Consider the following 57,671-nt stretch of genomic DNA (forward strand, 5'->3'; position numbering starts at 1 on the left):
TATTCTTATTTTTTTCTATCATCTCGTCCATTTTTTTCTTATGAATTTCATCGCGTTTTTCCAACTCCTTCTTTAGGTTGTCTACCTTTTGTTCGAGTTGTTGTATCTTCTTTTGGTCTTTTTTAGAGGTCGTCGTTTCCTCTTTTGGTTTTTCGTTAGAAATTGTTTTTTGTTTTGTCATCGGTTTTTTATCGTCCGATTCAGTGTTTTCTGTTCTAGATACAAAGTATTCATGCGGAAGATTTAATAATTCACTATGTTCGTCTTTTAAAAGTGCATACAATTGAATTGCCTTTTTATCTTGTTCTTCAAAAAATAGTTTTGTTAATACCGTAGCAGCATCACTGTCTTCTACAATACTTACTAGTTCGTTTACCTCTTTATCTACTAATGAGATTCCTTCTAGTGAATCCGGTTCATGTGTTTTGGACCAGAGCATCAATTTTTGATAATTCTTTGGTTCAAACAAGTTTGAAATAAGCACATTTCTATTTGCTTTATTAATGAAATTCTTAATTTTATTACTTCGGATACCCTTAAATTGGATAGTTTGGTCTGTGTATATGTCAACCAAATGTTCATTACTAAATCTAGGTAGCAACCATCGCCACACATCTTTACTAGACATAGGTTCCCTTCTTTCTAAAAGTGATATTATTTTTTGTGTCTGAATCCGTTTACATAATTATCACTCCCCTCAAAATTGGTATTTCTAACCGTTTATTCTTATTATATTAAGAGTCTATGAGAATATAAAGATGGTAAATATAAACAATAAAAATCCACTCATTCAATGAGTGATATTTCCATTCGTTATTTCCGATGAAGTCCTTAATAAAAGATAAGAAAATATTTCCTGAATCACAAATGTATGAATACATGTTATACCTTCGAGCCTGTGGGAACAAGTTTTTTTGCAACTTATAATGCAAATTTATTTCAAAAGGACGAAATGCTATATAAATCGACTGCCTTTCAATACAATGTGACCATGAATTAGTTTTACATTATCCCCTCCTGCGGCGTGCAGCTCTTTTTTAATCAACTAACGGTCTTTATTCAAATTGGCTCTGTTAAATTTTAATGTTGATAATTGCATAAAAATTGAAGGAAGCCCTATTTATTAGGGCTTCTCCAATTCTTTTTCAACTACCGCCATTGAAAAATCAAAAATCTAAACCAGCATACATTCTCGCTGATGAAGAAGGAGAAAAACTTACTTTGTATTTAGCACTAAGTGCCTTCTTAACTTTGTCTGTAATTAATAGACCAAGTTTATTACATTCGTTTTCCAATTCAATACCATTGGAACGCAACGTATCTTTACTCCAATCAATCCATTTACCATACTGCTTTGCCCACTTCATCAATTCATCTTTTAAATCCTCTGAAATGGGAACTTCTTCAATATCAAAGTTACATCCACATTGATTAAACCAAATTGGGTCTGTATCAACATCTCCTTCTACCTTTAAATCGAATGTTTCTTTATTCTCACAATAACAACGCATAAACAATACTCCCCATTGATACCTATGATTACTTTTTACACAGTTTAATCAACTATTCTGTTAGTAAGTTGATTAAAGACTAAACATTAAATTTTGACAGACGCAAACTATCATAAGTCTCCATCATTTAAAATACGAATGATGATAATAGGAACTCTCTAATATTGTGCTTTGTACTTTCGTTACTACGGCTATCTACTAATTTACCCTGTTATCCTGGTACAGTAAACTTAAAAACAATGGTTCACCCTAGACCAGGTGGAATTCAGAGCAGGAGTAACCACTGAACGGGTGCAAAAAATAGCTGAACAGCTTTGTGTTAATAATGTTAAACAAAAAAAGAGCATCGCTGTCGATTCAATGCTCTTTTTACTGCGCCTTACTGTGTTAATCCAATGCTATTTGTAATGATATTTAGCCTCAATTGAATAGCTTTCCTTTCGAAAGAAGAATCCGTTACTTTAAACGAGTAATTTTTTATAAAATCAAGATAATTTCCTCATTCAAAAACTCATTGATTGAAGGGATAAAAATAATAGAATGGGTAACCAATTTTCTAACATTGAAACAGTTTAAAAAGGTCTCTAATATCAAATTTTATCCTATTGATATATTCATCATGTTTTTTACGTTGGAATTTTGGTAACTGATTAACCTGCTTTTCAGAAAGGTAATGTAAGGTCTCCCGTACCTTAATTAGTACACCTTCATTTTTGCAGTTCTGAGTTTTGTTAGATACCCAAAATCGATAAATAAATCCATTTTCCTCTAAAATTTCCAGTTGTACTTGTATAGTATTTACACTAGAGTTTAGTTCCTCTGCTAAAGCATTAACAGTAGTAAAACAGAAATCATCTACTTCCTGACAGCGTTGTGCAAGAGCTATGAAGAGCCTAAAAGCCCTAGGTCCTATTATAGGTCGCCAACAGGTAACAAAGTATTGATTAAATCCTACTTTGTCTTTTTGAACGTAATCTATGAAAGGAAGAATTAATTCATCAGTTATCGTTTCAAACTTAAAAGCAGCTACTTCATGTTCAGCTATATACTGTCTTTCCAAAGATTTTTTTTTAAAGGATTCGAACTTCCCATTTCTAATCCTTTCCACCTTCTTTATTTTTTCAGTTGTTATGAACCTATAATATAGTAATTCATCCTCTGTTCCTAATAAGTTAACTTTACGCTTCATATCTGTTCCTCCTATTTTACATTACAGGTATAATTATGAACGAGAAAAATTTTTATATAGGCTATTCTGTAAGAAGTTTAAATAATTTGAATTTCATCCTCTGCCTAAATCGAAGGAGATAATACGGTCAATTCCGGTTTTGTTTTTTATCTTTTATCTGCTTACAAAGATACATTGAGCTGAATGAGTGCTCAATTATTAAACGCGACCCAACCATCCTAGGGAATGGCTGGGTTTCCGTAACTCACTGGAAGTTCTTCATGGTATTAAACCATCTAACAAAAGGAGATGAAAATACAAGTGTTTACGTTACTAAATGTATTCCACCTCCTTTATAGTGGCAAGAAAACAAAACGATATTGTGTATAATCAACATCATCGAGTTGCGTTTCTAACATCTGAAACAGTTCCTCTTTGAAAAGGTTCAATAGTTTCATCTTATCGTGCTTCATTATAATTTCTTCTAGATGGTCCACAACTGGTAAGGCTGCGATAGCATAGGATTTATCCGTTATAAAATAACTCTCCATTTCCAACGAAATGTTTTTCTTCTTGAATATTGCTGTCCTCAAGTGAAATTTCCATCCTAAAAATCCCACAAATGGGATAAAAGTTTACTTTAAATTTAAATTGAATCAGTAAACTTCCTAAAGGTGTAAAAAAACTCCCATCTTGGTAATAACAAACGATAGACTTATCCTTGTCTCCAAAGTTAAATAGCTTCATTTCCATTCCCCTTTTTCTCTATTTAAGTTTCATTTATCATAGATTATTTGTGTTAGGCTGACCGGTTAGTGCAATAAAAAAGGTGCCGTAGCACCTTTTTGTCAAACAAAGAAAACAAATAAAGAGTCTTTAGTAGTCAGCATACATAATAAATGTTCAACACCGTATGAAAGTCTTCTGTATTACCGGATGCGAGAACAAAAGATGGAATTACATATAAGGAATTCCCAGTCTTTTTTTGCGCGTTGGCTAATTTAAGATATTGCTATCGGGGAAGTCAGCTATATTTTTTCAACTCTTTCGTGTCTCTTCAATACTTGTTTCATCAATTTTTCAATGACTAATGCCTGTTCATCGCACTTCGTTTTGTAAGCCATCAACATCTGTTTCATGTTCGAAATTTCTTCCATTAGTCGTTCTACAGTTAGATTTTTAAGCTCTTCTACCGAAGAAAGATTCTTTTCAGCCCTTAAACCCTCATGGATTTCTTCAACTTCTTTAAGCAGGATTTGATACCATTCTTCTAAATATATTTTTCTGTCACCGGTATACAAGCTTCTCGGCGTCAATTGTAACGTCGAAGCTATCTTCTGTAAAACTTCTTCCTTGCTCAACCTTTGAGTGAGATATATCCCCTTCTGTGCTCTCCTGATAAATGTTCTTTTTGCACTGGCAGCGCCTCGAGTTAAATCTGCATGAGAAATTTGTTTCTTAGCCATTGATAACACCACTCCTCAGAAATTCATCCATTTGCTTTGCTGTTGGACTTGGAAACTTCCTATAATACTTTGCGATGTATTTTTTCACAGTTTGATATACCTCTTTTTCAACAGCTTCAGCTTCCTTTTCTGAAAGATGCTTAAACTTTCGAAATAGCTCCTTAAACGTCTCTGGTTGTAAGTCTTTTTTAATATCGTCTATCCTTAACGGAAGCGTCCTTTTCTCCACTTTATCTTTTGTCTTCTTTAATAAAGTTTCTTGATGATGAACAAAGACACCCCATCTAACAAGCTCCGCTGTATGCTCTAGTAACATATCTTCATCAGGACTATATTTATTACACTTATAACACTTCAATGTGTGGTGAAAACAAGTTACCTTCGCATGAGCGTTGCAGTTATGTGTTCTCATAGGGAATCCCTTCGGAACTTCTCCATCCGGTTGAGATTGTTCTGAGGGAAAATCCAGACCTTCTGTTTTCTTCAACAGTTGTTCTATAAATTTTTTTGCTGTTTCCTCTTCTTCCACTTCATCAATAATCATAGAAGACTTTTTGAAAATGCTCTCTTCACTAAGAACCTTTACTTCTTCTGCAACAGAATCAACAGTGTTCTCGTTAATAGTCGCTTTTATCCCGTACAAACCTTGTTTTGATATATCCTGAAGTGCATCCAATATATCATTTCCTGCTGTGAGGGTGTAAGTATATTGAGATTCCAAGTTTTTATGCCCAAGCCTATTAGCTATTTCTTCATTGGAGAGTCCTTTGAATTTCAAATAAGTTCCGTACATTCTCCTTAAATCGTGTGCTGTGAAATACCTGCCACTTGGCGGGGGCGTATCTTTCCATATCTTCTTTTGTAAGTCTTTAAGATATGTAGTAACATAAACCGGGAGTAAAGGGACTACTCTAAGTTGCGTACCTGCAACCAATCTTTTAGCTCTTAAATCGTCCCCTCCAGGATATAGCTCTGATTTGATTTCTATAGGCTCCGTAGGAGCTACACTCTGTAATTGCTTAACCCATTCAACAGCGTTTCTGGAGATTTTAACATCATGCTTTTTCCTCGTTTTTGTTTTATGAAAATGCAAGAAGCTGTCACCATACTTGTTTTGTTTTAAACAATTTTGCTTTAAGTAACATACCTCATGCGCCCTTTTCCCAGTCTCTAGTATCAGCAGCGATAATCTTCTAAGTCTGAAATCAAACAGTGCATTATCTTGATGATAAGGTGATTGGTCATCTTGCAAAGTCTCTATAAGCTTAACTGCCTGCTTAAAATCAATGTGTTTCCCGAAACGTTTATCGCGTACCCTTAATCCAGATTTTGGAATGATTCGTTTTTTATTAACATTTAATTGGTTTTGATATGCATAGAAATCAAACCAATTATCAATAACTTGGACATACATAAAGAAATCCTTTATACTGTCACCCTCAGCTATATCAACAAATATATCCATTAATCTACCTTGTAGTACATCTTCAATGGTGTGTACTTCACCAAGATATAGATAGTTCTGACACAATAAACGCAAAGTTTTAGAATAGTTTTTCCAAGTTCCAGGGCTTATCTCTTTAGTAGCAATGGTCCCTGAATCACCTTCAACATTCGTATATGTTTGAAGATTCACTTTTTTCACTCTATCTTTCAAGCCCCCGAAAACATACTCTTTTATATGGAGCGCTAGTTCCGTTTCAAAGACAGAAGATTCTTCCAGCCAGAGTTCCAATTCTGATTCAAAAACATCCTTCTTTCCTGAAAAATTCATAATATTACGAACTAAAGACCTTTCTTCCTTAGAAAGAAGGTAACTAAGTAATGTAAAGGTCCTTTTTCTTCTTCCATTATTTACTCCAGAAAACTTATCTGCGACCTCTTTTAACAAATCATCAGTTATTGGTTCATGCCCAATCCCTTCAATTACTCCGTAACCAGAAAGCCATAATCTCAAAGTAAGGTTTTGAATTTCTTCTTTGCCCCTTACTGTTTTTTCTGTGTCATTTTCGTTCAGAGGGTCCCATTTTTTATAATGCTCATCAAACAAATCCGAAAGGATTGTGAAATTAGGCATAGCCTCCAAAGGGAATTGATGCAAGGTCCAAAAATTCATAGTGTATTCTAAAGGCAATCGACATCTTTGTACAAAAGCTAGACTTAACAAATAGTTTTGTATTGTAAGCTCTCTATATTCTTTTCCTCTTCCGAGGAAACTTACAACATCAGTTTGAATACACTCATGAAACGGAACTGTAAACATAAACCTACGGTTCTTGTATGCAGCAGGTGCAAGAGCAGCCCACTCTTCGAGTGTAAAGTGTGCTTGCTCATACATTTTTATTCGAATTCCGTTCAGTGTGGCGACATGTTCATCATTCTTTTGAAGTGAGCGCAACATTTCCACTTGGCAATGCCTCCTTGATATCTTTCCTCAACAGTCTTAATTGGACCATCTCCCATATCGTTTCTGGACTTAAACGCAAGTCAGTAAGTCTTTTTTGTATTAAAGCTTGTGTCTTTATAGAAGAAGCTGCGAAAGGGTTATCATCTGTATAATGTTTACTGTTCTGTACTAGACTTCTGTGTTCCAGAAAAAGTTGTGCTAGTAATCCGATAGCTTCCTCTATTTCTTCTTTTCGTAACAGAAAATGTTGACAGCCCCAGCATCGATAGTACGTTTCACAGTTATCTTCAGACATACACCAACCCATATCTCTTTTTCGACCGTACTTTTTTAAGAAGTCCGATAGTTTTATTTCCGAATTTAAATCATCAAATATTCTACTGTTTTCAATGGATTCATCAGCCCACATTTCAATGATTCTCAGATAATATTTTCCTGAAATTTCCTGTTTTTCATAACCATCAACGATGGAGTAGAGAAGGGTGTTACGCGAGATTTTACTTCTAAGGTAACGCATAGACATTTTTTCGTCATGATGACCGAGTACAAACTGTGTCGCCTTAATATTTCTTGTTTTGGCTTGTACCAAGGTAGCTATAAAATGTCGAAATCCATGAGCACCAATCTCAAACATTTCACCATCATTTTCAATCTTATAATCTTCAATCTCTTTTATCTGTGGGAGAATTTCACATTTCAAAAAATCCCTAATCGCCGTTCTTGTTAGAAGACCGTTGACGTTATCTTCATGGAAAAGGTGAACATACCTCAGATTGTTATTAGGATTAGTTATTGCTTTAAACCCTCTTGCATGACATCGTTTCTGAAGGCGTTGTATCGCTTCAATTCCAACATTATCAAACAGAGGGAACTGCGCATTAACATTACCACCTTTATCTCTGTATACGGAAGTCACCCCTAGAAAACTATCACTATTTAACATAGGCTTTAGGCAGTCTATCGCAAGGTTATGAATAAAATCAAATCGAGCAGGACAAGACCCGACAATCAGCCAGAAGTCCTTACATAACGCTTCCCTTTCAGTTTCGGGAACATACGCATAACATTCCTGAATTATCCTTTCAGCTAGTCCTTCTATAGGGAAGGCACGACCATCACTGTTTTCTTGCTCTGCTGTAACAGCACGATTTAGCTTTAACGATAGACCTTCAGGGAAGTCAATAGTCTTTGGGAAATCAGGGTACTCATTTAACCCCCATTCAATAAATAACTTAGCTTCAATAACATGTGCATAAGTATATGATGTGCGGAACTTGAGACTTAACCATTTATAATAAGCCCAAAATTCCGTTCTTTGGAAGTTTGACAGCTGTACAATTTCACTTTGTTCTTTTAGAAATGATAGAAAATTTGATAAGGTAGTATTTTTCTTTTTTATAGTTGCTTTTGAATATCCCCCGGCTATCATATATTTTTGATAATCCCGGATAGGCGTTTCAAAATGCGGGTGTTCAGCTACCATTTTATCAACCGTTTTTTTTTTGTACCAATGGGTGAGTTGCTTTTTTGTTGTATAACCAAGAGCGAACCTTGCTTTTTGTATGATATTTCTTGAAGTAACTACCGAGTTGAACGACCAGTCTACACAGCTCTCTAGTACATCTTTGTCTGTAATATCCTTCAATTTCTTTCCAAATGTAACGCATAACTTATAAAAACTACTAACAAAATACTCTTTCTCGGAGTCTTTTCGCAACGCTTTTAATGCTTCGGCTTCCTCTTCAGTGACAAACTGGTAATGCTCAGCTAACTCCTTACATAAATCAGCCACTCTATTAAAGAACTTACTATAGTAATCTATAATTGCTTTTCTATATTCAGGGTAATGCATTAAACCTCTTTCTAAAGCCCAAGGTAAAATATATCCAAAGTCCTTCATTGCACCCCATTTGAAAGGTTCCTTTTCTTCTAAACAAGTTTTCAGCCAAATATCCCCTGTTGAATATTTGGTTTTTAACTTGTTTAATATGCCTTTCAACGCTTTCTTTCTGCTCTCGTTGGCTTCGCTTCTAGGTAAATCTTCAATTTCAATCCACTCTGTATTCATCAAATTCATACCTTTCCACCATTTTTGAAAGTAGAAGCAATGTCTCCTACTCTGTCATCTATATGCAAATCGTCCTGTCCAGGTAAGTAATGAAGGTAGATTGTTCTAGTTGTTTTTTCATCACTATGACCTAACCATCTAGATACATCGTAAATCGGTTTGCGTTTAATTCGGATTAAGTGAGTTGCAAAAAAATGACGGAATGAATGTGGAGAAAAGTTGAGATAAAAATCTTCTTTTTTAGAACCAGAAATAACGCTGCGGTACTTAGAATAAACCGTCCCCCCGGTAATTGCCTCTCCCTTTGAATTATTTGAAGTTGAATAAAATAAGTAATCATGTTCTTGTTCTGTCTCTTCCATTACCAACTTCCTTTCTTTGATATGTTCAAGTAATAAGTTTGTAAGCTCCTGCTGCGAGAAAAAGTTAGGGATTTGTCGTGGTTTGACAGTTTTATTTTGAGATTGAAAATTGTCAATCTCTCTTTTTTCTACATTACAAACCCATCCCTTTAGCTTGTTATCATACGATAAATCGCCATGCATCTCGTTCTTTAACCATTCCTCTGCCTTGTTAATATCCCAAAGATAAAAGTCTTTAGGTACGTTTTTAGAAACAAATAGAAGGTTTCGAGCCTCAGACCTTCTAAGTCCAAAAGACTTCAAGATATAAAACAAAAGTCTTGTTTGGGTATCGCCTGAAGGAATCAAGGACATGAAATTTTTCACATCTTCTTCGGTCATCACTTCTTCCGATAACGGGTGAATGAGGTCCGCTGAAGCGTCTGGATTACTAAAACTAGCTTCACTTAGTATGGCGTGTATATTGGCTACCATTACATACGTTTTTCTCCCTGTTGTACCCGTTGTGGTAGTTGTGAATGCTCTTTGCTTTACCGGAATAGATGTAAGGTCTATATCTTCGAATTCACAGGTTTCTTTTTTTAAAAAGTTTAGATACTTACATGCCGTTTCGACAATACCGCTTATAGTATTATGAGAAAAATCTTCGAATCTGTCTTGGACCATTATTCCTTCGAAATTTAAGCCAATAGATGACACTTTACCAAAATGCTTTGCTCGTTCATGCAAAGGCACCTTTTTCAGTAATGACCATTTAATTGCCTGCTTAGGTGTGGCTCTTAAAACCTTTAATAAACGCAAGTAACTAACAAAGGATACAACAACTATAAAGGTATCCACTTCTAACAAATCAATATTCCAAAACTCTAGGAAGTCCAAAAATCTTTTCAGTTGATGCGCTTGTCTTGAAATAGTATTTATAGGAGTGTCATTGTACTTTTGCTTTAATAAAAAGCAAGTGCCATAGTAATGCAATTTATGAGAAGCAGTATAAATATGGATTACATTGTGCGCTGCATTTTCTTTGCCTTCGGCTCTTCCTATGAAGTCTACATAATGTAAGCCGTTTATCTCGCTAAAAGAGTAGATGTTGGCGTACTCCTTTAACTGGTCAACCTTGTCTAAAACATTGGAAGTAGCTTTTAATGTAGCATAGTCCATCTTGTCACCAACTCTCTAAAGGAAACTATCATATTAATCTTCCAACCAGCTGTAAAAGGAGATTTTTAAGATTTGGCGTTCACTTGATTCGGTCACTTTCTCGTTTGCGTTTTTTTCAAAAACAGCATTCGGCTTCCAATCCCAAAGAATTCCATATCAAGAGTAATGGCATTACTGACCTTTTTTTCTTGATAACCTTTCCCGTTACTTCATCAATATCATTACTAAAATTTAAGAAAATCCTAATAAAAGAGAGATTTCTAAATAAATCCCACCTTAGAACATCAACTAATGATACATTAGAGTCCACCAAGTTGGATTAACATTTACAACCATAATAAACTAAAACAATTTACTATTCAATAAAAAAAATATATCAATTAGCAAAATTTAATTTAGATACACTCTTTCCTTATTAGGAGATTTATATTAATATGGAAATACTAACTAATAGAGGTGGACTGTTATGAGCTATCTCGGCAAAAACATTCGAATATTAAGAAAATCAAATGGTTTATCAATTTCAGAATTAGCTAAGTTAAGCAAAGCAAGTCCGGCAAGCATTAGCCAAATAGAGAATGGAAATAGAGATGCAACATTTAAACTCATTCTTAGCATTGCACAAGCACTTAATGTTGAAGCAGCTACACTAGTAACTCCTGTTAATGAGGACAACTACAAACATGATATTCAATCTGTAATAAGATTTTCCGACAACGATTTAATCATCGGTAAATCCGTAAATCCCTTACATCATGAGATACACTGGGGGGCAGTTTTTAACCTTTCTGGTGAGGGAATGTTAGTAGATACTTTATATGTGAAACAAAGTGAAAAGGATTTTAACTTTAACACTTTCTTTGAAAAGACACTTAATTCTTATTTAATCCAACAAAGATTACGAATAGTAATGTGGAAATGTATTGAAATTGATAAACCATATTTAGAAGTTGTAAAAGAAGGAATTGAATGGCATACATTTAAAGAAATGATTAATCGTTTAGGACTTCTAATAACAGATAACTGACTCTTAATGATATTTACTATTTTAAAAAGAACTGCTGATACAATTCTTCAGCAGTTCTTTTTCTCTTTAATAATGATTCAATTCTCACGACTAAAATATGTAGTTAATACTAAAAGCAAATGCAAAACAATTAATGAGCGACCTTCATTATAAAACTCTACATCTGTTAAACGATGTGCAATATTATTTCTAATATTTTCCGAAGAAGTATCATCATTTAATAAATACTGCAAGTAACCAATAAAGTCTTCAGATAAATTCTGCTTCACTTTTTCATCCTTAAGGATATCGGATAAATTCACGGTAGTTTGTAAATTGCTATCTTTTCGTTGAGTAGCAATGTCCGTACCGTTATATAGTTCATAAACTCTCCTTAGTAAGCATTCAATTGTTGGTACAAGTACACTTAAAAATGAAATAAATTTATTATTGTAGAAATGTTCTAATGCCTCTTTAATAAACACAATGTCATTATCCGTTACAACTTCAGAACGTTGTACATAATTCAATAAAAACCCCAAGTTGAAGTCTTTATCTTTCTTTAAACCTAGCATTGCAGGAATTGTAGTAGATTGAAAATGAGTCGAATAACAAAGAGATTTCGCTTCTATATCCCTTTTACCAATTCCAATTACCTTATTACCACTTAAATGTATAGAAGAAAGAAGTTGGCTAGTGATAGAGTTATTCAATGTTTTTTCCGAGCCTTCAATTGTTTTCAATTCAGGAAATGGTCTATAAAATAGATGTGTTCCTTTCTCTCCATTTATCTCAGCATCCCTTATAACCGGAAACGCTAAATCAAAAACACGATTTTCTAGTGATACATTATGGTCTGAAAAAATTTCAAAAACCTTTTTGTATTTTTCTTCAAAATCATTAATAATTTTTTTTCCTAATTTCAGCGGTATTCTTTGTTGTGAGTCTGTCCCAAATTTATAAATAGATTCACTAAGGATAGCTAAAGCCTTTCTAGCTCCTTCTTGATTGTTTATATCTGAAAAAATAACAGAAGCCCTTTGTGCATAATGAATCTTTGCCATTTGGTCTTTATTAGCTTCAGCAATACTTAATGCAAGATTAGCCTGCCGCTCTTTAAATTCATTTCCATCTACAGTTGGTATAGATACTGCTGTTACTTCTTCATACAACCTATCCAAGAAATTATCGTTTCCTTCTTTCTGCAATTGTACTTCAAGTTCATTCACCAAAAGTACGATATACTCATAATAACGACTTTTTATTTCCGAATCCCTCTCACTTTCGATAAAAGGAACTACATATGACATAATTAAAAGTAAATGAGATTTATCTTTCATTAAAAATTCTACTACTAAATCCCAAATATTTTTCCTAATAGGCTGTATGTTCTTCCCGTACTTTAAAACATAATTTATTACATTCATTTTTAAACAAGGCTCATCATAAAACATTTCATGCAATAATTCATCTTCTTGGATTAATTCTAAAATTTTCTTCATTGGTAGCATTTTTTTCTTTTCATAATTTAATAAATGCCAATAATACCTAAATTTCATAAATGGCTCCTTAGCCATTTCTGCCTTTTCAACGGCGTAAAGAATAGAATTTTTAATCTCTTCACTATTATATGAATCCGAAGCATCACCAACTAGTGTATATTGAACAATAGACTCACATATAAAATCTATTTCTTCATTCTCTTTTGGTATCATCTCACTCAAATCAGATATAAAAACAGCAGAAATTTGTTTCGTTTTGATTACCTTAGAAAAATTATTTTCATAATCGCTAAAAGACATTTTATATCCTCTTCTCCCGCTTAAAATATTTGTTTGTGTTTAGACAGGGCAGAAAAATCTATAAAGAAATTATTTTTCTTTGTTGTTTTTCAAGTTCCTGATATTTACCTATTGGATTTTCAACACCACGAAATCTGTAAAATCCACTCTCACTTTTATCAAAATATCCCTGTTTTTTAATTGAATAAAACTATTCTCTCATTCCATTCTACACGAGCATATTGCTAACAAAAAATAATTTGCTTAATTTTGAAAATCAAACTTTCTATCTGTTAGCAATCTTTATCTCTAACCCATATTTATCCCATTTTTTCTAGATTTTCATGTCTCTCAATGCATCATTCGTTTTTACATCTTTTTAATCTGAATTTCATATAGGTGAATTTTAGATTTCCGACAAAAAAATAAAATTCCATACTTTTAACAACACAAATAATTAAGTTTAGATAGAATTTTTAGAAATAACAATCGACAGAATTGATATTTCTGTAACAGAAAGTTATTTAGATATCACTGAAGTCGTAGTTCCATTAGAAAACAGGGACTTCAGTAATATTTTTGTTAAATTAGAAGGGATTCAATATAAACAAATCCCTATCAAATCAATAAGATTCAAAATCCATATGATTTAATCTTACAAAATAAGCTGGAGTTAAACTCAACACAATATATGGTAACTGTAAAATTGAGTGCCATAGAGATATTCAAAACAATATAAAAATAGAAAAGGAGCTTATAAATCGGCTGAAAGTATACGAAAGCAAATTTTTCAAAAATACGCTTGAGAAAACCTTGTCTTTTTTAAACACTATTAAAAAGCCACTCAACTTTGAAGTGGCTTTTTGGAATATTTATTGCAATTATTTCTTTTCCATTTTCATTTTTCATTACAACTTCTTTATTTTCATTATGTTCATCAACAATGCTCTATATCTTAAACAATTCCCAACCTAAATAAATCACTTCCCCCCCAAGAGATACAAGAAAAGGACCTTTCATCGTGTAATCCTTCATAAATTTTAAGAAAAGCATCACCTGAACTCCTTGTAATATCAACACCCAATATTAATTTACATCACATAAATACTTCTTTTCTCCATTTTCCCACCGACAAATTCAACTTAATATCGTAAGATTCTGCGCTTTTTTAGTCTAAAAAGAGTATTAATATCTTCTTCTTTTAACTCACCGTCCTCAAGTAATTTCTGATGAATACTAAACACTGCTGGCTCATTTGCTATTGATATAATTGGATGATATTCAGTCCCAATAAAATAATATTGCGGTAAAAGGTTTCTAATTCGATGTTCTGCCTCTCCCTCTAATAACACGCTTTCCCCATCAATATCAGCAACCCCATCGTCGTACTCAGCGTCTGTGATGTATCTATCCCTAAACCATGCTGCTTCTTCCATAGTATCATCTTCCCTTTCTTCATAAATTCCAAAGCGTGGCATTGGCTTCGTCTTTATCAATAAACATTGTTTATCAAGTGAGCCGGGATATTTTAATGCCCATAATTTATCAACCCGAATTTCAATACCATCCATTATCCACGTTTCATCATCCAGCTTAGATAAATTAGAATGAATTTGTGAACTGCTAAAACCTTGCGTCCACCAAAGATTTATATTATCCCTTAAAGCAATTAACTGATTCATAACAAAATCAATCCGTTTTTGATTTCCTGCTTCTACTAAACCATTCTTTCCAGGGAAAGAGACTCTTAATAATTTATCAAATTCACTTAAATTATTATTTAATCTATCTATTTCATCCTCAACACTATCCGGTTCCTTCAACCCTTCAATCAACGCCCTCTCTATTTCTTCGATTGTTTGAAAACGCTCTTTAGGAGAATGGCTTAACATTTTCTTTACTATTGGTTCAATAACTTCATAAGATGAATCTTGAGCCGTAAGAGGAGCTCTATCTCCTCTAGTAGCACTTCCTATAATAATCCATGTAATAATTTGTCCTAAAGCAAATATATCCATTGTACAATGCGGAGTATTTTCTTTTTGAAACTGTTCTGGTGCCGAAAAATCAAAATTAGCCATTCTGTCACCTTTTTTTGTTTGGGCATGTCTTTCATAAAATTCAGGGTCAAACCACGAAATGCCAAAATCCGCTAAAACCATCTTCCCATCAGTAGCAACCAAAATATTTTCTGGTTTCAAATCCCTGTGCACTATGTTCCGCTTATGGATAACTGATACAATTTTAAAAAGATTATATAATATAGGGTTTAAGGTATCGAAATTATTAATTTCTACGGTTTTTAGCCATGATTTTAATGTATAAGGATACTTTTTCATCAATATGTATGGAAATTGTTTTCCCCCAATTGTCAAATGACCATAATAATATATTGGGACTACCGCTCTAGTTTCAGCTAACTGTACAATTTCTTTAAATTCCGTTAAAAAACGCCTATATTTTGTAGAGTTTTGTCCCACTTCTTCTGCCAATATTTTTATAGCTACTTCATTTTTTCCAAAGTCGGCAGTATGAACAATTGCGTTTCCTCCTTCACCAATTTCTCTCTTTACTTTTATATCTCCCATAGGAGTCTCAATTTTTCCATCGTTCTTCAAAAAACTTCTAATTACTTTTTTATTGTTATCAATCATATTTTATCCCCTACCCCATTTGTCTTTTAATTCTTAGATATACATTATTTTTTAAAATCTGCTATTTCTTTATGTTCATCAACAATTCTTTTCTTCTTAAAAAATCCTATTCCTAACAAAACGAGTTCTAAAGATTCTTTCATAGCTGTTAAAGCACCAAATCCGTTGAATTAACAATATGAATTCCATATGTTAGTTTTAATTGCTCAAATGCTTTTTCTGTTTCCTCTTCATAACTAGGAATAGGGCTCATACAATCATTTAATAGATAAATATTGGAGGTTACAGAACGGTCATCTGTATAATGTTCAACAATTTGCTTTACTGATTCTAAGACACAGTGAGATTTGGCTTCTCCTGCAATAATAATTTTTTTGTAAGATTTTAATGAATTTAAAAATTCATAATTCCCTTCATCGCCCACTGCATATTCAGGCTTAATCATCCCATACATTTCACTTAACGGATTTTTTCCCTTTACGATTTTTTCTATTTTGGTGTTTCGAGCAATAGAGTGGAAATGAATCATATTAGAAAATTGACCTTCTAATGCCGCCCCATTAGTTCCTTCAATGCAGTGATACGTCCAAATACACAGTTGCTTCTTACCTATTTTTTCGAGATTACGCAGATAGTCTAAGCTTTCTTTTTGCTTTTCCACCGCTATCCAAATCCCCTCCTCTACATCATCTACTGTAATAATAGTAAATGGGACTGGGTGATTCCCTTCTCTATCCACCCACCAACTAGGGTGAAAAATTTGATGTAAGTCATGTGTATCTAATGACACTGCGATAGTGGTAATTTTATTTAAGTTCTTATAGATAAAATTTGTGATATTTCGAATATCTCGATGAGAATTTGTAACCCCTAATTCTCCGTTCTCCATAAAATCATTTTGAAAGTCAATCCCAATAACCATTACTCGTTCCTTATCTTCGCTCGCAGGAACTAATTCCTCTGCCTTTGCCAAAACAAGTAAATCATTTAGTTTCATTCTGTTTGTTCTACCAATTTCATCAATCCTAACAATGTCATCAAATCTTGTCTTCAACTTAATTCATCTCCTATCTCAATGTTTTTTAATTTGCAATTTAGGATACTACTGTGCAAAAAGGAAACAGTTTCAACACAGAAACATACGTTCTGTTTAACTGCGAAAAAAATAGCTCATTCTAGAGTCTGTTTTTATGTATATAATTATCAAGGTTTAGTCACGCCTCATTAAACTACAACAACATTTACTGTAACAACAATATACAAAACACTGATTAGTTGTTCTAAAGAGTCTTTTCAGATTCTGTTATTAGCTAAATAATTTCTTTACTTTTACATACATATTTTAACATTAGTGATTAATAAAAGCTAACCATATCCTTCAATTGCAAACAGATAGTTACTTGAAGGATTATTATGAGATATTACTGTAATAATAAGCTTTGAAGGGAAAGTGGATTCCTAATATTCATAAACAAATATCAGTACATACACCTACAAGATGAACTTCTTCTATTCCTCTTTCTCTAAGCTTCATCTCTAAATTTGTTCCAGCAAATGCACTATATCGTGTTTTGTCCATGTAATTTACATTCTCAGCATTTTTATTTTTTTCGTATACATCTTGTAATTCACCGAATAAGTCTCTTCCATTTGTACCTGCTATATTATGAGGAGGGAATAACTTCGCTTCAGGATGATATACATCATTCACTTCGTGTTTATCAATCGCAAACATTACGTAATCTCCATTTTCAATGAATTGCTTCGTTATATGTACAATTTCTTTCTCAATTTCTTGGCCTGGTTTCCCGCAAGTTAAGGCACCTTTTTCAGCTACAAAATCATATGTATAATCAATGTTTATAAGAGCTCTTTTCATAACTACAATCTCTCCTTCTTCTGTTTCACAGTAAACAATAGAAAATTTGTTATTACGACATCCTATGTACTATTCGACATTTCAAATGAAATACCTACATTTTTCTTGTAAAACTTACCTCAATCCGAGTTTATCATAAAACCGATAAATAAAGACAAAACATACTGTCCCTATTAGCATATCGTGGATTTGATAATTGAGCGTAATTTGAATAACCTCTTGTATAGTAAACCAACTTACTGACATCATCATACTAATCAAGACGATACGAACAAACCGATTCACATCTTCAACTTCTTTCTCCGCATAGTAGTAATAAGTGATTTCTTACTACTTATTACTACTAGAAAGCGAAACAAAAAAGCACACTACTTTTTGAGTAATGTACTTTTTATTCCTCTTAAGACGCAGGCTTCGTTTCAAACGTCGCTTGATTAAAGCTAATGACTTTTCCTTTCGGGTCATTGTTTTCATACTGAACTGCAGTAATCGTATGACTACCTGTCTCAAGAGTCTTTTCTTTTAATTGTACTGTTGTCTGTGTTGTACTAGTTACTTGATGTTTATCTGCATACACTTGGTCTACAAAAACGAATGTTTCTATATCGTTTTGAAAATTAGAAAGTTCTAATTCAACTTGTTGAATTAAAGTATCCTTTTTGATGAATACAGTTGGTATATTCCCATTTTCAGAAGTACCATCTGGTGTAATTATTTTTACTTTTCCTTCTCCAACTGGCATTGTTCCTTCAGGAAATACAATCATATTCTCATCACTTGCATTTACAACTTGTTCTTCCTGATTTGACTGTGCATCCTCTTTTTCCTTTGGAGCACCACAGCCTACTAATAACAATACAGACAATCCAGCGATTATGAATTTCTTCAAAATTCATCCCCCCGGTAATTTCATTATAATTTATTATACAAAAATAACTTTAATATTTTCAAACTAGTTTTCAACACTTTCATGAACAAATACTAACTTGCTCACGATTACTGTATCATACTTTCCTTAATAGAACATTAATTTTTTGTAAGCAATAAATAGAAGTTCTTCCTTATTCATCATTTTAGCCCAAAATCGCACCAAAATATCCAAAAAAATAAAAAGACATCGTTACAATGTCTTTTTTATCTATTATTTAATAAATGTTGTAATCTCATCTACTTCTTTTCGAGAAAGTTTCTTCGGCTTATCTTTCGGAAATCCGAGTGAAATAACCATATTTATTTGTTTTTCAGGCTCAATTTGTAAATATTGTCGCAGTTCATCTTGAGCTAACAATACCGGTCCTGTCATCGGACAAGTGCCAAGTCCTTTCGCATGTGCCGCTAACATTAAGTTTTGTGCCGCTAAACAACTACTCTTAATCCCTTCTTCTTCCCAAACTGAATCAGGAACGAAGGCAATTGGATCAAATATCTTTTCGCGAAACTTTGATTCATATGGCGTTGCCAAACATACGATTAATACTGGCGCTTCAGAAAAAGCTGTCGCATACGGTCCGAAAGAACGTGTAAGTAATTTCCCTGCTTTCTCTTCTCCATTTTCTGCTGCTTTTGCCGCAAGTTTATGTAATGCATCCCATGTCATTTGTTCAATTTCTTTAATTTTCTCTCGATTCATAATAACCAAGAACTCCCACGTTTGTGAGTTCGTATCGCTCGGTGCGTAACGAGCACAATCAATTATCTCTTTTATATCGCTAATAGATACTTCTTGTTCTGTAAACTTTCTAACGCTTCTTCTTCCGTGAATTACTTCTTTAAAATCTGCATAATTCATACATTAAATCCCCTTTTTACAGCGTTTTCAAAACTTGTCCTATGGTTGAATTATATCATGAAAAAAAGCTGGGGGAATACCAGCTTTTTTCTTCATTATTAATTGATCACTTTAAACAAACTAATACTTTCCTCATATGCAGCTTGTAGCTTTTTCGTAATTGGCCCTCTTTCGCCGTTTCCAAACTCCTCATCACCAATTTGAACAACTGGGAATATTTCAAGTGGTGTCGCTGTAAAGAAACATTCGTCAGCCTCGTATACTTCTTGTAATGAAAATTCTCGTTCTTCTACTTCAATATGTAACTCTTTTGCCAATGTAATAACGTAGTGACGAGTAATGCCATGTAAAATAAAATTATCAGCCGGATGTGTAATCAATTTATTATTTTTCACCATAAAGAAATTTGAATGACACCCCTCTGTTACAATTCCATCTCGAACTAATATCGCTTCTTGATAACCTTGTTCGTTTATTTTATTTTTAATCATAATATTAGGTAACAGGTTTAAAGATTTTATATGACAGAATTTCCATCTTATATCCTCTTCTACTGTTACCTTGATTCCTGCTTCCATTAACGAAATCGGCCTTGGGAACGAAACAATATTTGCAAAATATGTCGGTTGTAAATCTTTTTCATATACATGATTACGTGGTTGTGCTCCTCTTGATATTTGCAAATACACATTCCCATCTTCTTGAAATTGATTTTTTTCAATCATTTGAAGCAATTCTTCTACTAACTCTTCCTTCGTAAACGGTGGAATTAGTTTTATTTCTTCCATTGAATTAAAGAATCGCTCCAAATGTAAATCTAATAAATGAGGCTTACCACCGTATAGTCTAAATACCTCATAAATACCCTCACCAAATTGGAAGCCCCGCTCTTCTAACGCAACCATCGGCTGTTCTTCCTTCGTATTTATAATTCTTCCATTAAACAAGATCCAATCTTTATGAGTAACCTTCATTCTTTCCACCCCTTTTATTCATAATTGATTTAATTGTACAACTTATACCAACTCAGTTAAAGGAATTTTCTGTATTCTCCCACCAATAAAAAAGTACATCACCTGGCACGAAGCGAATAATAGACACTTTAGAGTTTAATTTATCTCCTAACTTCTCTTTCATCCCCCACTGATTATTAGCCTTCACCAATCGGGTTTTTACGGGCAGTTGATCTCCCACTTAACCTCTGTGCTCCAGCTGAATTTTGAAGCGGGATAAATAAAAAATTATGATACTAAATAAAAAAAACCACCTTATGTAAGGCGGTTTCTATCATTTTGCTTTAACCAATTTAAAATAAATATATATGATTGATAGTGAATATAACGTATGCAAAATAAAATAAATAAAAGAGCTATTCCAGCACCACTATACAATAAACCGAACTTTAAAAAAATGTTCAAAAGTGGTGGGAAGTTTGTTATATTTTGTAATGTAACAAGCATACAAAACAAAAGGAAAAATACAGGGACGTATTGTATTTCATATGGTTTTCTTTTCTTATTCATTCTGTTCCGAATGTATTTATGGCTTAGTTCTGCTACTATAAAACATCCTCCAATTAATACAAGACCAGAAGTCATCGTCATACATCCACCTGCCTTATATTTATTTTATCGCATAACTAATCATCGTTATATTTTCTTCACATACATTTCATCTACCTCAATAAAACCAAAGCTCTCTATGAAAGATGTAGCTTGTTCTGTCAATTGCTCTTGTAATACTTTTATCTCTTTTATGCCCCTTTGTTTCATCATTTCTTCCAATGTGAAATACGTATTTGTGCCATAACCGTAACCTTGATAATCAAAATGAATAATTAATTGAGATAAAATGGCATTTTCCTCTTGAACACTATAATCTATTACACCGATATATGTATCATCAACTTTTACACAATACTGTACCTTTTTCTCACCTAAACTATGCGAACCGAACATTTCTTTAACAACGCTTTCATTTTCTAAAGTTACTTTCTCAAACGTAATCATATGTTGTCCATCCTTTTACTATTATTGTATCAATAATACGTTCTATTTATGAAAAAAACCTTAAGATCATATACAATCTTAAGGTTTTTCTTATTAAACTAAGCTATACGCACGTTTTGTTTCTTCATGGAACTTATTCGTATCGTATTTATGTTCAACATAAATTTGATGCCATACCATAAATGCAAGTACAGTCCAAATTTTACGGCTATAATCGCCTTTATCTGCACAATGTGCTTCCAGTAAGTTTAATACATACTGTTTGTCGATTAAATGCTCTGTTTTACTTTCGTTGATAATATTTATAGCCCAGTCATGCATTTCGTCTTTTAACCAATGACGAATTGGTACTGGGAATCCAAGTTTTTTACGATCTAACACGTGATCTGGAACAATTCCGCGTGCTGCTTCACGTAAAATAGCTTTCGTAGTTCCGTTAGCAATTTTAAATTCAGTCGGAATTTTAGATGCAACGTCGAACACTTCTTTATCTAAGAACGGTACACGAAGTTCTAATGAGTTCGCCATTGTCATTTTATCAGCTTTTAATAAAATGTCACCGCGTAACCATGTGAACATGTCAATGTACTGCATTTTGCTTACATCATCATAATCTTTAATTTCGTTATACAATGGTTTCGTGATATCCATATAGTTAACACTTTCATCGTAATACTTCATTAATTCAGCTTTCTCTTCTTCACGGAAGATTTTCGCATTTCCATAGTAACGCTCTTCAATTGGCGTACATCCACGCTCTAAGAAGCTCTTTCCTTTAAACCCTTCTTTAAGAGCACCACTTAATGCTTTTAGAACGCTCTTACCTGGGCTAGGAATATAAGAGAACATTTTTAGTGAGTTTGGCTCACGGTAAATGTTATAACCACCAAATAGCTCGTCTGCACCTTCACCAGAAAGAACAACTGTTACATATTTACGTGCTTCTTTCGCTACGAAGTACAATGGTACAGCTGCTGGATCTGCTAAAGGATCGTCCATATGCCAAATGATTTTTGGGAATTCATCCATAAATTCTTTCGCTGAAATAAATACGTTATGATTTTTAACGCCTAATTTTTCAGCAGTTTCTTTTGCAACATCAACTTCGCTGAAACCGCGTTGCTCAAAACCAACAGAGAATGTTAATAGATTCGGATTCATTTCTCTTGCAATAGAAGCAATAATAGATGAATCGATACCACCAGATAAGAATGAACCTACTGGTACATCACTGCGCATATGCACTTTTACTGAATCGTATAACACATCACGAATTGCTTGGACATGCTCCTCTTTCGTTGCGCTTGAAGCGTTGAAATAAGGTTTCCAGTAGCGATGGATTTCCATCTCTTTACCGATTTCTTTTACGAAGTAATGACCAGGCTCGATTTTATTAACATCAACTGTTAATGTTTCTGGCTCTGGACCATACTGGTACGTAAAGTAATGTTGTAGTGACTTTGGATTAACTCCTTTGTCTTCCATTACATGCATAATACTTTTCTTCTCAGATGCGAAGAATGTAGTATCACCTTGTTGCGCGATATATAATGGCTTAATACCGAAGTGGTCACGCGCACCGAATAGTTTCTTTTCTTCACGATCCCAAATCATAAACGCAAACATACCACGAAGGTAATCTACACATTTTTCTTTCATATGTGCATACAATGCAATGATAACTTCTGTATCAGATTGCGTTGCAAAAGTTGCACCTTTTTCAAGTAACATTTCACGTAATTCTACATAGTTGTAAATTTCACCATTAAAAATAATTACATATCGATCATTTTCATAAGTTAGCGGCTGATGTCCTGCCTCTAAGTCAATGATACTTAAACGGCGGAAGCCAAATTGTACATGTTCATCACGAAAATATCCTTCGTCATCTGGACCGCGGTGGAAAATCATCGTGTTCATATTTTCAAATTGATGTTTTTCTGTTTCTGAAAACCCTCTAGGGTTTTCACATAAACATCCTACAAAACCACACATACTTCTTACCCTCTTTCGGTTTTCATTCTGTCTCTATACTACTATATCAACCCTATTTATACTAGCATAATCAACTGAATATGGCGACCAAAAACTATAAAAAAATCACTCCATTTCACATTTTTAACAATTTTTTATGAAAACATGAAAATTAGGCAATCACCTTTCTCCGCTTTTGTCATATGATATTTCAAATTGATTTCTAGGAGGGAATACCATGAGTGAAGAAAAAAAAGATTCTTCTCGCCCACCAGTTCGCAATTATTTAAAGCAAATTGATGATTTCTTTGAGCAGACACCACTTCGCAATGTAATCGCTGATTTAAATCATTTTTTCCAAAAAGGAAACCGTTTATTAACATTCCCTGTAGATTTATATGAAGTTGGTGAGGAACTCGTTGTTACTGCTGAACTACCAGGTATACAAAAAGAACAAATTCAAATTGAAATACAAAGTGAATACTTAAAAGTCTCTGTGAAAGAAGAAGTACTTGAAGAGACAGAAGAGCAAACATCTCATAACTATTATCGCCGAGAACGGTCCATTTCAGAAGCATCAAGAATGATTAAGTTACCTTATTTAATTAATAAAAAAGCAGCGAAAGCTTCTTATCAAAACGGTGTGTTAGAAATTCGTGCACCAAAACTTCCGCAGCAACATGACACTTTATCCATAGATTAATGTAAAAAAAGAAGGGTGCTTTAATCTGCACCCTTCTTTTTATTCTGCTAATCGCTTCATATCACGTATAATGTCCTCATACGGCGTATTACTAATACCATTATACTTTTTCATTACTTTTCCGTTTTGATCAATTAAATAAAATGATGTACCATGCATAACTTGACCATTCTCAGGTTTATCTACAAGTGTTTGGAAATTATCTTTTGCAAACTTTGTAATATCTTCTAACGAATAACCTGTTAACAGGTTCCAGTTACTTGTATCTTCTGTAAACTTTTGAATGAAAGCTTTCAAGTTTTCTGGTTTATCAAGGTCAGGATCTACGCTAAATGATACAAACTGAACATCTAATTTCTCTTCCTTCGCCATTTTCTGTAATTTTGCCATATTAGCAGTCATTGGCGGACAAACTGTTTGACAGTTTGTGAACATGAAATCTGCAACCCAGACTTTCCCTTTTAAATCTTTTGTACCAAATTGTTTTCCGTCTTGATTTGTAAATTGGAATGTTTCTAAGTCCCAGTTTAACGGTTTACGAAGCTTTGAGCCTGATTCACTACATCCAGCAAGTAAAAAGAGACAAAATACAACCATAAGACCAATTATTTTTTGATAACGCTTCATTTATAAACCTCTTTTCTCTATCCTAAATTTAAATAGGTTATGTTTATCATAACAAAAGTTAACACTACGAGAAAATTGTTTACTTCATTTGTTCACGAAATCGTACGAATTTACGTATGTTACTTCTTTATTTCAAGCGAATTACTAGACAAAATATATTTTTTCACTATTATCTCTCGAAATAGTATTTGCAAAACTAATTTTATTGTTAATTTTGTAAATACACCCCCCTATTTTTTAACAATTCCTTTAACATTAATCCATGTTTTTCGCTGTATTCCTTAACAACATTTCGGTACAATACAAATACAACGATTTTAAATGAGGTGATGTTCATGGCAAAGCGCTATGAAAATATGGATAATGTTAGCACAAAAAAAACAATTCGTTCTTTTTTACGATGGCGTAAAGAACGAAAGCAGAACAAAAAAGATTTTTCTTTCTTAGTAGAACAATCACCCGTTAAACAAAGTGCATTTTTGCAAAGTAATATTACAACAACGACTGTCACATGGATTGGGCATTCCACTTTTCTTATCCAAACGAATGGACTTAATATATTAACAGACCCAGTATGGGCCAATAAATTAAAGCTAGTTCCAAGACTTACAGAACCTGGACTTTCTATAAAAGAATTACCTAAAATTGATATCGTCCTTATTTCACACGGTCATTATGATCATTTAGATTTTTCAACACTTCGCCAGCTAAATGATGATGTTCTATACCTTGTACCTATCGGACTAAAAAAATTATTTACTCGTAAAAAGTTCACAAAGGTTGAAGAATACAACTGGTGGGAAAGCATAACCATTAATGAAGTAGCTTTCCACTTCGTCCCTGCACAACACTGGACGAGAAGATCCTTATTTGATATGAACACTTCCCACTGGGGTGGATGGATTATTGATAATACGAACACGACAGAAACCATTTATTATTGCGGTGACAGTGGCTATTTCCAAGGCTTTAAAGAGATTGGTAAGCGATTTTCAATTGATATTGCTCTTATGCCAATTGGCGCTTATGAGCCAGAATGGTTTATGAAAGTATCTCATGTTTCACCCGAAGAGGCAGTGCAAGCTTATTTAGATTTAAAGGCTACGCATTTTATTCCCATGCACTACGGAGCTTTCGCACTCGCAGATGAAACACCTCGTGAGGCAATAACTAGACTTCGAAACAACTGGAATTTACGTATGTTACCATGGGAACAACTGCATGTTCTCTTTTTAGGCCAAACTTTCACTTACAATAATGCAACAAATGATAAACACGTAAATGAAAAAATTGAAACGGTACACGTATAACGGAACTACTTATTTCTTGCACCCATCATATACTATAGAAAATCATAAAGGGTGTTTTCTATGAAAGAATATTTGCAGACTCGCTATATCATTAGCGGTAGTGCCTGTATAACCCTTCTTATTTCTTACTTTCTCTTCACATAAAGTGAAGGCTAATAATCGGGCTTTTATGGGCAGCCCGACCCCCACTTAACTTCTTTGCTTTCGCTGAATTTTGAGGTAGGGGGTCTTACTGCCCACAAATAGAGTAATAAAAAAGCTACTTGAAATATATTTCAAGTAGCTTTTTTATTACTCTGCTAAATACATAAATCCGATTGCACCCGGACCTGTATGAGTACTAATAACTGGAGTTGTATAGAAAATTTCAGATTGTGCGAATCCACTCGCTTTTTCAATCGCTGCTTTCATACTTTCAGCTAAAGGAATTGCTTTTGCATGGGGAATCCCAACAGCTTTTATAGACTTCCCTGCTGTATCTTGTTCAAATATTTTAGTTAGTGTCTTTACAACCTGCCCTTGACTACGAACTTTTGTCACAGGATTGTATGCTCCACCATCAAGGTTTGCAATTGGTTTGATATTCAGTAAAGAACCGATGAACGCTTTTCCTTTACCAATACGTCCACCTTTCACTAAGTTCTCCAATGTATCTACGACTACATATAGGCGAGTATTTTTTCTCACTTCTTCAATTCGCTTTAAAATATCTTCTAGTGAGCGCTCTTCTTTTGCCATTTTTGCTGCTTCAATTACTTGATATGCTAATGCATGGCTAATGAACTGAGAATCAACAACTGTTACTTTTGTATCGGTCATTGATGCAGCACTATTTGCTGTTGCAACAGTACCACTCATTCCACCTGTCATATGGATGGATAGTACTTCGCTCCCATCTTCCCCTAGCTTTTCGTACATTTCTACAAATGTACCCATAGCTGGTTGTGATGTTTTTGGTAATTCTTCTGATTTTGCCATCTCTTCAATAAATTCATCTGGTTGTAGATCAACGCGATCTAAATATGTTTGTCCATTTACAGAGATTGATAATGGTAGAACATGAATGTCATATTTCTCAATTACCTCTTGTGATAAATCTGCCGTTGAATCTGTTACAATTTTAATTTTTTGCATATTATATTCTTCCCTTTCCAATACGCTCTCCTTGTTATTATACTAGTATTCCCATTGCTTTCAACAATTTGGAACGAAATTTCATCAAATTAATTATATTTTTATATCTAAAATGAAAAAGACAGAGTTCCTAACCCTGTCCCTACGCTGTATTATGCATTTTTTTCAAGAGTATTTGTTTTATATACATTTAAATAATCATTCCACTTCAAACAATTTTGCAAATATTCACGGAAAGAATACGAAAATCTTGGTTGCTTTTGTTTTTGAATTTTTGCGATAAATAATTGAAGACGGGACTGAATTAGAAACGATAATGGATGCTGCGCCTGTAGGACAGGGATTTCGAATATTTTAATACAATCCCCTGTTGAATGAGTGAAATAAAAACTTTTCGTAATCACAATATCAATCCTCTTTTTCATTGGATTTTTGAACTTCCTCTACTTTACGCTGTAACACGTTGTTTATAGTGGAGACTCTATTGAATACAAAAATACCCTTAGACAATTCCTGTAGTCCTTATGGTTAAAAAATCTATGCTCTACTCATCTCCACCTAATCCATTCCCTGTCCTAAATATCCTTTGAGACGGGAATCTCATTATCTGTAAATTACTTAGTAAATTCAGTATAAACTTATAAAAGCGCAAAGTTTGTCTAAATTTTGGAGATTCTATAATTTTTTTCTTCTTTATATTGTATACGTTTATAGCTATAGTATAACAACTAAATAAAAAAAGTGCCTTTATAACGAGGCACTTTTTGAATGTATTTCTTCTTCTCTTTTCTTTTTTCGCTTACTAACAATTTTTGATAAAGCGATACTAATTTCATAAATACAAATAAGCGGTACCGCTACTAAACTATGTGATAAAAAATCAGGTGGTGATATACACGATGCGATTATAATCAAAGCTACATAAGCATATCTTCTTATTTTCACAAGAAATTCTGCTGTTAAAAGTCCGATACTCGTTAAAAACATCACCACTACAGGTAATTCAAAAATCACAGCAAATGGCACTGTTAAATTAAGTACAAAATGAAAATATTTTTCTGTAGTAAACATCGTATTAAACATTTCATTACCTATCGTAGTTAAAAAATGAAATAGAAACGGCATGACAATGAAATATCCAAAACATAAACCTGCGATAAATAATATGGACAATACAGGTATATACATCACCGTCATCTTTTGTTCATTTGGATGTAAACCTGGTTTTACAAATAACCAAATTTGTATAGCAGCAAAAGGAATTGTACACACAATAGCAAACACTGTAGCAATTGAGAAAAAAATCCACAATACATCACTTGGACCGAGAACAGTTAATTTCATTGGTAAATCTTTTACTAACCAAAAATAAATGTCCTTCGTAAAAGCAAAACCAATAATTAAAAATATCACAAAGGATACAACTGTATAAATTACTCGTTTACGAAGCTCAACAATATGTTCTACTACGCTCATTTCTCGATCTTCCATCTCGTTCACCACACTTTATTTATCCATTACAAGGAACATTCATCACATTTTTTCCTTCTTTTCCTTCTCTTCAAATGCGTCATCTGTCAATTCTTTCGTTGATTTTTTAAATTCTTTTAACGTTTCCCCTAAAGCCTTCCCGATTTCTGGCAATTTTTTAGGGCCAAATAAAATGAGTACAGCTACTAAAATTAAAATTAACCCTGGAAAGCCAATATTTGAAAACATTTCCCCATCCCCTTTTTTAGTAGATTCCTTGTCCTACTATTACATAATTTTATTTTGTCAAAAAAGTTTGAAAACGTCAACAAATCCATCGTCTTTTGTCAAAAAAATTCAAAAATATAATCAATTATACAAATTTCATTTTCTATTGCCCTTGTGTATGATATGGTAAAAGAAACGACATATTATTTTATAATAGTAGAAAGGATTTGCATTATGACTAAAAAAATGACACGAATGACCCAATTTGTGAAAGAAGAAATTGCAAATGCAATTACACATGGTATCGGTGCCATTTTAAGCATCCCTGCCTTAATCATATTGATTATTCATGCTTCAAAGCATGGTACCGCATCTGCTGTATTTGCATTTACGGTTTATGGTGTAAGCATGTTTTTACTGTACTTGTTTTCAACATTGTTACATAGCATTCACCATCCAAGGGTAGAAAAATTATTTACTATATTAGATCACTCAGCCATTTATTTATTAATCGCTGGCACGTATACTCCCTTTCTACTTATTACACTACGCGGAACATTAGGCTGGACGTTACTAGCTATTATATGGACACTTGCAATCGGAGGTATTGTCTTCAAAATTTTCTTTGTACGTCGCTTTATAAAAGCATCCACTATATGTTATATCATTATGGGTTGGCTTATAATTGTTGCCATTAAACCACTTTACGAAAATTTAACTGGACACGGTTTTTCACTACTGTTAGCAGGCGGTATTTTATATTCTGTCGGGGCTATCTTCTTTCTTTGGGAAAAGCTTCCTTTCAATCATGCCATTTGGCATCTTTTCGTTTTAGGTGGTAGTGCAATGATGTTCTTCTGCGTACTCTTTTATGTCTTGCCTGCAGCGTAATAAAAAAGGTTTCAGCTTTATGTAAGCTGAAACCTTTTTTACTACTTATGTAATTGTGATGCGATAACATCCTGTGTATGCTTCGTTAATTCTTTAATATCCATATTTGCATACTCTTCAGGTGTAATCGGCTTAGAAATTGTTACGATTGCATGCGCTGGTTTCATACGATTTCCATTCGCTTCAAACATTTTATATGTACCATCTAACGTTACAGGTAAGATTGCTACACCAGATTTTACTGCAAGGTGAAAACTACCAGCTTTAAACTCTCCTATTTCGCCGCCCTTACTTCTCGTTCCTTCTGGAAAAATTACGATAGAATGTCCGTTCTTTAATAACTCGATTCCATCTTTAATTGCTTTAAGAGATTGACGACGATCATTACGATCCATAAATACACAATTCATAAGTTCCATCCAAGTTGGTACAACTGGAAACTTCTTAATCTCTGCCTTTGAAACAAATCCAATTGGCTTATTTAAGTAACCTAGTAAAACAGGAATATCCATATTACTTTGATGATTACTTACAACGAGTACTGGCTTGTCTTTCGGGACATTTTCAAGTCCTTTTACTTCTACTGCCCCTCCAGCTACACGTACCATTTTCTTACCAAACCAGTTTGTTGTTTTATACACAACACTATCTTTTTCTTGCGGTGACATCGTACTTACTTGTTTTTTAAGACGCCACATTCTCGGTGTAATCGCAATTACGATTAAAATTAAATAAAAGATTTTAAAAAACGTTTGAATCATACAGAACCCCCACCTATTATCATTCCGACCTTCATTATACTAGACAAACGAAGGAAAAAGAAGAAAAAATGTCCAAACAACAAGTGCTTGGACATTTTTTAAGTATTCTATATTAGAAACGTTTTGCTAATTCACGCGCATTAACAATTGCTACTTCTTTAATTTCTTGTGCTTTTTCAGGGTTTGCATTCATACCTTCAACCGCAATATATTCAGTATCATTTACACCGATGAACCCTAATACTGTTTTTAAGTGATTGCGACCGAAATCTACAGCTGCGTATGCTCCTTCAGAATAAACGCCGCCCGTAGCTTGAATGTGAAGTGCTTTCTTACCTTCTAATAAGCCAACTGGACCGTTTTCAGTATATTTGAAAGTTTTACCTGCGATCGCTACGTTATCTAAGTATGCTTTTACTACTGGTGGATAGCTAAAGTTCCACATTGGAGTTACGAATACATAACGATCTGCATGCATAAATGTTTCTAAGTTTGTGTTCATTGCTGCAACTTTTTGCTGTTGCACTTCAGTTAAAGTTTCAAAGCCTTCACCTGCCGCGAATTTACCCCAAGCAGCAAATACATCTGCATCGATTGCTGGTACAGTAGTATTGAATAGATCAATTGTTACTACTTCGTCTTGTGGATGCTCATTTTTATACGATTCGATGAAAGCTTCTCCTACTGCCATTCCGAAAGAACCTTCTGCTGAATTTGGATTTGCTGTAATAAATAGTACTTTTGTCATTGTATTCTCTCCCTTATTGCAATTTATCTTTAATTCAAGATTTATAATTCACAAGTAAATAACTTACCTTATGTAAGTATAATACAAAAAGTTATACTCGATGTCAATAAAAAATAGCTACTTTTTTTTCGTAAGTTAATAAGTTATGTAGTTTCATTTTACCTTCGTATATAAACATTAAGATTTTAACCAAATAAAAAACTACCTCCATATTTTATGGAGGTAGTTTTTATCAATTTCTATTTTTGAAAAACATGTTTCACTTTTTCAGCAGGAATATTACTTCCGCCCCTACCTTTTACATCTTCAATCATCATTGTAATGACCATATCAGGTGCATTTAAATCAAATGCAGCGAACCAGCCTAGTTCTTTCCCTTCGGCCTCTTTGGATACTTTTAATTCTGCTGTACCTGTTTTTCCAGCAAGAGTCATACCATCAATTTTAGCAATTTTCCCAGTACCATCTGGATCATTAATTACTTTAGTCAAAGCATTTTTTAATATATCCTGATTTCCTTTTGAAATGACATTCTCTTTCCAAACTTTTGGTTGTTTATCCGTTTTGATAATGTATGGCGAAGGTATATTTCCATCATTAACAATTGGCGCATATGTTAATGCTAAATGAAGAGGAGTCATTAACACTTCTCCTTGTCCATATCCTGTATCTGCCATTTGAATATCATTTTTAATGCCATCATTTGCAATTTTAGAAGCAGGGAATCCATATTCAATTGGTAATTTCTCATCGAATCCGAACTTTTTCGCTTCACTCATAAATTTGTCTTTTCCAATTTTCAAAGCTTCTTGTGCGAAGTAAATATTATCCGAGTATTTCATTGCCTTATCAAAATCAATTGGATTTGCATCTTTCACTCGTGTTACATAATAATTACCCCAAGAAGAATCCTTCGTCCATTTCAATCCTTCAATTTTCAATTCTTCTTTTGGATCAATCGTTTTCGTTTCAAGACCGATTGCAGCTGTAATTGGCTTAAATACAGAACCTGGTACCGATAATTGTGTGAATCGATTCGTCATAGGTTTTTTCGGATCATTATTCCAAACTTCACGTTGTGCTTTTGATGTTCCTCGTGCAATTAAATTAGGATCATAAGCCGGACTACTTACAAGAGCAATCGTTTCTCCGCTTTTCGGATTAATTGCAGCACTAGATCCAGCCTCTCCTTTCATCTCATTATAAATTTTTTCTTGAGTAGCACTATCAATGGTTAAAGTTACATTTTCTCCATCAACAGCATCTGTTTTCGCTAAATTTTTTATTTCTTTTCCTTGCGCATCTTCCATGAAGACACGGCCACCTTTTTTACCACGCAGCTTTTCTTCCAACACTTGCTCTAATCCAGCCTTACCAACTGGCTCATCAGCTTGATAGCCTTTCTTTTGTAGCGTTTTTAAATCTTCAGCATTTACCTTTCCGATATAACCAGTTAAATGAGCTGCAGCTTCCCCTAACGGATATGTACGAACATTTACAGGTTTTGTTGAAACGCCTGGTAAATCGATGTATGTATTTTGCGTTGCCCCTTCAGGCAAAATTCCAATTGGTACGAGATAATTTGGTTTTACCCATTTAGCAGCTAGTTTTTGATCAATTTCTTCTACAGACATATTTAACAACTTCGCTACTGTTTCTTTCGTTTGTGGAGCAGTATCGCCTAATTTTTCTGGAACGATTCCAATTTCAGAAGCTTTCCCATTCGTCGCAAGACCTTTTCCGTTACGATCGTAAATTTCTCCACGTTTCGGTTGCGTCGTTTGCATACGCACTTTACTATCTTTCGTCATGCCAGGGAAAATGAAATCAGGAGTCCAATCTATTTTCCAAGATTCTTTATCTCCATCTTTCTCTTTCACCATTTTTGCTTCATGTCCAAAAGTGATTTTACCACCAACTGTATCCATGCTTACCTTAAAAGGAACAGGGCCTTCATCTTTCTTATCTTTTTTTACTTCTCCGGTTTCTATTTTTAAGTTTTTCACTTCGATACCAGAATAGATTCTTTCATATTTCTCCGTAAACTCTTTCTTAGAAATATCTTTTTTTGCATTTTCTGATAATTGATCATACATATCAGCAAATTTTTGTTCATTCCATGCTTTTGCATATGTATCAAATACTTCTTGTGGTTTTTCTTCTTTACCACATCCAACTAACATGAATGTTAGACAAAGAAAAAGAATCCCCCATATTTTTTTCACTCGATTCTCCTCCTCTTTCAATTTTGCATACCTCTAATAATTTTAGCATATTTTACATGCTATCTTTTATTATAGCACTATCAAATCTCATCTATAAACTTATATTAATGAATACAAATAAAAAGATTGATGTGAATTCTCACATCAATCTTTTTTATTATTGTTTTTTCTCATATACATGGTAATAATACGTATACGGATTTTTTTCATCTGTTAAGCCTTTCTCTACAAAAATCTCTTTCCAATTTGTCATATCCATTTCTGGGAAGAATGTATCTCCTTCAAATGCATAATGGATTTTTGTTATATATAACTTGTCTACATAAGGTAAAAAGAGATCATAAATTTGCGCTCCACCAAAAATAAAAATCTCTTTTTCATTTTTACATAGTTCGAATACTTCTTCTACAGAATGAGCAACTTCACAACCTTCAACATGATACCCTTCATTACGAGTTACAATAATATTACGTCTTCCAGGCAACGGTCTACCAATCGCTTCATAGTTCTTTCTTCCCATAATAAGCGGGTGGCCCATCGTCGTTTTCTTCACGTATTGTAATTCACTCGGTAAACGCCAAGGTAAGTTATTATCTTTACCAATTACTCTATTCTCGTCCATTGCGACCATAAATGAAACAATCATCTTTTCATCTCCTCTACAATTACACTGCAACCGGTGCTTTAATTGCTGGGTGCGGATCATATCCTTCAATAGTTAAATCTTCCATTTCAAAATCAAACACAGATTTTACATCTGGATTTAATGTAAGTTTCGGGAATGGACGTGGTTCACGTGCCAATTGCTTTTCTACTTGTTCAAAATGATTTGTATAAATGTGTGCATCACCAATTGTATGAACAAATTCTCCTACTTCAAGACCACATTCATGTGCAATTAAATGCGTTAATAATGAATAGCTGGCAATGTTAAATGGTATTCCAAGGAAAATATCACCACTTCTTTGATATAGCTGACAAGAAAGCTTTCCATCTGCTACATAAAATTGGAATAGTGTATGGCAAGGTGGTAAAGCCATACTTGGTACATCTTCAGGATTCCAAGCTGAAACAATTAAGCGACGTGAATCTGGCGTTTTCTTAATCATTTCAATTACATCTTTTAGCTGATCAAGCGTTTCACCAGCTGTCGTTTTCCAAGCACGCCATTGTTTTCCGTATACGTCTCCTAAATATCCAAATTTCATTGAGAACTCATCGTCTTCTAAAACGTTCTTTTTAAACAATTCCATTTGTTCATCGTATTGCACTTTAAATTCCTCATCTTGTTGTGAGCGAAGACCGAAATCTGTCATATCAGGGCCAGTATACTCATCGCTTTCTATCCAGCTCTTAAACGCCCATTCATTCCAAATATTATTATTATGTTGCAATAAATAACGAATATTTGTATCACCTTTCATAAACCAAAGCAGTTCACTTGCTACAAGGCGAAATGGGACTCTCTTTGTCGTTAATAAAGGAAATCCTTTACTAAGATCGAAACGCATTTGGTATCCAAATACAGATACAGTACCTGTCCCCGTACGATCTTCTTTCTTCGTACCGTGCTCCATTACATGACGGCATAAATTTAAGTATTCATATTCAGCATGTTTCATATGTAGGAAAACCTTCTTTCAATCGTATATGCAATTTATCATAACATGAAAAAGATCGAATTTAATAATCCAAATTAATAAAAATTCTTTCAATGTTTCTTACAAATTTATTAACTTTCCAGATTTAAAAAGGGTTTCATTTTCTATTACCGAAAGTATAGTGCGGTAGAACAAAATTTATATTTGGAGGTTAGAAGTATGTCTAAAATTGAAACTCCTGTTATGACTTCTTTACAAACAACAGTCGAAAAAATGATGAAAGACTTAAAAGTTCCTGGTACTGCTGTAGCTGTTATAAAAGATGGTAAAGTTATTATTTCAGAAGGTTTCGGCTATCGTAATATAGAGACAAAAGAGCCTGTTACACCAAGTACTCGGTTCGCAATCGGTTCCTCAACGAAAGCTTTTGGCACACTTTCATTAAGCTTGTTAGCACAGCAAAAAAAGTTTAATTGGGATACCCCTGTCCAGTCTTATATACCTACCTTCTCTTTATCTGAAATACTAGCTAGTTCACAGGTTACAGGGCGTGATTTAGCTTCCCACCGCACTGGAGTAAGTCGTCATGATGCCCTTTGGTACAGTTCTTCCTTATCTCGAAAAGATATAGTAGAAAAAATAAAACATTTATCACTTGATGCACCGTTCCGCACAGCATTTCTATATAACAACTTAATGTATGCAACAATTAGTTATATTGTGGAAAACATTACGAATCAAACATGGGAACAATACGTTACAGAACATATTTTAGAGCCTTTAAATATGGGGCAAACAAACTTCTCTGTTACAGATTCACAAAATACAGATGATTACGCATTACCTTACACTGATGATCATGGTGAAATAAAAGAGATCCCATTCTGAAATATCGATACAGTTGGAGCTGCCGGATGTATTAACTCTACAATTGAAGATATGGCAAAATGGGTCCTGCTTCATTTAAACGAAGGAAAAATAGAAAATCATGATTTGATTTCTACTGAACTACTCCAAGAAATGTATACACCGCATACACCAATCCCGGATCAGCCGATATTATCAACAAGTGAGTCACCAGTAAATAGCTACGGACTAGGTTGGTTTATTAGCGCTTACCGCGGTTATAAACTTATTCATCACGGTGGTAATATTGATGGATTTTCTGCACTTGCGTCATTCATACCAAATGAAAATATCGGAATTATCGTGCTAACAAATTCTGGACAAACTTTACTCCCTACCTATATTACAAAACATATATACGACGAACTTCTCGGACTTGAATATATAAATTGGCATGAACGTGCTGTAGAAGATAGTGAAAAAATGAAAGAAATGATGAAGGAGACATTGGAATCACTTCCTGAAGCAATAAATGGGACTACACCTTCTCACAAATTAGAGGACTACACCGGTACTTTTGAACATCCTGCTTATGGAGCATTACAAGTATATAAACGAGAGGATTCGTTATATGTACAATTTATGGAGATGGAAATTCCATTACAGCATCATCACTACGACATTTTCTCCGCACCAGTTGACTTGTTCCAAATGAAAATGAATCTATTATTTGCTTATGAAATGAATGTAAGTGGTGAATTCCCATCCCTTCAGTTACATGTACCTGCTATGTTAAGTACACAGCCACTTGCATTTATGAAAGTTAAATAGTTCATTTAATAGTAATCAAAAAGTAGGTGTGAGAAAACACACCTATTTTTCATTTATCATTTCACTATCAAACCAAATTGGCTTCGATAACTCAAAGTTTTTATGGTCCTCTAAAACAATAGTTAGGCGTTCTAACATATCATCTAACATATGCGGCGCTGCTCGTAAGCACCAGACAACTGATGAGAAAACTGTCATGCCAACGTATACCGCATATAATCGCCAAAACTCCTCCGGTATTTTCCCGTTATAATATCCCGTAATTTGTCCGATGGAATACGGGATACTAATATCCCTTGCAAATAGTGCAATTTTTACGAAATCATGAAGTGGGTCGCCCCAATCATAGCCATTAAAATCAACAACACCTACATATTTCGCATCACGTACAATTATATTCTCTAAATGAAAATCATCGTGTTGAAAACGATTTGGGCGGTTTTGTAAATACATTTCATTTTCATCTATAAACTTTATGATTTTATCATCATTTTTTATTTTTATTCCACATGTTTTATATGCCTCTAAATATTTCCGATGTTTTTTCATTGCTCTTCCATACCACGGAAGGATATCATTAGGAGCTTCATATGTATGCATTTTGGCTAAATCTTTTCCTGCTTCTATACCAATCTCATATTGTTCTTTTGACGTATATGTAGGCAACAGTTTCTTCGCATCTTCTCCTTCTAAATAGGAAAAAATACTATAACATAAACCTTCCTCTTCCAACAAACCGATTTCAATTGGCTTTTGTGCTTGCACACTACGATTTTTCATTTCATATAAAATTTGAAACTCTATTTTCTTTCTTTCATACTCTTTTATATCACCTGTTCGTAGCAAATATTTTTTATCATCAGTAGTCGTAATAATGTATTTTTTATCAGGAGAGAAACCTTTCGCGATTTCTTCAACATTTACTGCATCTTTTACTATTTGTATATTGTTTTTCCACCCTGTAATTGTCTTCATATATTGTCCCCTTACATTTCTGTATTCGGCGTATACGCTACTTCTACAATAAATCCATTTGGATCGTAAAAGTCGATTGTATAGTATCCATCTGAATAATGATTCATTTCAATCGGACCACGTATTACTTTCACTTTCGTACTAAAAAGAAACTCTGCTACTTCATCAACTACACCTCTATGAATAGCTTGATAACAAATATGTCTTGGTCCTAAAGCATTTACAATCTCCTCCTCTATTTCTTTAAAATAAATTTCATTTTCTCCCGTACTATATGCTACTTCGTTTAACTTTCTCCATCCAATTATTGAAAACAAAATATCATAAAAAGAAATGGATTCCTCTAAATCCTTTACCCAAAATTCAATATGATGAATACCTTCTCAAAGTGTACTCATACTAAGAATGTGCCCCCTGTACGACTTGCACAATTTCCATTGGTGTATGAACCATATAATCTGGTGCATCTTTTTTTACTGTTTCAATGACATCATATCCCCAAGATACCCAAATTACGTTCACACCGGCCTTTTTACACGCTGCTACATCTCGCTGTTCATCACCGACGTATAACATATCTTGCTCTGTTATTTTTTTCGATTTTAAAAATCTTTTTATCATTTTATCTTTACCGAACAAATTTTTAGAACAATACACTTCTTGAATATTTTCGATACCATTATTGTGTAAAAATGCCCGAATATGCTCTTCTGAGTTCGATGATATGACTGCAATTCCGTATCCTTTTTTATGTAATTCATCTAATACATCCTTCATTCCATGAAATAAAACAAGTCCTTTTATAGCAGGTTGATATAATTTATAAAACTCTAACGCTAAAATAGGAAGCTTATAAAGTGGTACATCAAGCTTTTTACACCTCTCAGACATAGTCAATTTCCGTAAAGGCTCAATTTCTTCTTCACTAACTGTCTTATAGCCATGCTTTTCAGCAAGTTGATTATAAATCGGAACAAATATATTTTGTGAATCTACTAATGTGCCGTCAAAATCAAAAACAATATATTTTTGCATCCCCATACTCCCTTTTCTTCTTTTTTCTAAACATATGTTATTCAACAACATAGTTGTCTTACCCTTTTACAAACAAAAAAGAACAAGATTTTTTCTTGTTCTTTTTAAGACAGCCATTTTGGCGGTACATTCGTATTCCAATAAATATTTCCTAATTCATGATGCCCATTGTATCCATCATCAAAACGATGATAATGGAAATTAAAATAATAACCATCTTGCGGTGGATGATCTCGTCTTACATGAAATCGAAGTAAATCATTTCCTGATTTCGTATCATAAACGTGAAAAATCTTTTCATTATTTCCACCGGCTGGTCTTTGAGAAATCGCTAATGATTGTAACGACTCCTCTGGTACATCATTTGCCAGTTCAGCAATTGCCTCTTCAATTTTCGGTAATATTACATCTTTAAACTCATCTTCAATTACTGGACCAATTTTAGTACCAAACTTTTGCATCGACTGCTTCTCTGCTTCTTGCATTGCATAAGTAATAAAAGTATCGGTGGTTAACCTGTCATTCGTTTCTTCATATGTATAGGACGTACTCTCCAAATTTTGTTGCCTAGCTGTGCTCGTAGGCTTGTCCGCAGCTTTGGCATTATCAAGCAATATGGAAGGAGGCGTCACTAAACCAAATGTAAGTACGGTAATTAATGCAACTAAGGTTTTTCTAAACCAATTTGGCATTTATGTTCCCTCCCCTTTCACTCATTATATTTTATATAACGGTTGTTTCTTCTATTATACAAAATGATTGTAATTTTTGCACTTTACAATTTTGTTAACGTTCACACATTTTTCACTTGAATATGAAATTGTAAGATTTCATACACTATAAATAACAACAATGAGGAGGCGACCAGATGACTTTAGATGTCATGTATTCTGCCGCAAGCATACTCGTTCTAGTATATTTTATTTATCAATGTGTTACAGACTAGAAAAAGAGCCATTTTTAGGCTCTTTTTCTATGGTAAAAATACAATCCAACCAATCAATAATATAAAAACAATCCCGGTGATTACAGCTGGCAATAAATAAAAATAAGAAAGTATAACGATTCCATACAAAAGTATTGCTGGAAGTAGTAAATAACGATCCGCCTTCCATCTTAACAAAAGTAACTTCCCTTCTTCACAATATAAATGAAGAAACATTTTTTGCGTAAACTCATTCCAATAATCACGTGCATAGCGAGAAATTGCAAATAAAGCGAATACGAGAATAATAGCTGCAATCCACCTCGGACTCATAATAATACTTACCGTGCTTATACATACAATTTGAACATAAAACATTCGTGTACTACTTGTACGGAAAAATTCTTTCAAAAAAGATTCAACAATACGAGAATCGGCTTTCTTCCCTAAAAACCTTTTAGAACGTGGAAACATCCACGGTTTTTTATTCGAACTACTCGGCTTAGCAGCATGACCACCAACTTGCATAATCCCGCTCGTCCAGCGCATACTTTCTTCTTTTTCTTTTTCGACTTCTTTATAAAAGTGATTTTTATAATTCATCTTCTCTTTTACTAATACAATAATTAAAGAAATTGCTAGACTGATACATAGAATTGAATAAAATGGATTTTTATAAATAAAAAATAAACTAACTCCCAAAAAGGATACGCTTATAGAAAATATTACATTTTTTACAATCCATAAAACCCATCGTTTCCCAACACGTACATGAATAAATCTCGTCAACAACGACAACAAAAATCGAAATACAGTAAAGAATACCCAAAATACTACGATTTGTATCTCTGTTACTTTGATGCTTTTCATCAACACTGGTAACATAATAACGACTACTATTACATTCGTTATCGCTATTCGAACAAATGTGTAAATCATGCCATACTGAACTAATTTTTGCATATGAGCTGGATACGAAATTAAAAATAAACTATCTGCTTGTTCAAAAAATGAGCGAACTCCTCTCGAATATGTTACAAGATAAAATATGAGTAAACCTAATCCGAAGTAAATCGTCTCTTCCATTGATAATTCATTTATCCATAGTGACCGATAATAGATTCCCATAAATATAAATGCTGGAATAATAATATATAACGCAACTGTCCAATCCGTTACTGAACGTATAGACTTCCATTTCCGCTCAAGTTCATGGCGCAATCTTTTATAAAACTGTTGTTTAATCATGCTGTTCACGCCTTACAATTGCATCAAAGCAGTCTAATAATGGACTCTCCGGCATTTCAGCTAATGTTTGAATCGTGTGTAGGTTTCCATCCGCTACTAATGTTCCTTGTGAAATAAGCAAAAATCTTTCACAAATTCTTTCAGCGGTATCTAATACGTGCGTACAGAGTAGAATCCCTGCCCCACGTTCTTTTTCTTTATATAGATAACTTAAAAATTCTTTTGTAGCTACTGGATCTAAACCGATAAAAGGTTCGTCAATTATATAAAAATCTGGTTCAGTTAAAAACGCCAATATGAGCATCGATTTTTGTTTCATACCTTTTGAAAACTTTGATAAATACTCATGCTTATGCTTATCCATTCGAAATGTATGTAATAATTGTTCTGCCCGTTCTTCCCAGCTTCCAATTTCACTTCCACGAGCTGCCATTAATAATTCAATATGCTCCCAAAGCGTTAAATAATCATAATAAGTTGGATGTTCTGGCACGTATGCATACGGATTTTTCTTTTCGCCAAATGATATTTCACCATTCATATTTACAAGTAAACCGAGCATCGTTTTAATCGTCGTACTTTTCCCGGCACCATTCGCACCAATAAGAGCAACTAGTTCACCTTTTTCGATGGAAAAAGCAATATCATGAATTGTTTTTTCACCTATTTCATATCCAGCAGAGCAGATATTTACTTTTAACATACATTCCCCTTCTTTCCATTTTCAATACAATCAAGGAAAAGAATAACATACAACTATCTATATATCATTATAAAATATTTATTTTCATGGCAGGAAAAAAACGTTTTTTAACAGAATATTTAATGTTTGATTACATTTTATTGGAATTGAAGGGGTTATAACTATGACAAACATTGAAGCAATTTTCATTGATCGTGACGGTACAATCGGTGGTGACACTACAATACATTATCCAGGCTCTTTTACATTATTTCCTTTTACAAAAGCAGCCTTGCAAAAACTAAAAGCTCAAAATATAAAAATTTTCTCATTTACAAATCAGCCAGGTATTGCAGATGGAATAGCAACCGTAAATGATTTTGTACAAGAATTAGAAAGTTTCGGTTTTGATGATATTTACGTATGTCCTCATAAGCACGGTGATGGTTGTGAGTGTCGTAAACCTAGTACAGGTATGCTATTGCAAGCAGCGAAAAAGCACGGACTAGATTTAACACAATGCGCTGTAGTTGGTGATCGCTGGACTGATATTGTTGCAGGAGCAAAAGTAAAGGCGACAACAATTTTAGTACGAACGGGAGCTGGATACGATGCTTTACATACGTACCGAGACAAGTGGGCACATATCGAACCAAACTACATTGCAGAAAACTTTGAAGATGCAACAAACTGGATATTAAATCAACTATAATACAATTTATAAGAGACGTTTCACTCTGTAAAATAAAAAAATAGCAATATGTATTGAAAATTTTGATTCACTCGACACAATTTAAAGCATAGTTAAAATAGCCTTTTTGACAGATAGTTATCTGCCAAAAACAAAAAAGAGATTACCTCAAAACGTAAAGGGTTCCCTGTTCCCTTTTGAAGTGCAAACATTGCAAATCACATCATATTTTTCATCACTACTATCAATGCAATTCTCAGAGGAATTATCTGGGTCAATAACATCAATAAACGCAAATAAGGGATAGCTTAGTGGCTATCCCTTATATTTCCCGTTAAATAGATTTTTTCTGATTCTATGGCGTATCTTCGTCACTTTTATACTCCAAAATATCACCTGGCTGACAATCCAAAGCCTTACAAATCGCTTCTAATGTTGAAAAACGAACAGCTTTTGCTTTCCCATTTTTCAGAATAGAAAGATTCGCCATAGTAATTCCAACCTTCTCCGAAAGCTCCGTTACACTCATCTTTCGTTTTGCTAACATGACGTCAATATTAATAATAATTGTCATATCCGCCACCTCAGACCGTCAAATCATTTTCTGATTTTATGTTAATCGCTTCTTGTAGCAGCCGTTGGAGGATAGCAGCAAAAACGGCGATAACGAGCGAAGCAAAAATGATGATGAGTCCCACTAACCCAATAGGGGGGGCAATTTTTTTCGCTATAAAATGAAAAAGTGGCAAACCTAATACATACAAACCACTGATTGTAATTGCACAGCCCTTTATATTCTTTAACGCCTTTACAGATAATTCCGAGAACGCTGTGTTCTCGTCAATGTACTGTAAAAGATTGAAAGCCTGATAAAGAGCAACATAAAAAGGTACAGCCGCTCCATACATCACAATGAAAACGAGATATTTCATCGGAGCAATATTTGGATACAAATTTGCTGCAAAATTCGCCATTTTAGGCACTAAAAATGTGCATAAAGCAAGCACTGCAATTCCAGCCAGAAAAATAATTACTTTTAAGAAAGTGGTTGAACTTCGTTTAAGATTCATTTACAATACCTCACTTATTCAATGACAACATGATTTTACCATAAATTTTATCGTTTAACAATAAATAAATATTGCTTTTCGTTTCGTTATTATCGACACATTCTTTTAATTTCGGCAAAAATAAAAAGAATTTCTCTTTACAAAGAAATTCTTTTACTTGAAAACGTCTCATTTAATCTTAATTTTTTTAAAAAGTTAATTCATAATGGAAATAACGATTATCTCTCAAATAACCATTTTCAGCGTATAATCGCTGTGCTGATAAATTATCAATCTCTGTTTGTAATTTTACACCTTTTGCGCCATTTTCTAATGCAAATTCCTTTGCAGCTTCTAATAATTTTTTACCTGTACCAGCTCCACGCTTAGCCGCTTGTACAAATAAATCATTTAAAATCCATAATTCTTTCATTGAAATGGAAGAAAATGATGGATATAGTTGCGTGAAACCAATATATTCGCCGTCTTCAACAGCCACGAAAATAACGGATTCTTTTCTCTCAATTCGATTTCGTAAAAATACTTTTGCTCCTTCTATATCTGAATCTTGTCTATAAAACATGCGATAATTATTAAAAACTGATGCTAGTCCATCTAAATCTGCAATTGTTGCCTCATATATTCTCATATTACTCCATTCCCCTTCCAATACTGGCTCATTATATCTGTTGCCCATTTAGGCTGTTGTATTTCTTCTTTCGGCATAAACTCTTTCATTATTGGCTTTATATCCAATATAGGAGTGCCATCAATAGCATCTAATCCCTCAACAATAATTGATTTAGCTTCCTTTTTTATTACTTTTACAATTGTCACACCTATGCGATTCGGACGATTTTTACCGCGCTGTGCAAAAATGCCTACTTTAGGATAATCATTATTATTTCTAGGATGTCTAGCAAAATATTGAATTTGTTCATCCGTTACTTTATGAAAATAAAAAACAACTTCAATGTGAGAAAAATCTTCAATGCCTTGTATACTTTCCTCAGTATACATTTCATTTAAAGTAATGCAGGATCTTACTTCTCCCCACTCATCATCTTTTATTTCCTTTCTTTCATTATGTACAAATGCGATTGGTTGAACTGAAAACATACGCATTCCCCTTGAATGTAACCACTTACATTATAAAATATTTTCTGAATGTTTTCCAGACTCTTGATTTAAGTTTACATAATATAATTATAATCTATTTTCTAAAGCGAAATTTACCGCTTCAATCGCATGTATATAGGTTGTATCAAATATTGGAACTGATACGTCTTCCTGTTTTATTAATAACCCTATTTCTGTGCAACCTAAAATTATTCCCTGCGCCTCTTCTTGCACTAACTTTTCTATGACCCTTTTATAATACTCTCTTGATTGAGATGTTATTTCTCCTAAACATAATTCTGTATATATTATTTCGTTTATCTTTTCTCTATTTTTTTCTAATGGTATTATTACTTTTATATTATTCTCTTCTATACGTGACTTATAAAAATTTTGCTCCATTGTGTATTTTGTTCCAAGTAGTCCCACCGTTTGAATACCTTTTCTTTTAATTTCTTTTGCAGTTGCATCAGCAATATGCAAGACTGGAATATTAATATTTTCCTTTATTTTGTCAACTACCTTGTGCATTGTATTTGTGCAAATGATTATAAAGTCTGCTCCTCCCATCTGCAATGAATATGCCGCATTCCCTAATACTTCTCCTGCTCCATTCCAATCTCCATTAGACTGGAATCGTTCAATCTCTTCAAAGTCAACACTATTAATCATACATTTTGCTGAATGTAATCCTCCTAACCTCTCTTTTATTTCTTCATTAATGATTCGATAATATTCAGAAGTTGATTCCCAACTCATACCACCTATAAGACCTATCATTTTCATAATAAACACCTACCTAAAATACTTTTATAAAACTAATAACAACATTTTATTATGTATATTATACATAATGAAACAAGACTTTAAGTTTATAATATAAAGTCTTGTTTTAACTAACTTTAAGATGTCAATAATGAAGATTAATTCTACATTCATTTCCAAGGAAATTTTTATAGAATATTCAGAAATTAATATTCCGATGTTTTTATAGAATCTTCATATTTGTAATTAAAACATTCTCGATACAACTGTTTGATTTCATCATAAGAAGGTACTCGTGGATTATTTCCTGGGCTACCACTTTCAATTGCATCTGACGCCATTTTAGAAATAGCATTTTCAAATTCAATTTCATCGATTCCGTATTCTTTTAAATTTGGAATACGAAGATCAAAGCAAAGTTTCTTTACTTCAGCAAGCGTGTAGTTCGCTACTTCTTCATCAGAATATGAGTAGAAATCTTTATTTAAACTGCGTCCAACCTCGGCTAACCTTTTCACTGCACTTGTTTTTGTAAACTCTAAAACTGTAGGTAATAGTATTGCATTTGATATTCCATGTGGCACATGAAATAATGCCCCCACAGGCCGAGACATTCCATGAACTAATGTAACTGATGCGTTTGAAAATGCGATTCCAGCTTGTAATGAAGCAATCATCATCGCTTCTCTTGCTTCCATATTATCTCCATCTTCATATGCAATACGTAAATATTTCATAATACTTTCAATTGCTGAAAGAGCCAGTACATCTGTAAGGGGTTGTGAAACTTTAGAAATATAGGCTTCTATTGCATGGCACAATGCATCTATCCCTGTTGCTGCCGTAATATCGGGTGGTACCGAACATGTTAAAATTGGGTCTATAATTGCTACTTGTGGTATAAAACTCGGATGCTTCATCATCATTTTTACATCTGTTTTTTTATTCGTAATTACTGCTACACTTGTTACTTCTGATCCAGTACCAGAAGTTGTTGGAATTGCAATAAGTGGCAACGGGTCATTTTCTATTTCGATATCCTTTTGAACGTAATATTCAATTTCTCCACCATTAGTATATAACACTGCTACCGCTTTCGCAGCATCAATACAGCTTCCACCACCAATACCGATAATAAAATCACACTTTCCTTCTTTACAAATAGTTAACGCTTCTAATACGTGTATATTTGTAGGCTCAGCATTCACTTTATTATATGTAATAACAGTTATACCTTTCTTGTTGAGTTGTTTTATACACCTTTCAACATAACCTAATTTCTCCATAATTGTATCAGTAACTATAAAAGCTCTTGTTCCTAACTTTTTTGATTGTTCCCCCAGTTTTTCAAGCGAATTTCTCCCATATAATACAGACTTCGGCATACGAAATTCAGCAACTTCTTGCAAATACTCCACCCCTTCTTACCCTTATTAATATTTTATGATATAAAATATCGATTTGATGAATCTTTACTATTCGAATTTCAAATATTTTTAATAGATTCCTGTTAAAGTATAGAACACGATGACTGCAAATACAGCAACCGTTTTCAAAATTGTAATAGCAAATATATCTTTATATGACTGTTTGTGTGTTAATCCTGTTACTGTAAGAATCGTAATAATAGCTCCGTTATGTGGTAATGTATCCATTCCTCCTGATGCCATTGATACGATACGGTGCATAACTTCTAACGGAATATCAAATTGATTGGCTGCTGCAATAAATTTATCCCCCATAGCACTTAAAACAATTCCCATTCCTCCTGATGCGGAGCCTGTAATACCTGCTAATATATTCGTCGTTACCGCTCCATTCACTAAAGGATTCGTGAACGTTGCAGAGATACTGTCTCTCATTATCGCAAAACCAGGAAGTGCTGCAATCACACCACCAAAGCCAAATTCAGCCCCTGTATTCATTGTTGCAAGTAGTGCTCCCCCAATACTTGTATTTAATCCAGCTTGAAAACCTGTTACTACTCGTTTCCAATATAATAAAAGTGTTGAAACAATCCCAATGATAAGTGCCAACTCTACAGACCAAATTCCTACTACTGCACTTAATTCTACCTTTCCAAATGCTTTCATACCAATAGCAGAAAAATCAAAACCATTCGGATACCACTTCGGTATCATGATTGTGAAAACTTTATTCATTACACCTACTAAAATAAGTGGTACAAACGCAATTACTTGCTGTATTCTTGTAATTTCAATACTGCTTAGTACCGGCATATCTTTTTGTTCTAATTGTAAAGATGCAGCCATTTCATTATTCCCATCATTAAACCCGAAATAGCCTTCTCCCGCTGCCTTAGCCTTTTTACTTCTACTCTCTAAATATAGTAAACCTAACGTTAAAACAAAGATTGCTCCTAAAATACCTAGTATCGGCGCAGCATAAATATCAGTTTTAAAAAAAGTTGTAGGTATTACATTTTGAATTTGTGGTGATCCAGGAAGTGCATCCATTGTAAACGTCGCTGCTCCGAGAACAATCGTTCCAGGAATTAAACGCTTTGGAATATCCGCTTGTCGAAACAACTTAGCCGCAAACGGGAATATAGCGAATACCACTACATACACACTAACACCGCTATACGTTAAAATCGCTCCCATTAATACAATTGCTAAAATTGTACGTTTTTCCCCAACTAACTCTACAATTGTCTTTGCGATTGAATCAGCAATTCCTGACATTTCTACTACTTTCCCAAATATTGCTCCTAGTAAAAACACTGGAAAATATAACTTAATAAATCCTACCATTTTCTCCATAAAAATATTAGAAAAGAAAGGTAATACAAAACTAGGTTCTGTCAAAAATACCGCAAATAATGCAAAAATCGGTGCAAATAAAATAACAGAAAACCCTTTATATGCTACAAACATAAGTAAACTAAGTGCTAATAAAATAATAACTAGCTCCAATTATACCCCTCCTTTAAACTGAAAATTCAATCTTTTAACAACAAACTTCTACAATCATGTCAAACTCTATTCTATCCAGACAAACCTCCTCTATTTATTACAAATTTTTCATGCTAAAAATGTCTAATTATACATATTCGATTACATATGAAAAATCCCTTTAAACAATAACGATTTCATCGTCATACGTTGTAAAGGGACTGTTAGTGTCTATATTCATTGCTTTATCAAGCTATTTTCTATACACAAATGATATAGCCCTTCTACATCATTCGCGATATGAGTCACACCGACTTCAGTCAATTCTTTTTTACTTCCATAGCCATACAAAACTCCAATTGAAGCAATTCCATTATAATTAGCGCCTATTATATCGTGCTTTCTATCCCCAATCATGACCATTTCTTCTTTTTTAAGCTCTTCATTTGTTTGTAAAATATGAGCAATGATTTCTTCTTTTTTTATTCTTGTACCATCTAAATTACTTCCAATAATATCTTCAAAATAATTCGTTAATTGAAAATGATCTAGTACTTGTTTCGCAAATATAGTAGGCTTTGACGTTGCTACAAATAAACGATTACCAGCATCCTTTAATTCTTGTAATAGGGCTGGAATTCCATCGTATACTTTATTCTCTAATAAGCCACTTTGTTTTAAATATTCACGAAAATAATAGACAGCTTTCTCAACTTCTATTTCACTCATATTATATCTATTTGCAAACGATTGTTGAATTGGTGGACCTATAAATGAATCTAACTCTGTTACGTGTAATTCTTCAATTCCTACTTTTTTTAACGCGTACAAAACTGAATTTACAATGCCTTCTTTCGGATCCGTTAATGTTCCATCTAAATCAAATAGAAATGTTGTATACATGTTTCCTTCCTCCACTCACTTCATTGTATATGTAAACGAAAAATATCTTTTACCTACCTCTCCTCTATTATACTATTATTATCCATTTTTCTGATAAATTACTTTTGCTATATCACATACTTTCAGTTACAAAATATGATAGATATGATAAAGTGAAACAGTTGCAATTAATTTAATAGAAATTGGTGAAACAAATGTCAATTACGTTAATTTTTATAATGGCTTTCACAATTGTCATCCACGCAGTCGAAACAAGTTCTTATAGTATTCGATTAGCGGGGGTTCGTTTAAAAAAGATTGCAGTTGCTTTATCTGTCGTAGGAATGGTACTGCTTATTTCTAGAACATCTAACTTACTACAAGCTTTTTTAATCGGTGGTATTGTCGATGAAGCAAAGCTAGATTCTTCTATTGATTTAGAGCACATTATACGACTCGTACTATTATCTGCTTCTATCGGTACATTACTTGCAATTATACTTTATCCGACTTTGACAAAGCTATTTGGGTATGTCATTCAAAACTTCGAAACAGATGGTTCATTCATTCGAATGATGAAAACAAATAACATTCAAAAATTAAAGTACACAAAAAAATATGTACGCTTTCCAAAGCTAGAAATGATTCATCGGATGAGGATCGGTGGTATCCCAAAACGTATTATGCTTATCAACATGTTTGCTACTGCAATTTATACAGCGGGTGTTCTGTCAGCCCTTTATGCTTCTTTTCTAAATCCAGATTATGCTACGAACGCAAGTACAGCTTCCGGTCTTGTGAATGGTTTTGCTACCATTTTATTAACGGTGCTACTTGATCCACGCATTGCTCTTTTAACAGAACGTGCTTTACAATCAGAAAATGGTGCTGAATCTATGGGTAAAATGTATGGTTGGCTAATGATATCTAGACTTTTCGGTACATTATTAGCACAGTTCCTATTCGTACCAGGTGCTTACTGGATTTTATGGATTATTGAACTAATGCATTAATTTAATAGAAAGGAGAATATATCAATGAAGATACAAACAGAGCAAGATATAATTCTCTCAATAGAAAACGATGAATGGATGATGAATGTATTACAAATGGCAAAAACACTAGGGCTACCTGATTGGTGGATTTGCGCCGGGTTTGTTCGTTCTAAAATTTGGGATACTTTACATAACTTCAAAGTAAGAACAACTACACCAGACGTTGATGTCATTTATTTTGATTCTTTTCTTAAAGATGAGGCATACGAACAATCCTTAGAAAAGAAACTAACAAATTTGGATGCTTCTATACCTTGGTCAGTTAAGAACCAAGCTCGTATGCATGTAGTAAATAACATGCCACCGTATTCTTCTTCTGTGGATGCAATTTCTAAATTTCCAGAAACAGCAACCGCTTTAGGCGTTACACTTGACGAGCAAAACAATGTCATATTAACAACTCCATGCGGAATTGAAGATGTACTTTCATTACAAGTAAAACCGACAGCTCATTTTCTTGAAACGAAAGAACGAATACATATGTACAATAAGAGAGTTATGAAAAAGAATTGGCAAAGCAAATGGCCTAACATAACAATCACTTATCCCGAAATTTAGAAAGGGTGCTTCTCATTTGTAGAAGCACCCTTTTTCATTTCAAAAAATGAATGACTGTTTCTGCGAATCGATCTGCTTCCTCATAATGTGGAGTATGTCCACTCTCTTCAAACACGATATACTTACCGTTTCGAGCATCTTTATTAAATTTTGCAATTTGTTTTTCACACGTTACTACATCATGTTTTCCTACCATTAATAACATTGGACTCTGCACATCTTTTATGTTTAATAATAATGACGTATGACACGCCTCTTCTGACTTCAATCTATCAAAATGAATCTTGGAGCGTTTTGAAAATACTTCCCACTCTTCATCACTATATAAACTCTCGTCTGTCTCATCTTCCTTATAATTGTAAATCTCCATTCTTTTTTCTTCTAATTCATTACTTAATCTTATATAAGCTTCTAGCAAATCTTTTGAACTAGCATTACTAGATGAGTAAGCTAGGCACTCTTCTGCTGCTTCTTCTTTTCTGTACTTCTTTAATAAACTCCCTGTCTTTTGTAATAGGGCTCTACTTGTTAATGCAAAATCAAAAGTCGGCCCTTCAAATATTATTTTCTCTATTGAATTTGGGTATGTCGCCGCATATAATAACGCTAAATATCCACCGAAAGAATGTCCTATTACAGACCATTGCTCAATTTGTAATACTTTTCTTAGTTCCTCACAGTCTTCAATTAAATCACTTAGTCCAAAAGGTTCTTCTTCAGTAATTACTTCTGATCGACAAACCCCTCTTTGATCTATCATAACTACATATAAGGAATCTTTTAATCGTTCCGCTTGATGAAACGAAAAATCATAGCAACTCTCTCCTGGTCCACCATGCAAGTATAAGACTGGTTTATTTTTAGGATTTCCATGCGTTTCAACGTATAGCTTTTTCCCTCTAATATTCATGTATTTCCCTACTTCTATCAAATTCGCCTTTATGATTATCACCTTCTTTTTTACTGAATATTATAACACTTCGCCCTAAATAATCCCTATTACATTTAAAAAGACGATGATTATTGCAAGTGGTGCTACAAATCGAAGTAAAAATGCCCAACAAGTAAATATTTTCTTTCCGTAATTTCCACCTATAAAAAATTCTGCTTCTAACACTTTCTTTTCCATTTTGAATGATACGAAAATACTAATAAATAGTGCTCCAAGTGGCATTAATATATTACTAGATAGAAAGTCTACTGCATCAAAAATATTCTTCCCAAAAATCGTAATATCACTCCATACTCCAAAGGATAACGCTGATGGTATACCTACTAGGAAAATGCAGAAACCGATAATCCATGATAGCTTAGTTCTTCTTTCTTGCTTCCCATTCGCCATTGCTGAAACAACTGTTTCAAGTAAAGAGAATGCTGATGTTAATGTGGCAAATGTAAATAGCGCAAGAAATACTGTTAAGAACAATCCGCCGAATGGAATTTGACTAAATACTGATGGTAGTACGATAAATAGTAGTCCAGGCCCTTCTGTCGGCTCCATGCCTAGTGAAAATACTGCCGGAAATATAGCAAGACCCGCAAATAAAGAAACAAATAAATTCAATCCAACAATCGTAACTGCTGATTTTGGTAAACTTTCTTTTTTATTTAAATAGGAACTATATGTAACCATAATCGAAATTCCGATACTAATCGCAAAGAATGATTGGCCCATTGCGAACAAAATACTTTCTGAAGTAATCTTTGAGAAATCTGGTTGTAAGAAAAACTTCACACCTTTCATCGCATCATCAAGTGTTAATGAGCGAATAATAAGAGCGACAAATAATACGAACAATGCCGGTAACATATATTTACTTGCTTTTTCAATCCCATTTTGTACACCTTTTGATACAACCCATATCGTAATGAACATAAAAACGAAATGTCCAGTAATAGCCCAAACAGGATTTCCAATTGTTTCAGTAAATAATGCACTGTAATTCTGCCCTGAAGTAATAAGCTGTCCAGTTACTCCTCTGAATAAATAAATTAGTACCCATCCGCCTACAACACTATAAAATGACAGTAATATAAAACAAGTTCCAACACCAAGACGTCCAATCCAGTGCCATCCTGTATTTGGCGCTATACTTTTAAATGCTCCAACTGCTTGTTTCTGTGTACTGCGTCCAATCATAAATTCAGCTATTAGTAATGGTAGTCCAATTAATACCGTAAATAATATAAAGATTAAAAAGAATGCTCCTCCTCCGCTCTTCCCAGCGATGTAAGGAAACTTCCATATTGCACCTAGTCCAATTGCTGATCCTGCCGCAGCCATTATAAAACCTAATTTCGAAGTCCATTGCTCCGTCTGTTTCATCTTATTTTCCTCCTAATTAAATCTTTTTATATGAATAATCAAATTTTATAAACCAATCCAAATAAACCCTCCATTTCTTTTTCTATAAAATAAAAATGGCCTAGCATCTCTTTAAATAAAGAGACGCTAAGCCATTTACTTAACGCGGTACCACCCTTATTGATCCCATTATGAATCCACCTTAGTAGTAATCGTTTGATTACAAACCTAATATCGAAGGTTAACCGTTAAGATTTACTAAGAATGTAATTCCGTTCCACCTTACTGCTCCTAGGCGAGTTCAGGATGTCATTTGACTATGTCACACCAACCCATAGCTCTCTGTACAAATACATGACCTTACTACTCCTATTCAACACATTTTAATATTTAGAATATATTTTCTTTTTAAATTAATATGAAGTATATCGGTTATATTTATAACTGTCAAGGTATAGATTAAGTTTTTTGTCGAAAAGGATTTTTATATAGAGTTATAGAAAATATTTACAATAAAAATACAAGGAGATTAAAACGTTATGTCACTATTAAAGAATGGCTGTTTTTTTGTTATCCGCTCATTTTTCATCATTCTTGGCATTATTGCGATTTGTTCCTTACCACAATTGTTTTTCGGTACACCTCCAAATTCAGCAAAATCGCTAGCAATTCCGCCTACACCAACTTTACAATTCAATTTTAGTAACTATTTAGATTCGATATCAAATGTTATTTCTTCTTTGTTTCATCCTACAAGTATTACTTATAGAATTAGCAATGCTGGCACTCAGTCGCCAGACCGTGATCTTTTTCCATATTTACTAGAATCATATACGCATACATTAACTATTATGATTTGTGCCTTCCTTATCGCCCTACTTCTTTCTACTACTTTTACTATTCTTACATTTTACTTTCCTAAACGCATTCAATCTCTTATTCTTAAAACTTTACACGTACTAGAATCATTGCCAGACTTATTTTTTGTCGTTTGCGTACAGTTATTTGTCATTTGGATTTATAAAAATACAAATATACTCGTTACAGTACCGCTGAATTTCTTCTACTTGATACGTCAAGCTGTACCCTTCACGTACTTGTCCTTCTGTTGAAACTCGTACATAACCAACTACTTTCTCTTCCATATCAAACTCCCTCCCGTTACAGCAATTACAATCCCTGTAATGTTTACCCGTTTTTTTGCGGATAACGTATGCATAACGTTCATCCGTTAAAGCGTACTTTACGATGACTTCAAAAAATAACACAACCCTTTATTTTTTCCTCTACTATCGTCATACTCTGTTCACAGCCATTACAATCTATAAAAATTTAATACTAAGCACAATTATAAAATTATAATGTGTCTACTCATTTCTATCCTAAAATGCAAAAAAGCACTTGTTGCCTTTAATTGACAATCAAGTGCTTTAAGTTCATATGTTTTTAAGTTGCATAAATTTGTAAGTTTTGTAGTAACAGTATGACACCTTTTATATGTGGTGACAACTACTACGTTAAAACTTACGAGTTTGTACGAGTTCATTAAATTCATGTCCATTCTATGTATTTATATTCGTCGCCCAATAAAATGTCATCTCACCTAAGCTCGTACTTCTTTTTCTATTCTATCATTGCACATAGTACTCCATGATGGTACAACCATCATGAGGTCTATACTTTCAAACACCCTATCATTTTTCTTTCCACTACAAATATACTTTACCTTTATTCATCTACATATACGTTTATGCTTGTTTATCTTCAACACCATAATTGTTATTATTTTCTTCACTATTCAATACATAAAGTTGATAATGTATATTTCAATACCCTAATCTCTCTTAATCATCACCTAAAATTCTATCATCTAGCTTTTCTCTGTCTTCAGCAATTTGTTCATATGAACTAATAAGGTTACTTATATAATCAATTTGAACCTCTCGATTATCTTGAAACAAATGTACAGTAGCCCCCTTACTTATTAAAACCTCCATTGTTTTTTTGAAGTCTTTTAATTCATCTGTATCAAAATAATCACATTCTAGTACCACATTATTATCTTCTATATTTCTTTTAATATCTTGAATACTTGCTCCATTATTCTGTCTGATAATCGATACATACTTTAATTTATTTGAATCATCATCAATTTTCAGTCTCATCTTCACCATAAATTCTTACCTCCTTAAAAGTCTTTAATTGGTATTATAGGCTCACCTGGAATACTATTCCTCCACTTTCTTCCATGCCATCCGTAAAAATGCTCACGAAAAGTTACTGGATAGATTATTTCTCCCTTATCAGCGAGATGCGGATATTTTGCAGCACTATAACTATGATGCCCTGCAATCGGTTTACCATCAAATTTAGGAGTTTTACCAGCAAGAATATCTTTTAACTGTTCTTGGGACCACTCTCGAGTAAGCGGTTCATTATTTAATATTCTTTGTTGTTCTTGGTACCAAAATTCTTTAACTCCTTTATCCCGTCTTTTAGCAAATTTCTTATTCCAGATGTAGTCTGCATACTCTTGTTTTGTAATAGTTCTATTATCAATCTTATCTCTTAATGCTTTCATTTTCTTAGAACTCATTTGCTTTGTCGTAGTTGGATGCTGATTTAAATCTAATCCTTTTGTTCTCTCTGCTATAATATCTCTTGCTTCTTTTACATGAGGAACATCAGAGATTTTCTTACTAACTTCTCCCGTACCCTATGTTGTAATCTTAAACCCTCACAACAAAAAAACAAACCATGTAAACCTTATTAAACTACTTCTTTTTCTTCCACTACCGGCAACTCATAAGCTATTTTATATTTCATCATGCCATATACAATGTTTACAAGCCTTCTCATAATACATACCAATGCTTGACCTTTTGTTTTTCCCTCTTTAAGTTTCTTTTGATAATATGCATGAAACACTGGGTTTCTGGGTAACTTACTTCCTTTTGCTACTTGCACTTGCTGTACAGCTAAATTATAAAATAAAGCGTGTAGCGCCCTGTTTCCTTGTTTGCTTTTGTGTGTCTTACCTTTCCCACCAGAACCAAAGTAAACAGGCGCAATCCCCGCGAATCGTGCTAATTTGTTGGCATTTGGAAATCGCCTTACATCCCCAATTTCTGCAATTAATGCTGATGCCGTTACAAGTTCTATTCCCGGCATCGTCTCTAATTGATAATCTAGTAGATTTACTAACCGTTTTAATTCTCTTTGGATGTATTTCATTTCTTTCTTTTTAAACTCAATATCCCGTACAATACTTCTTACTAAAAAGTCTCGTGTTTCTTGATACTCTTTCATTGTTTGTCCATCTTCTTTTACAAGTTTTAATATGTCGCTTGCTTTCTTTACTGAACATGTATTGTTACTAACATCTAATAAAAAAGCTGTTAATTGCTTTATATTCGTCCCCTCTAAACAAGAGGGTGACGGATATTGCTGCCAAAACGCTAATGCTGTTTTCCCATCTAACTCTGAGAAAAACTTTTTATAGCTTGGATAATGATGGTTTAATTGAATATGTAGTTGATTCTTTAACGCACTTTGTGCTTTTACTAATGCATTCCTTCTTGAAACCAATTGTTGTATTGACCATAATAAATCGTTTGGCTTTGCATCTGGTAATTGATTAAATTTGTTTATCAATATGCGTGCTACACATTCCGCATCCCAACTATCATTTTTTTGTATCATCACTTGACTTTTTCGTTCTAAAAATGATAAAGCTGGATTTACTTCTTTTACTACCTGTTCGTGATCTACTAAATATTTCGCTAATGCTCTTCCATAACCGCCAACATCTTCTAAACCAAATACAACAGTTATCCCATCACACACATATGTCTCTACTTTTAATAAGAACTTCGAAAATGCAGATGGTTTATTATCAAATTGTATTTCTCCTAATTTCTCTTGCCAACAATTAATTATAACAGCCGTATGATGCTCCTTATGTAAATCTACCCCTACATACAAATAGTTCTGTCTATTATGCATAACTCATCCCTCTATTCAATGATTTAGTTATATATAAAAATGTCGGCAACCTTAGTTCGAGCGTTCATCTTCCGATGCGCATAGGTACGCAAGCCTATCCATTTTTCATCTCTTTAGTAGTATGTATAGTAAAATGAGCTAATTTTTTAAGTGAGTTTATAAAATAATTGCTGCATGTTGTCCTTTTGTTTGTATTTCCCCGTATTTATACATGCCACGATAAAAATTCTCTCTATCTAACATGCGTTTCACTTGTACTTTCGTAAATTGTTTACCTTTCGCTGTGCAGTAGCCTTCTACATTCAATTGTTCTGCCAATTGGGTAAGTGACCAATGTTTAAAAATGTGTCTTAACTCAAATAGTCTACGTACAACTACTGCTTTCCCAGCATCTACTTCTAACACCTTTTGTCCTTTTTTGGCCTTGTAGCCAAAAAGTACGCCACCACCTGCATATCCACCTCGTTCAGCCTTCTTCTTTCTACCTCTACTTAACTTCAATGCAATTTCAAGTCTTTGATATTGGTCTAATAGTTCTAACATGCCATTCACCAAAAAGTCATTTGGATCATGTGTGTAAATACTATAGCTTGATTGTTCAATTGCCTTCACATCTACTTCATGTTTCTTTAGTTCTCGTTGTATCAATACTTTCGCCATATCAGAGCGCCACAATCGTGATGTATTCAACACAACAACATAGCTTACTTGTTTATACGCCATATCGGACAATAGCTCTTGTAGTCCATCACGTTCAACTGTTAATCCCTCTTCATCAACAGTCGCTCCGCTTAATCCTCTATCTTCATACACACGAAGTAGTTCTAAATTTTTTTCGTTACAGTAACGTTC

56 protein-coding genes, 4 pseudogenes and 1 other annotated feature (2 of these 61 only partly in view) are annotated in these 57,671 nt (G+C 33.6%); of the genes and pseudogenes, 8 read left to right on the plus strand and 52 right to left on the minus strand.

Translation table 11 applies throughout. The annotated features are described in order from the left end of the window. From COC96_RS01520 to COC96_RS01555, 8 genes are all read right to left on the minus strand, one after another. Positions 1 to 628, minus strand: the 5' portion of a protein-coding gene (locus tag COC96_RS01520; protein ID WP_098768144.1) for a hypothetical protein. The gene continues 566 nt to the left of window position 1, outside the view; only the first 628 of its 1,194 coding nucleotides appear in the window; it begins with the start codon at positions 626 to 628; the stop codon falls past the left edge of the window. 538 nt (positions 629 to 1,166) lie between these two features. Beyond that, the gene (locus COC96_RS01525; protein WP_098768145.1) at positions 1,167 to 1,511 is read right to left on the minus strand and encodes a hypothetical protein; all 345 of its coding nucleotides are present in this window, start codon (positions 1,509 to 1,511) and stop codon (positions 1,167 to 1,169) included. 556 nt (positions 1,512 to 2,067) lie between these two features. Next, a complete protein-coding gene (locus COC96_RS01530) occupies positions 2,068 to 2,700 on the minus strand; it encodes a helix-turn-helix domain-containing protein (protein WP_098768146.1) in 633 nt (210 codons plus the stop codon). Between the two features lie 504 nt (positions 2,701 to 3,204). After that, positions 3,205 to 3,426 (minus strand): hypothetical protein, encoded by a 222-nt coding sequence (locus COC96_RS27830; protein ID WP_257201306.1) that lies wholly within the window; start codon positions 3,424 to 3,426, stop codon positions 3,205 to 3,207. 281 nt (positions 3,427 to 3,707) lie between these two features. Beyond that, positions 3,708 to 4,145, minus strand: coding sequence for a hypothetical protein (locus COC96_RS01540; protein ID WP_098768147.1), 438 nt, complete (start codon positions 4,143 to 4,145; stop codon positions 3,708 to 3,710). Continuing rightward, positions 4,138 to 6,546 (minus strand): site-specific integrase, encoded by a 2,409-nt coding sequence (locus COC96_RS01545; RefSeq protein ID WP_257201440.1) that lies wholly within the window; start codon positions 6,544 to 6,546, stop codon positions 4,138 to 4,140. Before COC96_RS01545 ends, COC96_RS01540 begins: the two co-directional genes overlap by 8 nt. Beyond that, positions 6,521 to 8,629, minus strand: coding sequence for a hypothetical protein (locus tag COC96_RS01550; protein WP_098768149.1), 2,109 nt, complete (start codon positions 8,627 to 8,629; stop codon positions 6,521 to 6,523). The genes COC96_RS01545 and COC96_RS01550 overlap by 26 nt, the downstream gene beginning before the upstream one ends. Further along, positions 8,626 to 10,143 carry a tyrosine-type recombinase/integrase gene (locus COC96_RS01555; RefSeq protein ID WP_098768150.1) on the minus strand — a complete coding sequence of 506 codons (1,518 nt, stop codon included), beginning with the start codon at positions 10,141 to 10,143 and terminating at the stop codon, positions 8,626 to 8,628. Before COC96_RS01555 ends, COC96_RS01550 begins: the two co-directional genes overlap by 4 nt. Positions 10,144 to 10,609: 466 nt before the next feature. On the opposite strand from COC96_RS01555, the gene COC96_RS01560 reads away from it, so the two are divergent. Then, the gene (locus tag COC96_RS01560; protein WP_098768151.1) at positions 10,610 to 11,170 is read left to right on the plus strand and encodes a helix-turn-helix domain-containing protein; all 561 of its coding nucleotides are present in this window, start codon (positions 10,610 to 10,612) and stop codon (positions 11,168 to 11,170) included. 77 nt (positions 11,171 to 11,247) lie between these two features. Here COC96_RS01560 and COC96_RS01565 read toward each other — a convergent pair whose 3' ends face one another. The 11 genes and pseudogenes from COC96_RS01565 to asnB all read right to left on the minus strand — a co-directional run bounded on the left by COC96_RS01565 (position 11,248) and on the right by asnB (position 23,256). Continuing rightward, the gene (locus tag COC96_RS01565; protein WP_098768152.1) at positions 11,248 to 12,951 is read right to left on the minus strand and encodes a DUF4209 domain-containing protein; all 1,704 of its coding nucleotides are present in this window, start codon (positions 12,949 to 12,951) and stop codon (positions 11,248 to 11,250) included. A gap of 1,121 nt (positions 12,952 to 14,072) precedes the next feature. After that, the gene (locus COC96_RS01570; RefSeq protein WP_098768153.1) at positions 14,073 to 15,584 is read right to left on the minus strand and encodes a protein kinase domain-containing protein; all 1,512 of its coding nucleotides are present in this window, start codon (positions 15,582 to 15,584) and stop codon (positions 14,073 to 14,075) included. 148 nt (positions 15,585 to 15,732) lie between these two features. Next, on the minus strand, positions 15,733 to 16,638 hold the full coding sequence (locus COC96_RS01575) for a hypothetical protein (protein ID WP_098768154.1): 906 nt from the start codon (positions 16,636 to 16,638) through the stop codon (positions 15,733 to 15,735). Between the two features lie 414 nt (positions 16,639 to 17,052). Further along, a pseudogene (locus tag COC96_RS01580) lies at positions 17,053 to 17,463 on the minus strand (cysteine hydrolase family protein); the annotation flags it as partial. 114 nt (positions 17,464 to 17,577) lie between these two features. Then, positions 17,578 to 17,771: pseudogene (locus tag COC96_RS27835) on the minus strand (hypothetical protein); the annotation flags it as partial. 92 nt (positions 17,772 to 17,863) lie between these two features. Then, positions 17,864 to 18,352, minus strand: a complete 489-nt coding sequence (locus COC96_RS01590; RefSeq protein WP_098266683.1) for a hypothetical protein — start codon at positions 18,350 to 18,352, stop codon at positions 17,864 to 17,866. 252 nt (positions 18,353 to 18,604) lie between these two features. Then, on the minus strand, positions 18,605 to 19,252 hold the full coding sequence (locus tag COC96_RS01595) for a nitroreductase family protein (RefSeq protein ID WP_097905139.1): 648 nt from the start codon (positions 19,250 to 19,252) through the stop codon (positions 18,605 to 18,607). A 98-nt stretch (positions 19,253 to 19,350) separates the two neighbouring features. Then, on the minus strand, positions 19,351 to 20,226 hold the full coding sequence (gene dat / locus COC96_RS01600) for a D-amino-acid transaminase (RefSeq protein WP_098266682.1): 876 nt from the start codon (positions 20,224 to 20,226) through the stop codon (positions 19,351 to 19,353). A gap of 294 nt (positions 20,227 to 20,520) precedes the next feature. Then, positions 20,521 to 20,850 (minus strand): hypothetical protein, encoded by a 330-nt coding sequence (locus COC96_RS01605; RefSeq protein WP_088230373.1) that lies wholly within the window; start codon positions 20,848 to 20,850, stop codon positions 20,521 to 20,523. Positions 20,851 to 20,901: 51 nt separating this feature from the next. Then, the gene (locus tag COC96_RS01610) at positions 20,902 to 21,261 is read right to left on the minus strand and encodes a GNAT family N-acetyltransferase (protein ID WP_098266681.1); all 360 of its coding nucleotides are present in this window, start codon (positions 21,259 to 21,261) and stop codon (positions 20,902 to 20,904) included. Positions 21,262 to 21,354: 93 nt separating this feature from the next. Then, the gene (gene asnB, locus COC96_RS01615; RefSeq protein ID WP_098266680.1) at positions 21,355 to 23,256 is read right to left on the minus strand and encodes an asparagine synthase (glutamine-hydrolyzing); all 1,902 of its coding nucleotides are present in this window, start codon (positions 23,254 to 23,256) and stop codon (positions 21,355 to 21,357) included. 217 nt (positions 23,257 to 23,473) lie between these two features. Between asnB and COC96_RS01620 the strand changes: the two genes are divergently transcribed. Continuing rightward, entirely contained in the window at positions 23,474 to 23,938 is a 465-nt protein-coding gene (locus tag COC96_RS01620) for an Hsp20/alpha crystallin family protein (RefSeq protein WP_097905144.1), read from the plus strand. A gap of 39 nt (positions 23,939 to 23,977) precedes the next feature. On the opposite strand, the gene COC96_RS01625 is transcribed toward COC96_RS01620, so the two are convergent. Continuing rightward, entirely contained in the window at positions 23,978 to 24,565 is a 588-nt protein-coding gene (locus COC96_RS01625; protein WP_098266679.1) for an SCO family protein, read from the minus strand. Positions 24,566 to 24,900: 335 nt separating this feature from the next. On the opposite strand from COC96_RS01625, the gene COC96_RS01630 reads away from it, so the two are divergent. After that, positions 24,901 to 25,875, plus strand: coding sequence for an MBL fold metallo-hydrolase (locus COC96_RS01630; RefSeq protein WP_098266678.1), 975 nt, complete (start codon positions 24,901 to 24,903; stop codon positions 25,873 to 25,875). 291 nt (positions 25,876 to 26,166) lie between these two features. Here the strand turns inward: COC96_RS01630 and COC96_RS01635 are convergent, their stop codons facing one another. The 4 genes from COC96_RS01635 to COC96_RS01655 all read right to left on the minus strand — a co-directional run bounded on the left by COC96_RS01635 (position 26,167) and on the right by COC96_RS01655 (position 28,728). Beyond that, positions 26,167 to 27,009 carry a DegV family protein gene (locus tag COC96_RS01635; RefSeq protein WP_098266934.1) on the minus strand — a complete coding sequence of 281 codons (843 nt, stop codon included), beginning with the start codon at positions 27,007 to 27,009 and terminating at the stop codon, positions 26,167 to 26,169. A 152-nt stretch (positions 27,010 to 27,161) separates the two neighbouring features. Next, entirely contained in the window at positions 27,162 to 27,413 is a 252-nt protein-coding gene (locus COC96_RS01640) for a DUF2535 family protein (protein ID WP_141436467.1), read from the minus strand. Positions 27,414 to 27,756: 343 nt separating this feature from the next. Next, positions 27,757 to 28,500, minus strand: a complete 744-nt coding sequence (gene tatC / locus COC96_RS01650) for a twin-arginine translocase subunit TatC (RefSeq protein WP_098266677.1) — start codon at positions 28,498 to 28,500, stop codon at positions 27,757 to 27,759. A 42-nt stretch (positions 28,501 to 28,542) separates the two neighbouring features. Then, entirely contained in the window at positions 28,543 to 28,728 is a 186-nt protein-coding gene (locus COC96_RS01655) for a twin-arginine translocase TatA/TatE family subunit (RefSeq protein ID WP_000492440.1), read from the minus strand. A 213-nt stretch (positions 28,729 to 28,941) separates the two neighbouring features. Here COC96_RS01655 and trhA point away from each other — a divergent pair, with 213 nt between their 5' ends. Further along, positions 28,942 to 29,598 (plus strand): PAQR family membrane homeostasis protein TrhA, encoded by a 657-nt coding sequence (trhA, locus tag COC96_RS01660; RefSeq protein ID WP_098266676.1) that lies wholly within the window; start codon positions 28,942 to 28,944, stop codon positions 29,596 to 29,598. 41 nt (positions 29,599 to 29,639) lie between these two features. Here trhA and COC96_RS01665 read toward each other — a convergent pair whose 3' ends face one another. The 5 genes from COC96_RS01665 to COC96_RS01685 all read right to left on the minus strand — a co-directional run bounded on the left by COC96_RS01665 (position 29,640) and on the right by COC96_RS01685 (position 34,954). After that, positions 29,640 to 30,359 carry a lysophospholipid acyltransferase family protein gene (locus COC96_RS01665; RefSeq protein WP_098266675.1) on the minus strand — a complete coding sequence of 240 codons (720 nt, stop codon included), beginning with the start codon at positions 30,357 to 30,359 and terminating at the stop codon, positions 29,640 to 29,642. A 112-nt stretch (positions 30,360 to 30,471) separates the two neighbouring features. Continuing rightward, on the minus strand, positions 30,472 to 31,107 hold the full coding sequence (locus tag COC96_RS01670) for an FMN-dependent NADH-azoreductase (protein ID WP_098768155.1): 636 nt from the start codon (positions 31,105 to 31,107) through the stop codon (positions 30,472 to 30,474). A 239-nt stretch (positions 31,108 to 31,346) separates the two neighbouring features. Further along, positions 31,347 to 33,332: a penicillin-binding protein 3 gene (pbpC, locus tag COC96_RS01675; RefSeq protein WP_098266673.1), complete on the minus strand. Its 1,986-nt coding sequence runs from the start codon at positions 33,330 to 33,332 to the stop codon at positions 31,347 to 31,349. Positions 33,333 to 33,489: 157 nt separating this feature from the next. After that, the gene (locus COC96_RS01680) at positions 33,490 to 33,978 is read right to left on the minus strand and encodes a dihydrofolate reductase (RefSeq protein ID WP_098266672.1); all 489 of its coding nucleotides are present in this window, start codon (positions 33,976 to 33,978) and stop codon (positions 33,490 to 33,492) included. A gap of 19 nt (positions 33,979 to 33,997) precedes the next feature. Continuing rightward, positions 33,998 to 34,954, minus strand: coding sequence for a thymidylate synthase (locus COC96_RS01685; protein ID WP_098768156.1), 957 nt, complete (start codon positions 34,952 to 34,954; stop codon positions 33,998 to 34,000). 198 nt (positions 34,955 to 35,152) lie between these two features. Between COC96_RS01685 and COC96_RS01690 the strand changes: the two are divergent. Continuing rightward, positions 35,153 to 36,610 (plus strand): annotated as a pseudogene (locus COC96_RS01690) (serine hydrolase). Positions 36,611 to 36,652: 42 nt separating this feature from the next. Here the strand turns inward: COC96_RS01690 and COC96_RS01695 are convergent. From COC96_RS01695 to COC96_RS01720, 6 genes are all read right to left on the minus strand, one after another. Beyond that, the gene (locus tag COC96_RS01695) at positions 36,653 to 37,585 is read right to left on the minus strand and encodes an aminoglycoside phosphotransferase family protein (RefSeq protein WP_098266669.1); all 933 of its coding nucleotides are present in this window, start codon (positions 37,583 to 37,585) and stop codon (positions 36,653 to 36,655) included. 11 nt (positions 37,586 to 37,596) lie between these two features. Next, positions 37,597 to 37,962, minus strand: coding sequence for a VOC family protein (locus COC96_RS01700; protein WP_142339941.1), 366 nt, complete (start codon positions 37,960 to 37,962; stop codon positions 37,597 to 37,599). A gap of 22 nt (positions 37,963 to 37,984) precedes the next feature. Next, on the minus strand, positions 37,985 to 38,620 hold the full coding sequence (locus COC96_RS01705) for an HAD family hydrolase (RefSeq protein ID WP_180234944.1): 636 nt from the start codon (positions 38,618 to 38,620) through the stop codon (positions 37,985 to 37,987). 104 nt (positions 38,621 to 38,724) lie between these two features. Then, entirely contained in the window at positions 38,725 to 39,312 is a 588-nt protein-coding gene (locus COC96_RS01710; RefSeq protein WP_088230390.1) for a YpjP family protein, read from the minus strand. A gap of 281 nt (positions 39,313 to 39,593) precedes the next feature. Next, positions 39,594 to 40,793 carry an ABC transporter permease gene (locus COC96_RS01715; RefSeq protein WP_098266667.1) on the minus strand — a complete coding sequence of 400 codons (1,200 nt, stop codon included), beginning with the start codon at positions 40,791 to 40,793 and terminating at the stop codon, positions 39,594 to 39,596. Then, on the minus strand, positions 40,786 to 41,496 hold the full coding sequence (locus COC96_RS01720; RefSeq protein ID WP_098266666.1) for an ABC transporter ATP-binding protein: 711 nt from the start codon (positions 41,494 to 41,496) through the stop codon (positions 40,786 to 40,788). Before COC96_RS01720 ends, COC96_RS01715 begins: the two co-directional genes overlap by 8 nt. A 163-nt stretch (positions 41,497 to 41,659) precedes the next feature. Here COC96_RS01720 and COC96_RS01725 point away from each other — a divergent pair, with 163 nt between their 5' ends. Then, entirely contained in the window at positions 41,660 to 42,187 is a 528-nt protein-coding gene (locus COC96_RS01725; protein ID WP_098266665.1) for an HAD-IIIA family hydrolase, read from the plus strand. Between the two features lie 334 nt (positions 42,188 to 42,521). On the opposite strand, the gene COC96_RS01730 is transcribed toward COC96_RS01725, so the two are convergent. The 8 genes from COC96_RS01730 to COC96_RS01765 form a co-directional block, all read right to left on the minus strand. Further along, the gene (locus tag COC96_RS01730; protein ID WP_097905160.1) at positions 42,522 to 42,740 is read right to left on the minus strand and encodes a helix-turn-helix domain-containing protein; all 219 of its coding nucleotides are present in this window, start codon (positions 42,738 to 42,740) and stop codon (positions 42,522 to 42,524) included. Positions 42,741 to 42,750: 10 nt separating this feature from the next. Beyond that, positions 42,751 to 43,236, minus strand: coding sequence for a DUF2975 domain-containing protein (locus tag COC96_RS01735; protein WP_098768158.1), 486 nt, complete (start codon positions 43,234 to 43,236; stop codon positions 42,751 to 42,753). Between the two features lie 187 nt (positions 43,237 to 43,423). Continuing rightward, positions 43,424 to 43,864 (minus strand): GNAT family N-acetyltransferase, encoded by a 441-nt coding sequence (locus COC96_RS01740; RefSeq protein ID WP_098214717.1) that lies wholly within the window; start codon positions 43,862 to 43,864, stop codon positions 43,424 to 43,426. After that, complete coding sequence (locus COC96_RS01745; protein WP_098768159.1) at positions 43,861 to 44,334, minus strand: SAM-dependent methyltransferase; 474 nt, start codon at positions 44,332 to 44,334, stop codon at positions 43,861 to 43,863. Before COC96_RS01745 ends, COC96_RS01740 begins: the two co-directional genes overlap by 4 nt. An 87-nt stretch (positions 44,335 to 44,421) precedes the next feature. Next, positions 44,422 to 45,120 (minus strand): aspartate/glutamate racemase family protein, encoded by a 699-nt coding sequence (locus tag COC96_RS01750; protein WP_098768160.1) that lies wholly within the window; start codon positions 45,118 to 45,120, stop codon positions 44,422 to 44,424. A gap of 185 nt (positions 45,121 to 45,305) precedes the next feature. Continuing rightward, entirely contained in the window at positions 45,306 to 46,508 is a 1,203-nt protein-coding gene (locus tag COC96_RS01755) for an iron-containing alcohol dehydrogenase (RefSeq protein ID WP_098266661.1), read from the minus strand. 87 nt (positions 46,509 to 46,595) lie between these two features. After that, positions 46,596 to 48,035 (minus strand): GntP family permease, encoded by a 1,440-nt coding sequence (locus tag COC96_RS01760; RefSeq protein ID WP_098266660.1) that lies wholly within the window; start codon positions 48,033 to 48,035, stop codon positions 46,596 to 46,598. 216 nt (positions 48,036 to 48,251) lie between these two features. Beyond that, entirely contained in the window at positions 48,252 to 48,917 is a 666-nt protein-coding gene (locus tag COC96_RS01765) for an HAD family hydrolase (RefSeq protein ID WP_098266659.1), read from the minus strand. A 194-nt stretch (positions 48,918 to 49,111) separates the two neighbouring features. On the opposite strand from COC96_RS01765, the gene COC96_RS01770 reads away from it, so the two are divergent. Both COC96_RS01770 and COC96_RS01775 read left to right on the plus strand, forming a co-directional pair. Continuing rightward, positions 49,112 to 49,909 carry a lipid II flippase Amj family protein gene (locus COC96_RS01770; RefSeq protein WP_098266658.1) on the plus strand — a complete coding sequence of 266 codons (798 nt, stop codon included), beginning with the start codon at positions 49,112 to 49,114 and terminating at the stop codon, positions 49,907 to 49,909. A gap of 24 nt (positions 49,910 to 49,933) precedes the next feature. Beyond that, complete coding sequence (locus COC96_RS01775; RefSeq protein WP_098768161.1) at positions 49,934 to 50,509, plus strand: nucleotidyltransferase family protein; 576 nt, start codon at positions 49,934 to 49,936, stop codon at positions 50,507 to 50,509. Between the two features lie 34 nt (positions 50,510 to 50,543). Here COC96_RS01775 and COC96_RS01780 read toward each other — a convergent pair whose 3' ends face one another. The 9 genes and pseudogenes from COC96_RS01780 to COC96_RS01825 form a co-directional block, all read right to left on the minus strand. After that, positions 50,544 to 51,419 carry an alpha/beta fold hydrolase gene (locus tag COC96_RS01780; RefSeq protein ID WP_098768162.1) on the minus strand — a complete coding sequence of 292 codons (876 nt, stop codon included), beginning with the start codon at positions 51,417 to 51,419 and terminating at the stop codon, positions 50,544 to 50,546. Positions 51,420 to 51,494: 75 nt separating this feature from the next. Continuing rightward, positions 51,495 to 52,835 (minus strand): sodium-dependent transporter, encoded by a 1,341-nt coding sequence (locus tag COC96_RS01785; RefSeq protein ID WP_098266655.1) that lies wholly within the window; start codon positions 52,833 to 52,835, stop codon positions 51,495 to 51,497. Between the two features lie 116 nt (positions 52,836 to 52,951). Beyond that, positions 52,952 to 53,200 (minus strand) — a binding site (T-box leader). A 143-nt stretch (positions 53,201 to 53,343) separates the two neighbouring features. Beyond that, entirely contained in the window at positions 53,344 to 53,511 is a 168-nt protein-coding gene (locus COC96_RS27840; protein WP_191965775.1) for a hypothetical protein, read from the minus strand. Between the two features lie 340 nt (positions 53,512 to 53,851). Beyond that, a pseudogene (locus COC96_RS01795) lies at positions 53,852 to 53,959 on the minus strand (recombinase family protein); the annotation flags it as partial. A 203-nt stretch (positions 53,960 to 54,162) separates the two neighbouring features. Continuing rightward, on the minus strand, positions 54,163 to 54,369 hold the full coding sequence (locus COC96_RS28335; RefSeq protein ID WP_098266933.1) for a hypothetical protein: 207 nt from the start codon (positions 54,367 to 54,369) through the stop codon (positions 54,163 to 54,165). 289 nt (positions 54,370 to 54,658) lie between these two features. Then, positions 54,659 to 54,988 (minus strand): hypothetical protein, encoded by a 330-nt coding sequence (locus COC96_RS01810; protein WP_098768163.1) that lies wholly within the window; start codon positions 54,986 to 54,988, stop codon positions 54,659 to 54,661. Between the two features lie 14 nt (positions 54,989 to 55,002). Beyond that, a complete protein-coding gene (locus tag COC96_RS01815; protein ID WP_002171736.1) occupies positions 55,003 to 55,395 on the minus strand; it encodes a hypothetical protein in 393 nt (130 codons plus the stop codon). 188 nt (positions 55,396 to 55,583) lie between these two features. Next, positions 55,584 to 56,819, minus strand: a complete 1,236-nt coding sequence (locus tag COC96_RS01820) for an IS110 family transposase (RefSeq protein ID WP_098768164.1) — start codon at positions 56,817 to 56,819, stop codon at positions 55,584 to 55,586. Positions 56,820 to 56,975: 156 nt separating this feature from the next. Then, positions 56,976 to 57,671, minus strand: the 3' portion of a protein-coding gene (locus tag COC96_RS01825; RefSeq protein ID WP_098768165.1) for a recombinase family protein. It continues 90 nt past the right edge of the window; the window shows 696 of its 786 coding nt (coding positions 91-786); its start codon lies off the right edge, out of view; its stop codon occupies positions 56,976 to 56,978.

It is taken from the genome of Bacillus cereus (genome assembly GCF_002577405.1).
Classification (GTDB): domain Bacteria; phylum Bacillota; class Bacilli; order Bacillales; family Bacillaceae_G; genus Bacillus_A; species Bacillus_A cereus_AU.

Excerpts from the sequence above, each read along its gene's own strand:
- COC96_RS01725 (WP_098266665.1), top strand. The coding sequence starts at position 41,660 with ATGACAAACATTGAAGCAATTTTCATTGATCGTGACGGTACAATCGGT.
- COC96_RS01750 (WP_098768160.1), bottom strand. The coding sequence starts at position 45,120 with ATGAAAATGATAGGTCTTATAGGTGGTATGAGTTGGGAATCAACTTCT.
- COC96_RS01785 (WP_098266655.1), bottom strand. The coding sequence starts at position 52,835 with ATGAAACAGACGGAGCAATGGACTTCGAAATTAGGTTTTATAATGGCT.
- COC96_RS01670 (WP_098768155.1), bottom strand. The coding sequence starts at position 31,107 with ATGACAAAAGTACTATTTATTACAGCAAATCCAAATTCAGCAGAAGGT.
- COC96_RS01745 (WP_098768159.1), bottom strand. The coding sequence starts at position 44,334 with ATGTTTTCAGTTCAACCAATCGCATTTGTACATAATGAAAGAAAGGAA.
- COC96_RS01705 (WP_180234944.1), bottom strand. The coding sequence starts at position 38,620 with ATGCAAAAATATATTGTTTTTGATTTTGACGGCACATTAGTAGATTCA.
- COC96_RS01530 (WP_098768146.1), bottom strand. The coding sequence starts at position 2,700 with ATGAAGCGTAAAGTTAACTTATTAGGAACAGAGGATGAATTACTATAT.
- asnB (WP_098266680.1), bottom strand. The coding sequence starts at position 23,256 with ATGTGTGGTTTTGTAGGATGTTTATGTGAAAACCCTAGAGGGTTTTCA.
- COC96_RS01560 (WP_098768151.1), top strand. The coding sequence starts at position 10,610 with ATGAGCTATCTCGGCAAAAACATTCGAATATTAAGAAAATCAAATGGT.
- COC96_RS01815 (WP_002171736.1), bottom strand. The coding sequence starts at position 55,395 with ATGAAAGCATTAAGAGATAAGATTGATAATAGAACTATTACAAAACAA.
- COC96_RS01735 (WP_098768158.1), bottom strand. The coding sequence starts at position 43,236 with ATGAATCTTAAACGAAGTTCAACCACTTTCTTAAAAGTAATTATTTTT.
- COC96_RS28335 (WP_098266933.1), bottom strand. The coding sequence starts at position 54,369 with ATGAATTTAATGAACTCGTACAAACTCGTAAGTTTTAACGTAGTAGTT.
- COC96_RS01655 (WP_000492440.1), bottom strand. The coding sequence starts at position 28,728 with ATGTTTTCAAATATTGGCTTTCCAGGGTTAATTTTAATTTTAGTAGCT.
- COC96_RS01570 (WP_098768153.1), bottom strand. The coding sequence starts at position 15,584 with ATGATTGATAACAATAAAAAAGTAATTAGAAGTTTTTTGAAGAACGAT.
- COC96_RS01740 (WP_098214717.1), bottom strand. The coding sequence starts at position 43,864 with ATGAGAATATATGAGGCAACAATTGCAGATTTAGATGGACTAGCATCA.
- COC96_RS01550 (WP_098768149.1), bottom strand. The coding sequence starts at position 8,629 with ATGAATTTGATGAATACAGAGTGGATTGAAATTGAAGATTTACCTAGA.
- COC96_RS01810 (WP_098768163.1), bottom strand. The coding sequence starts at position 54,988 with ATGGTGAAGATGAGACTGAAAATTGATGATGATTCAAATAAATTAAAG.
- COC96_RS01780 (WP_098768162.1), bottom strand. The coding sequence starts at position 51,419 with ATGAATATTAGAGGGAAAAAGCTATACGTTGAAACGCATGGAAATCCT.
- COC96_RS01710 (WP_088230390.1), bottom strand. The coding sequence starts at position 39,312 with ATGCCAAATTGGTTTAGAAAAACCTTAGTTGCATTAATTACCGTACTT.
- COC96_RS01775 (WP_098768161.1), top strand. The coding sequence starts at position 49,934 with ATGAAGATACAAACAGAGCAAGATATAATTCTCTCAATAGAAAACGAT.
- COC96_RS01620 (WP_097905144.1), top strand. The coding sequence starts at position 23,474 with ATGAGTGAAGAAAAAAAAGATTCTTCTCGCCCACCAGTTCGCAATTAT.
- trhA (WP_098266676.1), top strand. The coding sequence starts at position 28,942 with ATGACTAAAAAAATGACACGAATGACCCAATTTGTGAAAGAAGAAATT.
- COC96_RS27830 (WP_257201306.1), bottom strand. The coding sequence starts at position 3,426 with ATGAAGCTATTTAACTTTGGAGACAAGGATAAGTCTATCGTTTGTTAT.
- COC96_RS01765 (WP_098266659.1), bottom strand. The coding sequence starts at position 48,917 with ATGTATACAACATTTCTATTTGATTTAGATGGAACATTAACGGATCCG.
- COC96_RS01545 (WP_257201440.1), bottom strand. The coding sequence starts at position 6,546 with ATGTTGCGCTCACTTCAAAAGAATGATGAACATGTCGCCACACTGAAC.
- COC96_RS01720 (WP_098266666.1), bottom strand. The coding sequence starts at position 41,496 with ATGTTAAAAGTAAATATCTGCTCTGCTGGATATGAAATAGGTGAAAAA.
- COC96_RS01610 (WP_098266681.1), bottom strand. The coding sequence starts at position 21,261 with ATGATTACGTTTGAGAAAGTAACTTTAGAAAATGAAAGCGTTGTTAAA.
- COC96_RS01540 (WP_098768147.1), bottom strand. The coding sequence starts at position 4,145 with ATGGCTAAGAAACAAATTTCTCATGCAGATTTAACTCGAGGCGCTGCC.
- dat (WP_098266682.1), bottom strand. The coding sequence starts at position 20,226 with ATGAAGGTTACTCATAAAGATTGGATCTTGTTTAATGGAAGAATTATA.
- COC96_RS01695 (WP_098266669.1), bottom strand. The coding sequence starts at position 37,585 with ATGAAGACAATTACAGGGTGGAAAAACAATATACAAATAGTAAAAGAT.
- COC96_RS01685 (WP_098768156.1), bottom strand. The coding sequence starts at position 34,954 with ATGAAACATGCTGAATATGAATACTTAAATTTATGCCGTCATGTAATG.
- COC96_RS01730 (WP_097905160.1), bottom strand. The coding sequence starts at position 42,740 with ATGACAATTATTATTAATATTGACGTCATGTTAGCAAAACGAAAGATG.
- COC96_RS01595 (WP_097905139.1), bottom strand. The coding sequence starts at position 19,252 with ATGAATTATGCAGATTTTAAAGAAGTAATTCACGGAAGAAGAAGCGTT.
- COC96_RS01605 (WP_088230373.1), bottom strand. The coding sequence starts at position 20,850 with ATGACTTCTGGTCTTGTATTAATTGGAGGATGTTTTATAGTAGCAGAA.
- COC96_RS01680 (WP_098266672.1), bottom strand. The coding sequence starts at position 33,978 with ATGATTGTTTCATTTATGGTCGCAATGGACGAGAATAGAGTAATTGGT.
- COC96_RS01555 (WP_098768150.1), bottom strand. The coding sequence starts at position 10,143 with ATGGACTATGCTACATTAAAAGCTACTTCCAATGTTTTAGACAAGGTT.
- COC96_RS01715 (WP_098266667.1), bottom strand. The coding sequence starts at position 40,793 with ATGATTAAACAACAGTTTTATAAAAGATTGCGCCATGAACTTGAGCGG.
- COC96_RS01630 (WP_098266678.1), top strand. The coding sequence starts at position 24,901 with ATGGCAAAGCGCTATGAAAATATGGATAATGTTAGCACAAAAAAAACA.
- COC96_RS01625 (WP_098266679.1), bottom strand. The coding sequence starts at position 24,565 with ATGAAGCGTTATCAAAAAATAATTGGTCTTATGGTTGTATTTTGTCTC.
- COC96_RS01820 (WP_098768164.1), bottom strand. The coding sequence starts at position 56,819 with ATGCATAATAGACAGAACTATTTGTATGTAGGGGTAGATTTACATAAG.
- COC96_RS01565 (WP_098768152.1), bottom strand. The coding sequence starts at position 12,951 with ATGTCTTTTAGCGATTATGAAAATAATTTTTCTAAGGTAATCAAAACG.
- COC96_RS01635 (WP_098266934.1), bottom strand. The coding sequence starts at position 27,009 with ATGCAAAAAATTAAAATTGTAACAGATTCAACGGCAGATTTATCACAA.
- COC96_RS01525 (WP_098768145.1), bottom strand. The coding sequence starts at position 1,511 with ATGCGTTGTTATTGTGAGAATAAAGAAACATTCGATTTAAAGGTAGAA.
- COC96_RS01665 (WP_098266675.1), bottom strand. The coding sequence starts at position 30,359 with ATGATTCAAACGTTTTTTAAAATCTTTTATTTAATTTTAATCGTAATT.
- COC96_RS01770 (WP_098266658.1), top strand. The coding sequence starts at position 49,112 with ATGTCAATTACGTTAATTTTTATAATGGCTTTCACAATTGTCATCCAC.
- tatC (WP_098266677.1), bottom strand. The coding sequence starts at position 28,500 with ATGGAAGATCGAGAAATGAGCGTAGTAGAACATATTGTTGAGCTTCGT.